The organism is Paracoccus sp. SSK6 (assembly GCF_039770665.1).
In the GTDB taxonomy this organism is placed as follows: domain Bacteria; phylum Pseudomonadota; class Alphaproteobacteria; order Rhodobacterales; family Rhodobacteraceae; genus Paracoccus.
In genome coordinates, this window is sequence record NZ_JBDPNJ010000008.1 from 1 (window position 1) to 55,324 (window position 55,324).

Annotated in this window: 55 protein-coding genes and 1 pseudogene; 27 read left to right on the top strand and 29 right to left on the bottom strand. The window is 67.1% G+C overall.

The genetic code is table 11. The features are described from left to right. The 8 genes and pseudogenes from AAIL68_RS07530 to AAIL68_RS07565 form a co-directional block, all read left to right on the top strand. A pseudogene (locus AAIL68_RS07530) lies at positions 1-198 on the top strand (aldehyde-activating protein); the annotation flags it as partial. Between the two features lie 87 nt (positions 199-285). Next, positions 286-1,416 (top strand): S-(hydroxymethyl)glutathione dehydrogenase/class III alcohol dehydrogenase, encoded by a 1,131-nt coding sequence (locus tag AAIL68_RS07535; protein ID WP_347139090.1) that lies wholly within the window; start codon positions 286-288, stop codon positions 1,414-1,416. 77 nt (positions 1,417-1,493) lie between these two features. Further along, entirely contained in the window at positions 1,494-2,135 is a 642-nt protein-coding gene (locus tag AAIL68_RS07540) for an ATP-dependent Clp protease proteolytic subunit (RefSeq protein WP_347139091.1), read from the top strand. Between the two features lie 159 nt (positions 2,136-2,294). After that, positions 2,295-3,128: an S-formylglutathione hydrolase gene (fghA, locus tag AAIL68_RS07545; protein ID WP_347139093.1), complete on the top strand. Its 834-nt coding sequence runs from the start codon at positions 2,295-2,297 to the stop codon at positions 3,126-3,128. A gap of 165 nt (positions 3,129-3,293) precedes the next feature. Next, positions 3,294-5,171, top strand: coding sequence for a methanol/ethanol family PQQ-dependent dehydrogenase (locus AAIL68_RS07550; protein ID WP_347139094.1), 1,878 nt, complete (start codon positions 3,294-3,296; stop codon positions 5,169-5,171). A 118-nt stretch (positions 5,172-5,289) separates the two neighbouring features. Continuing rightward, the gene (locus tag AAIL68_RS07555; protein WP_347139095.1) at positions 5,290-5,946 is read left to right on the top strand and encodes a c-type cytochrome, methanol metabolism-related; all 657 of its coding nucleotides are present in this window, start codon (positions 5,290-5,292) and stop codon (positions 5,944-5,946) included. A gap of 1 nt (position 5,947) precedes the next feature. Next, a complete protein-coding gene (locus AAIL68_RS07560) occupies positions 5,948-6,763 on the top strand; it encodes a substrate-binding domain-containing protein (protein ID WP_347139096.1) in 816 nt (271 codons plus the stop codon). Further along, positions 6,760-7,290, top strand: a complete 531-nt coding sequence (locus AAIL68_RS07565) for a PQQ-dependent catabolism-associated CXXCW motif protein (protein WP_347139097.1) — start codon at positions 6,760-6,762, stop codon at positions 7,288-7,290. The genes AAIL68_RS07560 and AAIL68_RS07565 overlap by 4 nt, the downstream gene beginning before the upstream one ends. Here the strand turns inward: AAIL68_RS07565 and AAIL68_RS07570 are convergent. Beyond that, positions 7,265-8,194 (bottom strand): PQQ-binding-like beta-propeller repeat protein, encoded by a 930-nt coding sequence (locus AAIL68_RS07570; RefSeq protein WP_347139098.1) that lies wholly within the window; start codon positions 8,192-8,194, stop codon positions 7,265-7,267. The genes AAIL68_RS07565 and AAIL68_RS07570 overlap by 26 nt on opposite strands. Next, the gene (locus AAIL68_RS07575; protein WP_347139250.1) at positions 8,191-8,745 is read right to left on the bottom strand and encodes an SRPBCC family protein; all 555 of its coding nucleotides are present in this window, start codon (positions 8,743-8,745) and stop codon (positions 8,191-8,193) included. Before AAIL68_RS07575 ends, AAIL68_RS07570 begins: the two co-directional genes overlap by 4 nt. Before the next feature lie 218 nt (positions 8,746-8,963). Between AAIL68_RS07575 and AAIL68_RS07580 the strand changes: the two genes are divergently transcribed. The 6 genes from AAIL68_RS07580 to AAIL68_RS07605 are packed head-to-tail and all read left to right on the top strand — an operon-like array spanning position 8,964 to position 13,845. Beyond that, complete coding sequence (locus tag AAIL68_RS07580) at positions 8,964-10,097, top strand: ABC transporter substrate-binding protein (RefSeq protein ID WP_347139099.1); 1,134 nt, start codon at positions 8,964-8,966, stop codon at positions 10,095-10,097. A gap of 8 nt (positions 10,098-10,105) precedes the next feature. Next, positions 10,106-11,071, top strand: coding sequence for a YVTN family beta-propeller repeat protein (locus AAIL68_RS07585; protein ID WP_347139101.1), 966 nt, complete (start codon positions 10,106-10,108; stop codon positions 11,069-11,071). 27 nt (positions 11,072-11,098) lie between these two features. Continuing rightward, a complete protein-coding gene (locus tag AAIL68_RS07590; RefSeq protein WP_347139102.1) occupies positions 11,099-11,671 on the top strand; it encodes a hypothetical protein in 573 nt (190 codons plus the stop codon). Between the two features lie 25 nt (positions 11,672-11,696). Continuing rightward, entirely contained in the window at positions 11,697-12,428 is a 732-nt protein-coding gene (locus tag AAIL68_RS07595) for an ABC transporter ATP-binding protein (RefSeq protein WP_347139103.1), read from the top strand. Then, positions 12,425-13,246, top strand: coding sequence for an ABC transporter permease (locus tag AAIL68_RS07600; protein ID WP_347139104.1), 822 nt, complete (start codon positions 12,425-12,427; stop codon positions 13,244-13,246). The genes AAIL68_RS07595 and AAIL68_RS07600 overlap by 4 nt, the downstream gene beginning before the upstream one ends. Beyond that, positions 13,243-13,845, top strand: a complete 603-nt coding sequence (locus tag AAIL68_RS07605) for a hypothetical protein (protein ID WP_347139105.1) — start codon at positions 13,243-13,245, stop codon at positions 13,843-13,845. The genes AAIL68_RS07600 and AAIL68_RS07605 overlap by 4 nt, the downstream gene beginning before the upstream one ends. 165 nt (positions 13,846-14,010) lie before the next feature. Here the strand turns inward: AAIL68_RS07605 and AAIL68_RS07610 are convergent, their stop codons facing one another. The 4 genes from AAIL68_RS07610 to AAIL68_RS07625 form a co-directional block, all read right to left on the bottom strand. Continuing rightward, positions 14,011-14,709, bottom strand: coding sequence for an HAD family acid phosphatase (locus AAIL68_RS07610; protein ID WP_347139107.1), 699 nt, complete (start codon positions 14,707-14,709; stop codon positions 14,011-14,013). 169 nt (positions 14,710-14,878) lie between these two features. After that, a complete protein-coding gene (locus AAIL68_RS07615) occupies positions 14,879-15,682 on the bottom strand; it encodes a 5'-nucleotidase, lipoprotein e(P4) family (protein WP_347139108.1) in 804 nt (267 codons plus the stop codon). A 70-nt stretch (positions 15,683-15,752) separates the two neighbouring features. After that, positions 15,753-17,000: an MFS transporter gene (locus tag AAIL68_RS07620; RefSeq protein WP_347139109.1), complete on the bottom strand. Its 1,248-nt coding sequence runs from the start codon at positions 16,998-17,000 to the stop codon at positions 15,753-15,755. Positions 17,001-17,116: 116 nt separating this feature from the next. Further along, positions 17,117-17,710 (bottom strand): outer membrane lipoprotein carrier protein LolA, encoded by a 594-nt coding sequence (locus tag AAIL68_RS07625; protein ID WP_347139110.1) that lies wholly within the window; start codon positions 17,708-17,710, stop codon positions 17,117-17,119. 139 nt (positions 17,711-17,849) lie between these two features. Here AAIL68_RS07625 and AAIL68_RS07630 point away from each other — a divergent pair, with 139 nt between their 5' ends. Both AAIL68_RS07630 and AAIL68_RS07635 read left to right on the top strand, forming a co-directional pair. Then, on the top strand, positions 17,850-19,082 hold the full coding sequence (locus tag AAIL68_RS07630; protein WP_347139111.1) for a putative DNA modification/repair radical SAM protein: 1,233 nt from the start codon (positions 17,850-17,852) through the stop codon (positions 19,080-19,082). After that, the gene (locus tag AAIL68_RS07635; protein ID WP_347139112.1) at positions 19,079-20,500 is read left to right on the top strand and encodes a UdgX family uracil-DNA binding protein; all 1,422 of its coding nucleotides are present in this window, start codon (positions 19,079-19,081) and stop codon (positions 20,498-20,500) included. The genes AAIL68_RS07630 and AAIL68_RS07635 overlap by 4 nt, the downstream gene beginning before the upstream one ends. Before the next feature lie 167 nt (positions 20,501-20,667). Here AAIL68_RS07635 and AAIL68_RS07640 read toward each other — a convergent pair whose 3' ends face one another. Continuing rightward, on the bottom strand, positions 20,668-21,927 hold the full coding sequence (locus AAIL68_RS07640) for a UbiH/UbiF/VisC/COQ6 family ubiquinone biosynthesis hydroxylase (RefSeq protein ID WP_347139113.1): 1,260 nt from the start codon (positions 21,925-21,927) through the stop codon (positions 20,668-20,670). Further along, positions 21,881-22,786 carry an SDR family oxidoreductase gene (locus AAIL68_RS07645; protein WP_347139114.1) on the bottom strand — a complete coding sequence of 302 codons (906 nt, stop codon included), beginning with the start codon at positions 22,784-22,786 and terminating at the stop codon, positions 21,881-21,883. The genes AAIL68_RS07640 and AAIL68_RS07645 overlap by 47 nt, the downstream gene beginning before the upstream one ends. A gap of 93 nt (positions 22,787-22,879) precedes the next feature. Here AAIL68_RS07645 and AAIL68_RS07650 point away from each other — a divergent pair, with 93 nt between their 5' ends. The 3 genes from AAIL68_RS07650 to AAIL68_RS07660 all read left to right on the top strand — a co-directional run bounded on the left by AAIL68_RS07650 (position 22,880) and on the right by AAIL68_RS07660 (position 25,810). Beyond that, positions 22,880-24,358: an AMP nucleosidase gene (locus tag AAIL68_RS07650; protein WP_347139115.1), complete on the top strand. Its 1,479-nt coding sequence runs from the start codon at positions 22,880-22,882 to the stop codon at positions 24,356-24,358. A gap of 149 nt (positions 24,359-24,507) precedes the next feature. Then, positions 24,508-24,798 carry an HU family DNA-binding protein gene (locus tag AAIL68_RS07655; RefSeq protein WP_347139116.1) on the top strand — a complete coding sequence of 97 codons (291 nt, stop codon included), beginning with the start codon at positions 24,508-24,510 and terminating at the stop codon, positions 24,796-24,798. Positions 24,799-24,919: 121 nt separating this feature from the next. Continuing rightward, complete coding sequence (locus AAIL68_RS07660; RefSeq protein ID WP_347139118.1) at positions 24,920-25,810, top strand: DMT family transporter; 891 nt, start codon at positions 24,920-24,922, stop codon at positions 25,808-25,810. On the opposite strand, the gene AAIL68_RS07665 is transcribed toward AAIL68_RS07660, so the two are convergent. Further along, complete coding sequence (locus AAIL68_RS07665; RefSeq protein ID WP_347139119.1) at positions 25,807-26,373, bottom strand: glutathione S-transferase; 567 nt, start codon at positions 26,371-26,373, stop codon at positions 25,807-25,809. The two genes, AAIL68_RS07660 and AAIL68_RS07665, sit on opposite strands and share 4 nt — an antisense overlap. A gap of 64 nt (positions 26,374-26,437) precedes the next feature. On the opposite strand from AAIL68_RS07665, the gene AAIL68_RS07670 reads away from it, so the two are divergent. From AAIL68_RS07670 to pdeM, 5 genes are read left to right on the top strand one after another with little or no spacing between them, the layout of a single operon-like run. Further along, positions 26,438-27,142 carry a YafY family protein gene (locus tag AAIL68_RS07670; RefSeq protein ID WP_347139121.1) on the top strand — a complete coding sequence of 235 codons (705 nt, stop codon included), beginning with the start codon at positions 26,438-26,440 and terminating at the stop codon, positions 27,140-27,142. 30 nt (positions 27,143-27,172) lie between these two features. Beyond that, positions 27,173-28,165: a ligase-associated DNA damage response exonuclease gene (locus AAIL68_RS07675; protein ID WP_347139123.1), complete on the top strand. Its 993-nt coding sequence runs from the start codon at positions 27,173-27,175 to the stop codon at positions 28,163-28,165. Next, on the top strand, positions 28,162-29,712 hold the full coding sequence (locus tag AAIL68_RS07680) for a cisplatin damage response ATP-dependent DNA ligase (protein ID WP_347139125.1): 1,551 nt from the start codon (positions 28,162-28,164) through the stop codon (positions 29,710-29,712). The genes AAIL68_RS07675 and AAIL68_RS07680 overlap by 4 nt, the downstream gene beginning before the upstream one ends. Beyond that, complete coding sequence (locus AAIL68_RS07685; protein WP_347139127.1) at positions 29,709-32,084, top strand: ligase-associated DNA damage response DEXH box helicase; 2,376 nt, start codon at positions 29,709-29,711, stop codon at positions 32,082-32,084. Before AAIL68_RS07680 ends, AAIL68_RS07685 begins: the two co-directional genes overlap by 4 nt. After that, on the top strand, positions 32,081-32,746 hold the full coding sequence (gene pdeM / locus AAIL68_RS07690; protein WP_347139129.1) for a ligase-associated DNA damage response endonuclease PdeM: 666 nt from the start codon (positions 32,081-32,083) through the stop codon (positions 32,744-32,746). Before AAIL68_RS07685 ends, pdeM begins: the two co-directional genes overlap by 4 nt. Positions 32,747-32,799: 53 nt before the next feature. On the opposite strand, the gene AAIL68_RS07695 is transcribed toward pdeM, so the two are convergent. The 8 genes from AAIL68_RS07695 to mutM all read right to left on the bottom strand — a co-directional run bounded on the left by AAIL68_RS07695 (position 32,800) and on the right by mutM (position 42,589). Then, on the bottom strand, positions 32,800-33,546 hold the full coding sequence (locus tag AAIL68_RS07695; protein WP_347139130.1) for an outer membrane beta-barrel protein: 747 nt from the start codon (positions 33,544-33,546) through the stop codon (positions 32,800-32,802). Positions 33,547-33,700: 154 nt separating this feature from the next. Further along, complete coding sequence (gene gyrB, locus AAIL68_RS07700; RefSeq protein WP_347139131.1) at positions 33,701-36,139, bottom strand: DNA topoisomerase (ATP-hydrolyzing) subunit B; 2,439 nt, start codon at positions 36,137-36,139, stop codon at positions 33,701-33,703. Positions 36,140-36,233: 94 nt separating this feature from the next. Next, a complete protein-coding gene (recF, locus tag AAIL68_RS07705) occupies positions 36,234-37,310 on the bottom strand; it encodes a DNA replication/repair protein RecF (protein ID WP_347139132.1) in 1,077 nt (358 codons plus the stop codon). Then, positions 37,307-38,425: a DNA polymerase III subunit beta gene (dnaN, locus tag AAIL68_RS07710; protein WP_347139133.1), complete on the bottom strand. Its 1,119-nt coding sequence runs from the start codon at positions 38,423-38,425 to the stop codon at positions 37,307-37,309. The genes recF and dnaN overlap by 4 nt, the downstream gene beginning before the upstream one ends. A 103-nt stretch (positions 38,426-38,528) precedes the next feature. Further along, positions 38,529-39,911 carry a chromosomal replication initiator protein DnaA gene (gene dnaA, locus AAIL68_RS07715; RefSeq protein WP_347139134.1) on the bottom strand — a complete coding sequence of 461 codons (1,383 nt, stop codon included), beginning with the start codon at positions 39,909-39,911 and terminating at the stop codon, positions 38,529-38,531. Positions 39,912-40,471: 560 nt separating this feature from the next. Next, positions 40,472-40,741 carry a 30S ribosomal protein S20 gene (rpsT, locus tag AAIL68_RS07720; RefSeq protein ID WP_347139135.1) on the bottom strand — a complete coding sequence of 90 codons (270 nt, stop codon included), beginning with the start codon at positions 40,739-40,741 and terminating at the stop codon, positions 40,472-40,474. 157 nt (positions 40,742-40,898) lie between these two features. After that, positions 40,899-41,675 (bottom strand): enoyl-CoA hydratase, encoded by a 777-nt coding sequence (locus AAIL68_RS07725; RefSeq protein ID WP_347139136.1) that lies wholly within the window; start codon positions 41,673-41,675, stop codon positions 40,899-40,901. A gap of 68 nt (positions 41,676-41,743) precedes the next feature. After that, positions 41,744-42,589, bottom strand: coding sequence for a bifunctional DNA-formamidopyrimidine glycosylase/DNA-(apurinic or apyrimidinic site) lyase (mutM, locus tag AAIL68_RS07730; RefSeq protein ID WP_347139138.1), 846 nt, complete (start codon positions 42,587-42,589; stop codon positions 41,744-41,746). A gap of 101 nt (positions 42,590-42,690) precedes the next feature. Between mutM and ubiE the strand changes: the two genes are divergently transcribed. Both ubiE and ubiB read left to right on the top strand, forming a co-directional pair. Beyond that, positions 42,691-43,437 (top strand): bifunctional demethylmenaquinone methyltransferase/2-methoxy-6-polyprenyl-1,4-benzoquinol methylase UbiE, encoded by a 747-nt coding sequence (ubiE, locus tag AAIL68_RS07735; RefSeq protein WP_347139252.1) that lies wholly within the window; start codon positions 42,691-42,693, stop codon positions 43,435-43,437. Next, positions 43,434-44,972, top strand: coding sequence for a 2-polyprenylphenol 6-hydroxylase (gene ubiB, locus AAIL68_RS07740; protein WP_347139139.1), 1,539 nt, complete (start codon positions 43,434-43,436; stop codon positions 44,970-44,972). The genes ubiE and ubiB overlap by 4 nt, the downstream gene beginning before the upstream one ends. Positions 44,973-45,094: 122 nt before the next feature. Here ubiB and AAIL68_RS07745 read toward each other — a convergent pair whose 3' ends face one another. From AAIL68_RS07745 to pqqA, 12 genes are all read right to left on the bottom strand, one after another. Then, complete coding sequence (locus tag AAIL68_RS07745) at positions 45,095-45,433, bottom strand: hypothetical protein (protein WP_347139140.1); 339 nt, start codon at positions 45,431-45,433, stop codon at positions 45,095-45,097. Next, entirely contained in the window at positions 45,430-46,053 is a 624-nt protein-coding gene (locus tag AAIL68_RS07750) for a hypothetical protein (protein ID WP_347139141.1), read from the bottom strand. The genes AAIL68_RS07745 and AAIL68_RS07750 overlap by 4 nt, the downstream gene beginning before the upstream one ends. Positions 46,054-46,135: 82 nt before the next feature. Beyond that, positions 46,136-47,473 carry a hybrid sensor histidine kinase/response regulator gene (locus AAIL68_RS07755; protein WP_347139143.1) on the bottom strand — a complete coding sequence of 446 codons (1,338 nt, stop codon included), beginning with the start codon at positions 47,471-47,473 and terminating at the stop codon, positions 46,136-46,138. Then, positions 47,463-48,629, bottom strand: coding sequence for an FIST N-terminal domain-containing protein (locus AAIL68_RS07760; RefSeq protein WP_347139144.1), 1,167 nt, complete (start codon positions 48,627-48,629; stop codon positions 47,463-47,465). Before AAIL68_RS07760 ends, AAIL68_RS07755 begins: the two co-directional genes overlap by 11 nt. Continuing rightward, on the bottom strand, positions 48,629-49,336 hold the full coding sequence (locus AAIL68_RS07765; RefSeq protein ID WP_347139145.1) for a response regulator transcription factor: 708 nt from the start codon (positions 49,334-49,336) through the stop codon (positions 48,629-48,631). Before AAIL68_RS07765 ends, AAIL68_RS07760 begins: the two co-directional genes overlap by 1 nt. Before the next feature lie 129 nt (positions 49,337-49,465). Beyond that, the gene (locus AAIL68_RS07770; RefSeq protein ID WP_347139146.1) at positions 49,466-50,023 is read right to left on the bottom strand and encodes a cysteine hydrolase family protein; all 558 of its coding nucleotides are present in this window, start codon (positions 50,021-50,023) and stop codon (positions 49,466-49,468) included. Between the two features lie 9 nt (positions 50,024-50,032). Beyond that, positions 50,033-50,809, bottom strand: coding sequence for a quinoprotein dehydrogenase-associated SoxYZ-like carrier (locus AAIL68_RS07775; RefSeq protein ID WP_347139148.1), 777 nt, complete (start codon positions 50,807-50,809; stop codon positions 50,033-50,035). Between the two features lie 2 nt (positions 50,810-50,811). Beyond that, the gene (pqqE, locus tag AAIL68_RS07780) at positions 50,812-51,960 is read right to left on the bottom strand and encodes a pyrroloquinoline quinone biosynthesis protein PqqE (protein WP_347139149.1); all 1,149 of its coding nucleotides are present in this window, start codon (positions 51,958-51,960) and stop codon (positions 50,812-50,814) included. Next, on the bottom strand, positions 51,957-52,277 hold the full coding sequence (pqqD, locus tag AAIL68_RS07785; RefSeq protein WP_347139150.1) for a pyrroloquinoline quinone biosynthesis peptide chaperone PqqD: 321 nt from the start codon (positions 52,275-52,277) through the stop codon (positions 51,957-51,959). The genes pqqE and pqqD overlap by 4 nt, the downstream gene beginning before the upstream one ends. Then, positions 52,274-53,041 carry a pyrroloquinoline-quinone synthase PqqC gene (pqqC, locus tag AAIL68_RS07790; protein ID WP_347139151.1) on the bottom strand — a complete coding sequence of 256 codons (768 nt, stop codon included), beginning with the start codon at positions 53,039-53,041 and terminating at the stop codon, positions 52,274-52,276. Before pqqC ends, pqqD begins: the two co-directional genes overlap by 4 nt. Beyond that, complete coding sequence (pqqB, locus tag AAIL68_RS07795; RefSeq protein ID WP_347139153.1) at positions 53,038-53,919, bottom strand: pyrroloquinoline quinone biosynthesis protein PqqB; 882 nt, start codon at positions 53,917-53,919, stop codon at positions 53,038-53,040. Before pqqB ends, pqqC begins: the two co-directional genes overlap by 4 nt. A 71-nt stretch (positions 53,920-53,990) precedes the next feature. Beyond that, on the bottom strand, positions 53,991-54,083 hold the full coding sequence (pqqA, locus tag AAIL68_RS07800) for a pyrroloquinoline quinone precursor peptide PqqA (RefSeq protein WP_076522366.1): 93 nt from the start codon (positions 54,081-54,083) through the stop codon (positions 53,991-53,993). Positions 54,084-54,214: 131 nt separating this feature from the next. Here pqqA and AAIL68_RS07805 point away from each other — a divergent pair, with 131 nt between their 5' ends. After that, on the top strand, positions 54,215-55,273 hold the full coding sequence (locus AAIL68_RS07805; RefSeq protein ID WP_347139154.1) for a quinoprotein relay system zinc metallohydrolase 2: 1,059 nt from the start codon (positions 54,215-54,217) through the stop codon (positions 55,271-55,273). Positions 55,274-55,324 lie beyond the last annotated feature (51 nt).

A 55,324-nucleotide genomic window follows, 5' to 3' on the forward strand; every position in this document is an offset into this window, starting at 1 on the left:
GAAGCCGGCTGGTCCGCCCCCGAATTCGCGGCCTTTGTCAGCAGCGTGATCGAATCGGGTGTCGATCCGTCGCGGATGGACGGCATCCGGGCGCGGCTGCGCGAACTGGGGCTGGAACCCTATGACGCGCTGTCGCCGCCCCTGATGGACGCCATCGCGACCCATATCGCCAAGCGTTCCGGCGCGCTGGCTGCTTGACGGGCTGCCGATCCCCCCACACAAAACCAAGGGGCCGCGACGCGGCCCCTTCGGCCTTGACCGAACGACCGAACAGGAGAAGTGACAATGAGAACCCGTGCCGCCGTAGCGCTGGAAGCTGGCAAGCCGCTGGAAGTGATGGAAGTCAACCTCGAAGGCCCGAAGGCGGGCGAGGTGATGGTCGAGATCAAGGCCACCGGCATCTGCCACACCGACGAATTCACCCGCTCGGGCGACGACCCGGAAGGCATCTTCCCGGCGATCCTGGGCCACGAGGGCGCGGGCGTCGTGGTCGAGGTCGGCCCCGGCGTCACCTCGGTCAAGCCGGGCGACCACGTGATCCCGCTCTACACCCCCGAATGCCGCCAATGCCCGTCCTGCCTGTCGGGCAAGACCAACCTCTGCACGGCGATCCGCGCCACCCAGGGCCAGGGCCTGATGCCCGACGGCACCACGCGCTTCTCGATGCTGGATGGCACGCCGATCCATCACTACATGGGCTGCTCGACCTTCTCGAACTACACGGTGCTGCCCGAGATCGCGGTGGCCAAGGTCCGCGAGGACGCGCCCTTCGACAAGATCTGCTACATCGGCTGCGGCGTGACCACCGGCATCGGCGCGGTCATCAACACCGCCAAGGTGGAAATCGGCGCCAAGGCGGTGGTCTTCGGCCTGGGCGGCATCGGGCTGAACGTGATCCAGGGCCTGCGTCTGGCGGGCGCCGACATGATTATCGGCGTTGATCTCAACAACGACAAGAAGGAAATGGCCGAGCGCTTCGGGATGACCCATTTCGTCAACCCCAAGGAAATCGACGGCAGCATCGTCCAGCATATCGTCGAGATGACCAAGACCCCCTTCGACCAGATCGGCGGGGCGGATTATTCCTTCGACGCGACCGGCAGCACCAAGGTGATGCGCGACGCACTGGAATGCACCCATCGCGGCTGGGGCCAGTCGATCATCATCGGCGTGGCTGCGGCGGGCGCCGAGATCAGCACGCGGCCGTTCCAGTTGGTCACGGGCCGGGTCTGGAAGGGCACGGCCTTCGGCGGGGCGCGCGGGCGCACGGACGTTCCGAAGATCGTGGACTGGTACATGGACGGCAAGATCGAGATCGACCCGATGATCACCCACACCATGCCGCTGGACGACATCAACAAGGGCTTCGATCTGATGCACAAGGGCGAGTCGATCCGCTCGGTCGTCCTTTACTGATCCTTAAGGGCTGCATAGGTAAGGAAACGGCGGGGCCATGGTCCCGCCGTCGCCATGAGAAACGAAGGAGCAGGCCGATGCGTCACCAGTGGCTGGACGATGACGACGACGACGAACCGGAAGAGGACGACCGGCGCCACGAGGGCGAGAAGGACGGCGGCCTGGGCCTTCCCGAAGGCGACAAGATCGGCAAGCTGTATTTCAAGTCGCGCACGGTGATCGTCGCGGGCACCATCAACGACAAGCTGGCGCAGCGCACCGTGGCGCATCTGCTGGCCCTGGCCGAGGACTCGGACCGTCCGATCAACATGCTGATCTCGTCCCCCGGCGGGCATGTGGAATCGGGCGACATGATCCATGACGTGATCAAGTTCATCCGCCCGACCGTGCGCACCATCGGGTCGGGCTGGGTCGCCTCGGCGGGCGCGCTGATCTTCGTGGCCGCGAAGAAGGAAAACCGCTACTGCCTGCCGAACACGCGCTTCCTGATCCACCAGCCCTCGGGCGGGATCGGCGGCACGTCGTCGGACATGATGATCCAGGCCGAACAGGTCCGCCTGATGCGCGACCGGCTGAACCAGATCTTCGCCGATGCCACCGGCCAGACGGTCGAGCGGATCGAGAAGGACACGCAGCGCGACTTCTGGCTGAACACGCAGGAAGCGCTGGATTACGGATTGCTGGGCCGCGTGATCCGCTCCGTGGACGAACTGGCCTGACGCCAGGGGGCGGGGCGGATTGCCGCCCTGCCCGACCGGGCGGCGGATGCCGTCCCTTTGGTGCAGACGCCCGGATTTGGCATTGCGGCCCGCGCGCGCGCGTCGTTACGTCGCCGCGTCACCGGGCGGCAGCGCGCCCGAACCAGCAGGAGAGACGCGATGAGCCTGGAAACCCTTTCCGAAAACCGCAGCTTCGGCGGCACGCAGGGCGTTTACCGCCACCGCTCGCAGGCGACGAACACCGACATGACCTTCGCGGTCTTCATGCCGGAACTGGTGGCGGGCGAACGCGTGCCGGTGCTGTGGTACCTGTCGGGCCTGACCTGCACCCATGAAAACGCCATGACCAAGGCCGCAGCGCAAGCATGGTGCGCCGAGGCCGGCATCGCCATCGTCTTTCCCGACACCTCGCCGCGCGGCGAGGGCGTGGCGGATGACGAGGCCTATGACCTGGGCAAGGGCGCGGGCTTCTATGTCAACGCGACGCAGGATCCTTGGGCGCCGCATTTCCAGATGTGGCAATACATCGTCCACGAACTGCCGGAACTGGTGGCGGGCAACTTCGCCATCGACCCCGAGGCCATGGGCATCACCGGCCATTCCATGGGCGGGCACGGCGCGCTGACCATCGCCATGACCCATCCCGAACGCTACAAGTCCGTCTCGGCCTTCGCGCCCATCGCCAACCCCACCGAATCCGACTGGGGCCAGAAGCAGCTGACCGCCTATCTGGGTGATGACCGCAGCACTTGGCGCGCCCATGATTCCACCATCCTGATGACCGAGCGCGGCTATCCGGGCGAGGTTCTGATCGACCAGGGCAGCGCCGACCAGTTCCTGGACAAGCTCAAACCCGAGGCCCTGGCCCAGGCCATGACGGCGCGCAGGCAGCCGGGCCAGTTCCGCATGCAGCCCGGCTATGACCACAGCTATTTCTTCGTGCAAAGCTTCATGGCCGACCATGTGATGTGGCACGCCGAACGACTTTTGTAGGGCCTTGCCGATCATTCCCGGCCGCTTTGGCATTTAGCCCTAAGACTTTAGGGCTAAATGCCAAAACCGCGCATTGACGCAAGGGGATGGCGGTCAAAGAGTGGCTGTTGGACGGCACGGGAGGAGGAAGCCCGCTGCCTGCTTCCAACAGCGGAGGAGCACTTCATGAAAAGATTGCTGAACAGCACGGTCGCCGTGCTGCTTCTCACTGGCGCGGCCGCCTATGCCAACGACAGCGTTCTGGCCGAGACGGGCAAGCCGGAACAATGGGCGATCCAGACCGGCGACTATGCCAACACGCGCTATTCCGAACTGGACCAGATCAACCGCGACAACGTGGGCGACCTGCGGGTGGCCTGGACCTTCTCGACCGGGGTGCTGCGCGGCCACGAGGGCAGTCCCTTGGTGATCGGCGACATCATGTATGTCCACACGCCCTTCCCCAACAACGTCTTCGCCCTTGACCTGAACAACGACGGCAAGATCCTGTGGCGTTACGAACCCCAGCAGGACCCCGAAGTCATCGCGGTGATGTGCTGCGATACCGTCAACCGCGGCCTGGCCTATGCCGACGGGATGATCCTGCTGTCGCAGGCCGACACCACCGTGGTGGCGCTGGATGCCAAGTCGGGCGAGGTGAAATGGTCCACCAAGATCGGCGACCCGGCCATCGGCGAGACGCTGACCGCGACCGTGATGCCGGTCAAGGACAAGGTGATGGTCGGCGTTTCGGGCGGTGAATACGGCGTCCGTGGCCGGATGACCGCGCTGAACCTGGCCGATGGATCCGTGGCCTGGAAGGCCTATTCCACCGGCCCCGACGAGGAAATGCTGGTCGATCCCGAAAAGACCACCCATCTGGGCAAGCCGGTCGGCAAGGACAGCAGCCTGAACAGCTGGGAAGGCGATCAGTGGAAGATCGGGGGCGGCTCGATCTGGGGATGGTTCTCCTACGATCCCGACCTGAACCTGGTCTATTACGGAACCGGCAACCCCTCGACCTGGAACCCGTCGCAGCGTCCGGGCGACAACAAGTGGTCGATGACCATCATGGCGCGTGATGCCGATACCGGCATGGCCAAGTGGTTCTACCAGATGACGCCCCATGACGAATGGGACTTCGACGGCGTCAACGAGAACATCCTGACCGACCAGGAAATCGACGGCCAGATGCGCAAGCTTCTGACCCATTTCGACCGCAACGGCTTTGCCTATACGCTGGACCGCGAGACGGGCGAGTTGCTGGTGGCCGAGAAGTTCGACCCGGCCGTCAACTGGGCCACCGGCGTGGACATGGATCCGAATTCGGAAACATATGGCCGCCCCCAGGTCGTGGCCGAATACTCGACCGCCCAGAACGGCGAGGACGAGAACACCACCGGCATCTGCCCGGCGGCGCTCGGCTCCAAGGACCAGCAGCCCGCGGCCTATTCGCCCAAGACCAAGACCTTCTACGTGCCGACCAACCACGTCTGCATGGACTATGAACCGTTCCGCGTCGCCTATACGGCGGGCCAGCCCTATGTCGGCGCCACCCTGTCGATGTATCCGGCGCCCGACAGCCATGGCGGCATGGGCAACTTCATCGCCTGGGACAATATCGAGGGCAAGATCAAGTGGTCGCTGCCCGAGCAGTTCTCGGTCTGGTCGGGTGCCTTGGCCACGGCGGGCGACGTGGTCTTCTATGGCACGCTGGAAGGCTATCTGAAGGCGGTCGATGCCGACACGGGCAAGGAACTTTACAAGTTCAAGACCCCGTCCGGGATCATCGGCAACGTGATGACCTATGTCCATGGCGGCAAGCAGTACATCGGCATCCTGTCGGGCGTCGGCGGCTGGGCAGGCATCGGCCTCGCGGCGGGCCTGACCAACCCGAACGAGGGCCTGGGCGCCGTGGGCGGCTATGCCGCGCTGGGTGATTACACCGAACTTGGCGGGCAGCTGACCGTGTTCGAACTGCCGGGCGAGGCTTCGGCCTCGGCTGAACCGGCGGCTGAGCCGGCGGCGGAACCGGCGCCTGCCGAAGGCGGCACCAGCGGCTAATACTTTCGGCCCGCCCACGCAAACTTGCACTGTGAAACGGTCCCCCCGTGGTTAAGCTGCGGGGGGATTTTACCTGACGAGGGCAGGTAAAAAGGGACTTCTTGGGAGGAATGACAGCATGAAAGCCATCACCAGCCTGACGGCGCTGGTCCTTGGTGCGTCGCTGGCCGCCACGGCCTGGGCGCAGGATACGACGACGGCCCCCGCGGCCGAGGCAGGGGCCGGTGCGGCTGCCGCGGCATCGGGCAATGCGCCCGCAGCCGAAGGCGCGGCGGCGGCTGAAGCCGCGCCCGAGGGAAGCGACGCCCCTGCCGAGATGGCCGGAGGGGCGGCCACCCTTCCCAACGGCATGGACATCACCCCCGTCACGCAGGAAAACGGCCGCTGGTACAATGCCGAAGGTATTCCGACCTTCAAGATCGACGGCAAGGTCGTCGATTTTGCGACTTTCAACGGCTTCCGTCGCTATCATGCCGAATGCCATGTCTGCCACGGACCGGACGGCGAAGGCTCGACCTATGCGCCTGCACTGAAGAACTCGGTGCTGCGGATGGATTACTACGAGTTCCAGGAGGTCGTGGCCTCGGGGCGTCAAGGCACGAACTCGGTCATGCCGGCCTTCGGGACGAACAAGAACGTCTGGTGCTACATCGACGATATCTATGTCTATCTGCTGGCTCATGGGACCGGAGAGATCGGCCGTGGGCGTCCTGCGGAGCGCGGCGAAAAGACCGACGAATACAAGGCGCAGGAAGAATCCTGCATGTCGATGTAAGATGCGCGGGCTTTCGAGGCTGGCGCTGATCCTGGCCTTGTCGGGCACCCTGCCTGTCTCGGCGCAGGTGGCGGATCTGCGGTCAAACACGCAGTTCCGCGTCTGCGCCGACCCGGCCAACGCGCCCATGTCGGTCCGCGACGGGTCGGGGTTCGAAAACAGGCTGGCCCAGGCTTTCGGGGAATGGCTGGGCCGGCCCGTGACCTATACCTGGTTTCCCTCGGGCATGGGCTTCATCGCCAAGACCCTGCGCGAAGGAAAATGCGATGTCGTCATGGGCTATGCCCAGGGCGACGAACTGGTGCAGAACACGAACCATTATTATACCTCGGTCTATGGGATCGTGACGCGCCGGGACAGCGATCTGGCCAAGGTCGATCACCTGTCCGACCCGGCGTTGAAGGGCCACGACCTGGGCGTCGTGGCGGGCACGCCGCCCGCCACGATCATGGCGCGGGCGGGGCTGGCCAAGGACATGCGCGGCGTCGATCTGTTCGTGGACCGTCGGGTCGAGGATCCGGTGGGCGACCTGATCGCGGGCGTCAAGGACGGCACGCTGGATGCCGCCGTGTTGTGGGGGCCCTTGGCCGGGCCGCGCGTCAAGGACGATCCCGACCTGCAGTTCACGCCGCTGCTGAAGGAAACGGCGGGGCCCAAGATGTTCTATCGCATCACCATGGGGGTGCGGCTGCCGGAACAGGAATGGAAGCGGGAGTTGAACAGCCTGATCCGCCGCCACCAGGACGACATCCACGCCATCCTGCGCGATGCGGGCGTGCCGCTGGTGGACGATTACGGCAAGGAGCTGATCCCGTGATCCGCGCGGTCCTGCTGGCACTTCTGCTGGCGGGACCGGTCGCCGCCCAGGTGCCTGAACCGGGCGGCTACCGGGGCGAGCCTTACCGCGCCCCGGTCCCCGCGACCCTGCAAGGCGCCACGGTCATCGACGGCGCGCAGGCGATCCGGCTGCAGGCGGAGGGCGTGCCCTTCCTGGATGTCCTGCCCCGCAAGACCCGGCCCGAAGGGCTGCCCGAAGGCACGATCTGGCGCGAGCCGGTGCATGAAACGATCCCCGGCGCGGTCTGGCTGTGGGATACCGGCTATGACAGGCTGGCCCCCGCCGAACAGGCGCGCCTGGAACGCGGCCTGGCCGAGGCATCGAAGGGCGATCCCGCAGCGCCCCTGGTCATCTTCTGCCGCAGCGACTGCTGGATGAGCTGGAATGCCGCGCGCCGGGCCGTCGCCCTGGGCTATACCGCCGTCCACTGGTTTCCCGGCGGGATCGAGGACTGGCAGCAGGCGGGCGGCGCCCCCCTGGTCAGGGCGACACCTGTCGCCCCGTGAACTGCCCGAAGGCGCGGGGGCCCGAAGGCATGGCGATCTCGGACGTGATGGACAGGCTGGCGGCGTCCAGGATGACCAGCCTGTCCGAATCCCAGTTGGCGACCGCGACCGCCTTGCCATCCGGCAGCGGGCTGATGCCTTCGGGATAGTCGCCGATGGGGATTTCGTCCAGGACATCCAGGGTGACGGGATCGAAGACCGTCAGCGTGCCCGCATACTGGTTGGTGACAAAGCCGCGCCCGCCCGCAAAGCCCACCGCATAGGGGTGGCTGCCGGTGGGGATGCTGCCCGCCAGCCTGCCCGCGCCGGGGTCGATCACCGACACCGTGTCACCCTGCACATCCGCCGTCCAGAACCGCCCGTCATGGAAGGTGATGCCGAAGGGATGCGCGCCCGCCGTCCTGACGCGGTGCAGCAGCGTGCCCGTCGCGGCGTCGAAGATGCTGACCTGGTCGTCGTCGCGATCCGCCGTCGCCACCCAGCGGCCGTCGCCGCTGACCGCCACCCCGGCGGGGGCGGCGCCGGTCGGCACGTCCCAGGCCCTTTGCAGGTTCCGGTCCAGATGGATCAGCCGCGCCCCGAACCAGTCGGTGACGTAAAGCCCGCCCCCCGGTGCTGCGGCCAGGCCAAAGGCGCCTTCGCCCAGGTTGCGGCTGGCCTTCACGCCGCCGCGTTCGTCCAGGACATACAGCCGCCCGGTATCCACTGCCACCACATAGGCGCGCCCCATGGCCGGGTCATAGGCCACAGGCGCGGGCTTTCCGGCAATCGGCGTCTGCGCGAGAACCTGGCCCGTGGCCGTGTCCAGCACCGTCACCATGTCGGCGTTCTGGCTGGTGACAAAGGCCAGATCCCCCGCCAAGGCAGGGGATGCCAGCATCAGGGCCAGCGCAAGGATCCTCACTCGGCCTTGCCGAAGCGTTCGGCCAAGGCATCGAGGCCCGCCTTGTAGATCCCGTTCACCGCCGCCATCGCGGCATCGTCGTTCAGGTTGGCCGGGGGGTCGTTGTTGGGATAGCCGCGATAGAAGCCGCCCTTCCAGACCACCTCGGCATGGCCGTCCTTGTCCTTGACCTGGATGGTCGAGGAATAGTTCGTCACCGGCAGCACCTCGACCGCGACATCGGTGATCATGTACTTGTACTGACGCTTCGCCGGGTCGATGGACATCAGCCTTTCGGTGATGGTCGGATCGCCGCTTTCCGCCTTGAGGTGCAGGACGCGGGTCGATTCCTCGGGGACATCGGCGGGGGCGCCTTCGGGCGTCATGGCGGTGCTGGCGACGGCGGGGTGCCAGCCCATGTCGTCGAACCTGCCGATGACCTGCCAGACTTCGTCGGGGGTGGCGTCCAGGACGACCGATTGTTCGGTCTTCAGCCGCGCCGGCCCGTGCGCCTGGGCCGTCGCGGCAAAGGCCAGTGTCGCGGCGACGGCAAGGCCCAGCATCTTGTGCATCATGTCTCGGGTTTCCTCCTGTGGGGTTCGACCATGCGCCTGGACGCGGGCGGCGTCCATAAGACCTAAGACTGATCCAAATCTTCCCGATGGGGACGGGAACATAAACCGTCTTGCCGGGGGGCGATCCGCGACCCAACATGCGGGCGGGGAGACGCGAAATGTTCAAGGGAATCATGGGACTTTTGGCTGGTGCCTGCGCCTTTGCGGCGCCGGTCATGGCCGAAGCGCAGCCGGCCATGCAGCAGATCCGGGCCGCCGTGCTGCGCGTGGACAAGCCGGGGCTGCCGCCGATTTCGCGGCTGGATCTGCCGGTCGCGGATCTGGGCTTTGCCGGCGCGCGGCTGGCCATCCAGGACAACGACACCACCGGCCGCTTCATGAACCAGGATTTCGAGGCGCTGGAGGTCACCGCCACGCCCGAGACCGCCGCCGCCGCCATGGACAGGATCCTGGCCGACGGCATCCCCTTCGTCGTGGTCCTGGCCGATGACGCGACCACGCTGGCCCTGGCCGACCAGGCGGGCGACCGCGCCATGCTGCTGAACGCCCATGCCCGTGGCGACCGCCTGCGCGGGGCCGATTGCCGCGCCAACACCATCCATGTCGCGCCCAGCCATGCGATGCTGGCCGATGCCCTGACGCAGTTCCTGATGTGGAAGAACTGGCCCGACTGGTTTCTGGTCCTTGGCAGCCACCCCGAGGACGAGGCCCTGGCCGCCGCCTATCGCCGTTCGGCCGCCAAGTTCGGCGCGACGATCGTGGAGGAACGCGTCTACGAGGATACCGGCGGGGCACGCAGCACCGATTCGGGCCATGTCCAGGTCCAGGCGCAGATGCCGGTCTTCACGCAGCGCGCGCCCGATTACGACATCCTGATCGCGGCGGACGAAAGCGACATCTTCGCCCCCTACCTGCCCTATCTCACCTGGGATCCGCGTCCCGTGGCCGGATCCGCCGGTCTAGTGCCGCGAAGCTGGCATCCGGCGATGGAGGCCTGGGGCGGGATGCAGTTCCAGAACCGCTTCGAGGAACTGGCGAACCGCCCGATCCGCGAGGACGACTATCAGGCCTGGCTGGCCCTGCGCATCGTGGGCGAGGCCGCGACGCGGACCCAGTCCGCCGATCCCGCCACCCTGCGCGACTTCATCCTGTCGGATCAGTTCGACGTGGCGGGCTTCAAGGGGCAGAAGCTGACGGTGCGCGACTGGGACCACCAGGTCCGCCAGCCGATCCTGCTGACGACAGGCCCGATCACCACCTCGGTCAGCCCGCAGGACCAGTACCTGCACCAGACAAGCGCGCTTGACACGCTGGGCATCGACCGTCCCGAAACCGAATGTTCCTTTTGAGAGGTTCCATGAGGCAGCTTCTGATCCTGACTCCGGTGCTTGCGTTGCTGGCCGACCCCGCCCTGGCCAACCGCGTCTTCGTCAGCAATGAAAAAGGCAATGACGTGACCGTGCTGGACAGCGAAACGCTGGAGGTGATCGGCACCTATCCGGTCGGCAACCGCCCGCGCGGCATCGCCATCGCCCCCGACGGATCCGAACTTTACGTCTGCGCGTCCGACGACAACCTGGTCCGCGTCTTCGACCCGAACACGATGGAGGAAACGCACAGCCTGCCCTCCGGCCCCGACCCGGAACTGTTCGTGCTGCATCCGTCGGGCAATCCCCTGTATATCGCCAACGAGGATGACAACCTTGTCACCGTGGTCGATGTGAAGACCCATCAGGTGCTTGCCGAAATCCCGGTGGGGGTGGAGCCCGAGGGCATGGGCGTCAGCCCCGATGGCAAGATCGTCATCAACACGTCGGAAACGACGAACATGGCCCATTTCATCGACACCGACACGTTCGAGATCGTGGCCAACGTCCTTGTGGACTCGCGCCCCCGCTTTGCCGAATACAACCACGACGGCACGAAGCTCTATGTCAGCGCCGAGATCGGCGGCACGGTCAGCGTCATCGACCCGGCGACACAGCAGATCGTGAAGAAGATCACCTTTGAGGTGCCGGGCGTGCTGCCCGAGGCGATCCAGCCCGTCGGCGTGCGCGTGACGGATGACGGCAAGAAGGTCTTCGTGGCGCTCGGCCCGTCGAACCGCGTGGCCGTGATCGACGGCGAGACGGACGAGGTCCGGGATTACCTTCTGGTCGGCCAGCGGGTCTGGCAGATGGCCTTCACCCCCGACGAGAAATACCTGTTCACCACCAACGGCAATTCCAACGACGTGTCGGTCATCGATGTCGAGGCCGAGAAGGTCGTCAAGTCCATCCCCGTGGGCCAGCAGCCCTGGGGCGTCGTGGTCGCGCCGAATTGATGCCACCCATTTCCCAAGGAGAATGATATGATCCGTCTGCTGACCGTCCTGATGATCATGGCCGGCCTGTCCGTCCCCGCCGCCGCGCAGGAAACCGCCCCCGCCGCCGAAGGCGCAGCCGCCACCGAGGCCGCCTCCGATCCCGCCGGGGCCGAGGAGGACGATGATGACGACGACGAGGAGGAAGCGGGTGGCGAGGCCGCGGCGGTCTATGAGGCCAAGGGCAAGTTCGATTACGGCTTTTCGGGCATCATGGCGCGCGACAACCGTACCGATCTGGCGCCCCTGACGCTGGCATCCGGCCAGCCGGTCGCGGGCGGCGAATACACGCTGAAGTCGGGCGGATTCTACCGCATCGCCATCAATGCCGACGGCAGCCAGGAACTGGCGCTGTCGGGCGGCGATTTCTTCCGCGCCATCTGGATCAACGAGATCGTCATCAACGACATCGAGATCCGTCCCATGGGCGTCCACAGCATCGAATTCGACAATGCGGGAACGGCGACGATCAGCTTCGTTGCGGTGACGCCCGGACGCTATACATTGTCGGTGCCGGGATCCTCGGGCGAAAGCCAGCAGGCCGTGTTCAACATCCAGTAAGGGAAGGCAATGGGGAACCCCGTTCTTGACTGACCCGGCCGACGCCCTGCGCATCACCGGCCTGTCGCACCGCTTCGGCAGCACTCAGGCGCTGTCGGACGTGTCGCTGGCGGTGCCGCGCGGCAGCTTCACCGCGCTGCTTGGCGTGAACGGCGCGGGCAAGACCACGCTGTTCTCCCTGGTGACGCGGCTTTACAGCAATGTCTCGGGCAGCATCGAGGTCGCGGGATACGACCTGCGCCGCCAGCCCGCCCAGGCCATGGCCCGGTTGGGCGTGGTGTTCCAGAGCCGCGCGCTCGACGCCGATCTGACGGTGGCGCAGAACCTGGCCTATCACGCAGCCCTGCACGGCATCGGGCGGGCCCAGGCGCGCGAGCGGACGGCGCAGGTTCTGGCGCAGGTGGGGCTGGAAAGCCGGGCGCATGACCGCGTGTCCGCCCTGTCGGGCGGGCAAAGCCGCCGGGCGGAAATCGCCCGCGCCCTGATCCACCGCCCCGACCTTCTGCTGCTGGACGAGGCGACGGTGGGCCTGGACGTGAAGTCGCGGGCCGAGGTTCTGGCCCTGACCCGCCGCCTGATCGCGGCCGAAGGCGTGTCGGCGCTCTGGGCCACGCATATCATGGACGAAATCCAGGGGGACGACGACCTGGTGATCCTGCACAAGGGCCGCGTGCTGCAGGCGGGCAAGGCGGCGGCGATCGCCGGGCCAGCCGGGCTGACGCAGACCTTCCTGTCGCTGACCGGGGCCGCCGCATGAGCGACCGCCGCTTTCCCGCGACAGCCTGGGCCACCGCCTTCCGCGGCATCGCCTGGCGCGAGACGCTGCGCTTCGTCCAGCAGCGCGGGCGCTTCCTTGCGGCCCTGGTGCGCCCGCTGGTCTGGCTGTTCATCTTCGCCGCCGGTTTCCGCGCCGTCCTGGGCCTGTCGATCACGCCGCCCTACCAGACCTATGTCCTCTACGAAGTCTATGTGACCCCCGGTCTGGTCGCGATGATCCAGTTGTTCAACGGGATGCAGTCGTCGCTGTCGATGGTCTATGACCGGGAAACCGGGGCGATGCGGACGCTGCTGGTCAGCCCCTTTCCGCGCTGGTTCCTGCTGGGATCCAAGCTGATGGCGGGGGTGATCGTGTCGGTCATCCAGGCCTATGCCTTTCTGCTGATCGCCTGGTTCTGGGACATCCGCCCGCCCGCCTGGGGCTATGTCGCGGTCTTCCCCGCGCTGATCCTGTCGGGGCTGATGCTGGGCGCGCTGGGGCTGTTCCTGTCATCCGCCATCCGGCAGCTTGAGAACTTTGCGGGCGTGATGAACTTCGTGATCTTCCCGATGTTCTTCGCGTCCTCGGCGCTTTATCCGCTGTGGCGGATGCGGGAAAGCTCGCCCCTGCTGCACGACATCTGCGCGGCCAATCCGTTCACCTATGCGGTCGAACTGATCCGCTTTGCGCTGTATCTGGAATGGAACGGGCTGGCGCTTGGCGTCGTCGCAGGCTGCCTTGCGGTGTTCTTCGGTGCCGCCGTCTTCATGTATGATCCCGCCAAGGGCCTTTGGGCCCGGAGGAAGGAGAGGGGATGAAAACCATCGTCGCATTCGCCCTGATGCTGGCCGCAGGCCCGGCCCTGGCCGCAACGGGCGCCGACCCCGACTGGCCCTGCATCCAGCGCAAGCAACCGCATCTGTCGCTGGGCCAGGTCTGGACCGGGCCGGTGCCCGATGCCCAGGTAACGGAACTGGCGCGCGATCCGCAGATCGAGGCTTTGGCCGCGCGGCTGGAACAGCGCCGCCTGCCGCTGGAGGAAGCCGAAACCGCCATCGCGGATTTCGCGAAGGGGACCGATGACGCGCATCTGACCGCGCTGATGGTCGCGATCTTCGACAAGATCGAGCCCGACCGATCCGCCCTGATCGAGGGCATCGCCCGCTATGGCCACAGCCAGGTGGACCTGGCCCGCCGCATCGAGGATCGCCGCGCCGCAATGGCGGATCTGGAAAAGGCCGAGCCGCCCGACTACGACGCCATCGACGCGGCCGAGGAGGCGCTTGACTGGGATCAGCGCGTCTTCACCGAACGCCAGCAGATGCTGACCTATGTCTGCGAAACCCCGGTGATCCTGGAACAGCGCGCCTTTGCCTTGGGCCGGGCGATTGCGGGGCATCTGAGGAATCAGGACTGACCCCGCCCGCGTGATTGGGTACCACCAGAAACAGTGCCATCCTGCGGCCCCGAGAGGCCAGCGCCCGCCGGGGGCAGGGCGGGCGCTGGCCGGGCCTTTGGGGCCCGGCGGCACTTGCGGCACCGGCAGCGCGTGGCGAAGGCGATGGCCTTCGCCCGCCGGATGTCAGCGCGGCTTCACCCCCGGCGCCTCCCACGGCCTCAACTCCGCCTCCATCCATGTCCCATGGGCGGCGTTGGGGAAGACGATCCAGTCCTCGCCGAAGCGGTCCGCGTGATCTTCGGCCAGCCGGTGCTGTTCGTCCAGCGTCACCCCCGCGAAGCAGCCGTGGAAATCGTGCAGCGTGTCGCCCAGGTGCAGGATGATGCGGTGGTCGCGCTCGACCGCCGCGCGGCGTTCCGCCTTGGGCGAGCCGAACAGCAGCACCTGTTCCGCCCGGACCTGCGGCAGGCCCAGGCGCGACAGGGTGGCGATGGTGGCCAGCTTGTTTTCCTCGAACCGGTCGGACACATAGAAGATCGTCACGCCCAGGTTGTCGGCTAGGTGGAAGAAATCGGCCGCACCCGGCAGAAGATGGGGCATCCCTTCGCGTTCCCACAGCTTCCAGGTCTCGAACCCGTCCAGGGCCTCGCCCAGGGCCATGGCATGGGCCATGACGGCGGTGTTGTCCAGGATCGTCTCGTCGATGTCGCTGACCACGGCCAGGCCGTGGCCGGTGCCGTTCGCTTCCACCGCCGCGCGCAGCCGCAGCGTCGCCAGGGCATAGCATTGCCGCTGCAGGGCCTTCACCTCGGCCGAGCGTTGCTGATAGCGGATCGCCATCGCGCGTTCCGACGGATGGTGGCGGCGTGGATGGTCGGTCATCGGCATGTCCCCGGTCTGGCACGGTGGAGGGTGAAGCATTTTCAGCAAAAGTGGATACCGGTTTTGCGTCTGAAAATGCGTATGAACAGTCTTCTACGGCATGTCGGCAATTCCCTGAATTGCCGACATGCCGTAGTAGGTCCACCGCGCCGGAAGGTCAAACCGTGGCTTACCACTCCTCGATGACAGGTTCGGCATCCCATTCGGTCAGGGGCGCCTCGGACCAGGTGCCATAGGCGGCGTTGGGCAGGACGATCCACTCGGTCCCCCATTTCCCGGCTTCCCCCGCCACGGTGGCTTTCTGGTCCTCCAGCGGGGTCTTGCGGAAGCGGGCGTCGAAGTCGTGCAGCGTGTCGCCCAGCAGCAGGACGATCTGGTGGTCGGCCGCGACAAGGTCGCGCCGCTCGACCTTGGGCGGGCCCAGCAGCAGCACCGTCTCGGGGCTGACCTGCGGCAGGCCCAGTTCGGTCAGGGTGGCCAGCGTGTGGTCCTTCTGCTCGTCCGCCCGGTCCGAGACATAGCGGATCGCTACCCCCAGGCTGTCGGCATGGTCCAGGAACTCCTTGGCGCCGGGGATCAGCGTGGGCTTGCCGTCGCGTTCCCAGGGCAGCCAGGTGTCCCAGGCGTCATAGGTGTGGCAGTCGGCCAGGTCGCGCGCCAGCAGGGGCGTGTTGTCGATCACCGTTTCATCCAGGTCGGTCACGACCGCCAGCTTGGCGGGATCGGGGGCCGCCTTGACGGCGGCGTCCAGTTTCTCGGTGGCGATGTTGTAGGCCTGCAGCTGCAGGGCCCGGATTTCCGCCGATTGCTGCTGGAAGCGCAGGCCCATGGCGAATGCCGCGACCGGGCAGTCGGCGGCGGCGGCCTGGCTGTCGGCTTCGGCCGGACTGGCGGCTGCGGTGGTGTCCTGCGCGGCGGCAGGCCCCGCCAGACCCGCCAGCAGGGCGCAGCCCAGGATGGTCGTTCGTGTCATCGTCTTTCCTCCCTTTCGTGCGGTGACGTTAAGGAAGCGCGGCGGCTGCGGCAATGGCCGCCTGCGGGGCTCAGGCCGCCACGGCGGCAGGCAGGCGGGCCGGGGCCTCGCGCACCGGCAGGTGGATCAGCGCGCTGAAGGCGCCGACGCCCACGCCGACCCACCAGACCAGGGTGTAGTCGCCATAGGCGTCGTAAAGGCTGCCGCCCAGCCAGACGCCCAGGAAGGATCCGATCTGGTGGGACAGGAACACGAAGCCGTAAAGCGTGCCCATGTAGCGCAGCCCATAGATATGGGCGACCAGGCCCGAGGTCAGCGGCACCGTCGCCAGCCACAGCGCCCCCATCACCAGCGAAAAGACGATGACGCTGACAGGCGTGATCGGCAACAGGATAAAGGCCGCCGCCGCGATGGTGCGCAGGGTATAGATCCCCGCCAGCAGGTATTTCTTGGTATACCGCTTGCCCAGCCATCCCGACCAGATCGAGCCCACGATATTGGCCAGCCCGATCAGGCTGATCGCCGCCGCCCCAAGGGCCGAGGTCGTGGTGATCCCGATGGAGGCCAGCGTGCCCATCGGGCTGATCGGGCCGCACATTTCCGTCACCATGGCCGGGAAATGGGCGGTGATGAAGCCAAGCTGGTAGCCGCAGGAAAAGAAGCCCGCGAAGATCATCAGGTATGACGGGTCGCGGAAGGCGCGGTTCAACACGCTGCCCAGGCTTTCTTCCAGTTCGTGGCGGCTGGCGGGCTTGCCGTCGCCCAGCATCGGCAAAAACAGCAGGCAGGCCAGCACGATCACGCCGAAGATGATGAATACCGTCTGCCAGGCATAGAAGCCCAGCAGGATCTCGGCCAAAGGCGCGCCGAAGACCTGCCCCGCCGATCCGGCGGCGGTGGCGATGCCCAGGGCCAGGCTGCGGTTTTCGTCGCTGGCCGCACGGCCGACCACCGCCAGAATCACGCCGAAGCCCGTGCCCGCGATGCCGAAGCCGACCATCACCTCCAGCAGTTGCATGGTGGCGGGCGAGGTCGCCAGGGAGGTCAGGATCAGCCCCGCCGAATACAGGATCGCGCCCAGGATGATCGCCCAGCGGTCGCCCCAGCGTTCCGCAAGCGCCCCGAAGATCGGCTGGCCGATCCCCCAGGCCAGGTTCTGGATGGCGATGGCCAGCGAAAACTCGGCCCTGGGCCAGCCGAAGTCGGCGGCAATGGGGATCTGGAAGACCCCGAAACTGGCCCGCAGGGCGAAGTTGATCAGCAGGATCAGCGATCCGCCGATCAGGATGGGCGTGAACAGACGGGATTGGGCGGACATGGCTGAACCTGCGCGGCGAAAGGTCGCAGCCAGCGTTGAACCTGTATGTCCCGAAGATCAAGCCCCGGCGGCGTGATGCGATCCATCAGCCGCCGTGATGGGAGCCCGCGAACCGATCAGTTGCGCCGCGCCAGTTCGTTGTTGATCGAGAACTTCGAGGCCGGGATCGACCCGCCCTGGCGCATCTCGCCCAGGATCACGGTGGTCTTCTGGCCGCTGTCGTCGGTCACGACCCATTGGCGCAACTGCGTGGGCCCGCCCGTGAAGACCATCTGGATATTGCCGTATTGCGGGTGCTGCGGATCCTGCGCGACGACCACCGTGGCGTTCTTCGATTCGCGATGCGCCGTGACCATGTTGGCGCGGCCCAGGTTCACATTGGCGTCCAGGATGATCGACAGGGGCGTCTGCGACAGCGGATATTGCTGCGGTCCGCTTGATTTGGGGTCGAACACCGCCACGTTCCCGCCGGACGCCATGACCAGCGTGTTGTCGTTGTTGTATTCGAACCGCACGCGCCCCGGCCGCTGGATATAGACCGTCCCGGTCGAGATCGAGCCGTCGGGATTGACCTGCGTGAACTCGGCCGTGGCCGTCTTCAGGCTGTTCAGATAGCGCGACAGTTCGTTCAGCGGAATCCGTTCGGCCAGGGCCGGAAAGGCAAGACCAAGAACAAGGGCGGGCGCAAGGGCGAGGGATCTGATGTTCATGCGGGCGATCATATCCTTTCCGGGTCAGGATGCACATCACGTCTGGCGGATGGCACGGGCGGCGAACGCTCTCAACGATGTGAGGGTTCCGGCAAGACGGTCATTGAACGGAACGTAACGCGAACATATAGTCGCCTTTATGGCAGCGCGAACCTTGCACCAGAAGCTTGCGATCCTGTCGGACGCGGCGAAATACGACGCCTCCTGCGCGTCCAGCGGCACGACCCGGCGCGACGCGCGGTCTGGCGGCATCGGATCGACCGAAGGCATGGGCATCTGCCACGCCTATACGCCCGACGGGCGCTGCATCAGCCTTTTGAAGATCCTGCTGACGAATTTCTGCATCTATGACTGCGCCTATTGCATCAACCGCGTCAGCAGCAATGTCGAACGCGCCCGCTTCACGCCCGAGGAGGTCGTGACGCTGACCCTCGAATTCTACCGCCGCAACATGATCGAGGGGTTGTTCCTGTCCTCGGGCATCATCCGCAGCCCGGACGAAACCATGTCCCAGATGGTCCGCATAGCCCGGACGCTGCGCGTGGACCACGGCTTCAAGGGATATATCCACCTCAAGACCATTCCCGACGCCTCGCCCGACCTTGTGGCGCAGGCGGGGCTGTTCGCCGACCGCCTGTCGGTCAACATCGAATTGCCGCAGGACGCCAGCATCCGCGAACTGGCCCCCGAAAAGCGCCCCGAGACGATCCGCGCCGCCATGGCCGATGTCCGCCTGTCGCGCGAGGCTGCGAAGGAAAGCACGCACACCGGCAAGCGCCCGCCGCGTTTCGCGCCTGCGGGGCAGTCCACGCAGATGATCGTCGGCGCGGATGCAGCGACGGATCGGGATATCCTGAAGACCTCGGCCAATCTCTACTCCGGCTATGATCTGAAGCGGGTCTATTATTCGGCCTTCAGCCCGATCCCCGATGCCTCCGCCGCCCTGCCGCTCATCAAGCCGCCCTTGATGCGCGAGCATCGCCTGTACCAGGCCGACTGGCTGATGCGCTTCTACGGCTTCGAGGCCGAGGAGATCGGCTCGGCCCATCCCTCGGGCTTCCTGGACCTGGCGATCGACCCCAAGCTGGCCTGGGCCTTGGCGAACCGGGCGCAGTTTCCGATGGATGTGGCCACGGCATCGAAAGAAATGCTGCTGCGCGTCCCCGGTTTCGGCACCAGGACGGTGACGCGGATCCTCGCCGCGCGGCGCAACGGGCCGGTACGGTACGCCGACCTGCTGCGGATGGGGGCGATCATGTCGAAAGCGCGCGCCTTCGTGACGCTGCCCGACTGGCATCCGGGCGCGCTGACCGACAGCGCGGGCCTGCGCGCGCGCTTCGCGCCGCAGCCGGAACAGTTGCAACTCATATGATCCGGGTGGATCTGCCGCGCTTCGGGCGGTTTGGCGCGTGGCGCGATGCGGCCCGGCAACTGGCCAGCAACCGCGTGGCACCGGGGGATGTGACCTGGGCCGATGAGGGCGGCCCCGCCGACCTGTTCGGGGCCGATCCCCTGCCGCCGCCCGGTCCCCATCCCGTGGCGGCCACCAAGGACTTCCTGGACCTCGCCCAGACCGTCGCCAGCCATTCCGGCCCGGAACGCTGGGCGCTGCTTTACACCGCCCTGATCCGCCTGCAGGACGACCGGGGCTTTGTCACCAATCCCGCCGATCCGCTGACCGACCGGCTGAGGCGCATGGCGAAATCCGTGCGCCGCGACATCCACAAGATGCACGCCTTCGTGCGCTTCCACGAACTGCCGGAGGGTGGCCCGCGCCGCAGCTTCGGCGCCTGGTTCGAACCGGAACACCTGATCCTTGAGGCCGCCGCCCCCTTCTTCGCCCGGCGTTTCGCCGACATGGACTGGCTGATCGCCACGCCCGAAGGCATCGCCCGCTTTGATGGCACCATCACCTATGCGCCCCCCGCGCCGCGCCTGGATTTCCCGGTGGATGCCAGTCACACGCTTTGGCAGACCTATTTCGCCAACATCTTCAACCCGGCCCGCATCAAGACCAATGCCATGCGGTCCGAGATGCCGCGCAAATACTGGAAGAACCTGTCCGAGACCGCGCTGATTCCCGAGATGCTGGCCGACGCCCCCCGCCGCGTCCAAGCCATGCGCGAGGCGGGCGCGACCGACGCCCCGGCCTTCGCCGCTCGCGTGACCGCCCGCATCCGCCAGATCCCCGACGACCGCCCGCCCGACACGCTGGAGGCCGCGCGCGACCAGGCCGGGCGCTGCACCCGCTGCGACCTGTGCCATGCGGCGACCCAGACCGTCTGGGGCGAGGGCGATCCCACGGCCCCCCTGATGATCGTGGGCGAGGCGCCGGGCGACCAGGAGGATCTGCAGGGCCGCCCCTTCGTCGGCCCGGCGGGGCAGCTTTTGCGCCAGACGATGGCCGGAGCGGGCCTCGATCCCGCGCAGGCCTGGATGACCAATGCGGTGAAGCACTTCAAGTTCACCCCGCGCGGCAAGCGCCGCATCCACCAGAACCCCGGCGCGGGAGAGATCCGGCAGTGCAAGTGGTGGCTGGACCTGGAGCGCAGCTTCGTCCGGCCGCGCCTGACCCTGGCGCTTGGCGCGACGGCGGCATTCGCGCTGACCGGCAACCGCGCGCCCCTGACCCCCCGGCGCGGCACGCTGGAAACGACGCTGGACGGCGGCCCGGCGCTGATCACCTGGCATCCCAGCCTGATCCTGCGGCTGGACGGCCAACGCGCCGCCGAGGCGCGCGAACAGTTCGCCGCCGACCTGTCCCAGGCCGCCCGCCTGATGGCCGCCTGACCGGTAACACCGGCGTCCGCAACCGGTGTACGCCCTGTGCACGCCCGGTGCATCGGCGGTGCATGCCCCGTGCGGCGGAAATCCCGGCGATTGCTGGCCTGGACGGGTGCCTAAGGCGCGCACCGTTGCGCCGTGCCGCCGTGCAACGCCCGCAGCCGTTGCGCCCGCTACAGCGCCCGCCCCGTCAGCAGCCTCGGCATGGGATCGACCGACAGTCCCGCCGCCTGCCGCATAAAGCCGCGCCGCAGGGCGGGCACCCGGCTGACGATCCCCATGCCCAGGCCGCGCGCCGCCGACAGGACGGGATTGCCACTGGCGAACAGCCGGTTCACCCCGTCCATGCCAAGCGCCAGCGCGGTCCCGTCGAACCGCCGCCAGCCCTGATACCGCTCCAGCACCAGATCGGACCCGATATCCTCGCCCCGGCGGGCGGCATCGACCAGAACCTCGGCCAGGGCCGCCACGTCGCGCAGGCCCAGGTTCAGACCCTGGCCCGCGATCGGATGCACGCCGTGGGCCGCATCGCCCACCAGGGCCACCCGTTCGGCGGCATAGCGTTCGGCCAGCGACAGGCTCAGCGGATAGGTGAAGCGCGCGCCTGCCAGTTCGATCCGGCCCAGGTAATCGCCAAAGCGCGGACGCAGCACGTCCAGAAAGGCATCGTCGGGCAGGGCGGCGATGGCGCGGGCGTTGTCATGGGTTTCCGACCAGACGACGCTGCTGCGGTTGCCGGGCAGGGGCAGGATCGCCAGCGGGCCGGTTTCCATGAAATACTGCTGCGCGATGCCCCCATGCGGGCGTTCGTGGGCAATGGCCGCGACAAGCGCCGTCTGGCCGTAATCCCATCCCTGCCGCCGGATGCCTGCCCGCCGGGCCACGCCCGATCCGCGCCCGTCCGCACCGACCAGCAGTCGGGCGCGCATCCGGCGGCCATCGGACAGGGTCGCCTCGACCCCGCCCGGCGTGACCTGCTGGTCCGTGACCGACAGGCCCGACAGGTGCTGCACCTTGCCCGCCATCGCGGCCAGCAGGGTGCGATACAGGAACCGATCCTCCAGCATGTAGCCGACGGGCCCTTCCTCGATCTCGGCACTGTCGAAATGCAGGAAGAAGGGCGCGGCACCCTCGCCCGGCTTGCCCTGCGAGGCCTTGACCTGGCGGATTGGCTGGCTGTCGCCCGCCAGGCCCTGCCACAGCCCAAGCGCCTTCAGCAGCCGTTGCGAGGCCACCGCCAGCGCATAGGCGCGCCCGTCGAAATTGTCGCCCGCACGCGCATCGGCGGGGCGCGGATCGACCACCGCCACGCGCAGACCCGCCTGCGCCAGGGCAAGCGCCAGCGTGGGCCCGTTCAGCCCGCCGCCTGCGATTAGAATGTCAACGTCATGTTCCATCGCCGCGATCATGCACGGGCGCAGGGCGAAGTCCATGCGGCGATCCGCCTTCGGCCTCGAGGATCGCCGCAAGCCCGCTGCGATAATCGGGATAGCGCAGCCTCACGCCCAAATCCTCCTTGATGCGCCGGTTCGAGACGCGCTTGCTGTCGGCATAGAAGGACCGCGCCATGGGGGTCATCTCGGCCTCATCGAACGGGACTTCGGGCGGCGGCGGCAGTCCCAGCAGCTCCGCCGCATGGGCCAGCACATCCTGCGGCGGGGCGGGGTCGTCGTCGCAGACGTTATAGGCGGTCCCCGGCGCGGGCCGGTCGAGCGAGGCCAGCAGCACCTGGGCGATATCCTCGGCATGGATGCGCGAAAAGACCTGGCCCGGCTTGATGATCCGCCGCGCCGTGCCGTTCCGCACCTTTTCGAACGGCCCGCGACCGGGGCCATAGATCCCGGCAAGGCGAAAGATGTGCAGCGGCAGCCCGGCCTGGTTCGCCAGCATGCGCCAGTCGCCCTCGGCCCTGATGCGGGCTTCCCCGCGCGGGCCGGTTGCGTCCAGGTCGCTGTCCTCGTCCACCCAGCCGCCGTTCCGGTCGCCGTAAACGCCGGTCGTGGACAGGTATCCCAGCCAGCGGGGCCTGGCTTGCGCCAGATCGTCGCGGAATGCCGCCAGCACCGGATCGCCCCCTGGGCCGGGCGCGGCGGAGACCAGGATTGCATCCGCCGTTGCGATCTCCTGGCGCAGCCGCGCTTCCTCTCCGGGCCACAGGATCGGCACCGCGCCTGCCGCCGCGACCCTTTCGGGATCGTTCCGCGTCGTGCCCGGAACCTGCCAGCCGCGTTCCCGCAGCAGCGGCGTCAGAAAGCCCGCCGAATAGCCGTGACCGAAAACAAGCATCTTCATGACGCCAGCGTAACGGCGCAGGGGCGGGGACGCCAGACGCTTGCCTGTGCCGGGCCGGACTGGCAGGCTCGGGGCAAAGCAAGGACAAGAACGATGGACACGGATTCCCGCTATCTTCCGGTTGAAACCCCCGACGCGCCCGGCCGCCAGCAATTCACCGATGCCGCCGCCGCCGTGGCGCGCCTGCAGGAACTTTACACGCAATCGACCGGCTTTCTGCTGGACCGCTTCATCAAGGCGCTGGAAGGGAATCACCCCATCGCCCGCTACCGCGCCTTCTATCCCGAACTGCGCCTGACCGTGCCGACCCATCCGCAGGTCGATTCGCGCCTGTCCTTCGGCCATGTCGTGGCGCCCGGCAGCTATTCCGCGACCATCACCCGGCCCGACCTGTTCGAGAACTATCTGCTGGAGCAGATCGGCCTGTTGATCCGCAACCACGGCGTGCCGGTGACAGTCGGCGTCAGCGACACGCCCATGCCCGTCCATTTCGCTGTGGCTGCCCAAAGCGACCTGGCGGTGCCGCAGGAAGGGGTGCTGGATTTTTCCCTGCGCGACATCTTCGACGTGCCGGATCTCAACACCATGAACGACGACATCGTGAACGGCGTGGCGGGCCCGATGCCCGACGGATCGCTGCACCTGGCCGCCTTCACGGCGCAGCGCATCGACTATTCCCTGGCGCGGCTGCAGCATTACACCGCCACGGCGGCGGGCCATTTCCAGAACTTCGTCCTGTTCACCAACTATCAGTTCTATGTGGACGAGTTCGAGGCCTTCGCCCGCCGCGTCCTGGGCGACCCGGCGCTGGGCTATGACAGCTTCGTCGCGCCCGGCAACCAGGAGATCCGGGAACCCGACGCCCCGTTGGCGGCCTTGGCCAAGATGCCGCAGATGCCGACCTATCATCTGAAGCGCGCGAACGGCCAGGGGATCACGCTGGTCAATATCGGCGTGGGGCCGTCGAACGCCAAGACCGCGACCGACCATATCGCGGTCCTGCGCCCCCATGTCTGGCTGATGGTCGGCCATTGCGCGGGCCTGCGCAACAGCCAGCGGCTGGGCGATTTCGTCCTGGCCCATGCCTATCTGCGCGAGGATCACGTCCTTGACGCCGACCTTCCCGTCTGGATCCCCCTGCCCACCCTGTCCGAGGTGCAGGTGGCGCTGGAGCAGGCCGTGGCCGAGGTCACGCAGCTGGAAGGATACGAACTGAAGCGCATCATGCGCACGGGCACGGTCGCCACCATCGACAACCGCAACTGGGAGTTGCGCGACACGCCGATCCACCGCCTGTCGCTGGCGCGGGCCGTGGCGCTGGACATGGAAAGCGCCACCATCGCCGCCAACGGCTTCCGCTTCCGGGTGCCCTATGGCACGCTGCTCTGTGTCAGCGACAAGCCGCTGCATGGCGAATTGAAGCTGCCGGGCATGGCCACCGATTTTTACCGCACGCAGGTCGCCAGCCATCTGCTGATCGGCATCCGCGCCATGGAAAAGCTGCGCGAGATGCCGCCCGAGCGGATCCATTCCCGCAAGCTGCGCTCCTTCAACGAAACCGCCTTCCTGTGACCCGGCGTCAAGCGGCCACGCGGCGCCTGCTTTGTCAGGAAACGGTGAAAAAGGCTTGAACTGTTGGGGAAAACGGTGTGTAGCAGGCCTTATGCCGCAAAAGGCGCTATCAGTGGGCCCCGCAGAACAGGGCAAGAGGAGACAGATCCATGGCTGAAAAACCGATGACCAAGACCCAGCTGGTTGCGACCCTGGCCGAGGAAATGGGTTCGGACAAGAAATCGGCATCCGCCGCGCTTGACGCGATTGCCGCCGTCGTCGCCCGCGAAGTCGCTGCCGGCGGCTCCGTCACGATCCCCGGCATCGGCAAGATCGCCTGCCGCGCCCGCCCGGAACGCCAGGTCCGCAACCCGCAGACCCAGGAAATGATGACCAAGCCCGCCGACAAGCAGGTCAAGGTGACGGTCGCCAAGTCGCTGAAGGACAGCGTCAACAGCTGATCCCCGCGCCAGGGCTGATGAACAGGGCCGTGCCGGTTGGCGCGGCCTTTGCCATTTTGGCCTTTCTGCGGCAGGACCGACCTGCTAGCCCTTCCGCATCATCTGCAGACGGGGCCTTCGCATGGACATTCGCGCGATCTTCATGGGGGTGGTCTTCGCGGTGATGTGGGCCTCGGCCTTCACCTCGACCCGGATGATCGTGACCGAGGTGCCGCCGCTGTTCGCCCTGGCGCTGCGTTTTGCGATGTCGGGCACGATGGGCGTCGTCATCGCATGGATGATGGGCGAGACATGGCGTGGCCTGACGCGGGCGCAATGGCGGGCGGTGGTGATCTTGGGACTGTGTCAGAACGCGCTGTACCTGGGCCTCAACTGGGTGGCGATGCAGTGGATCGAGGCCGGACTGGCCTCGATCATCGCGGCCACCATGCCGCTGATCGTGGCGGGTCTGGGTTTCCTGCTGATGGGCGAGCGCCTGCGGCCCTTGGGGGTTGCGGGCCTGGCCCTGGGGCTGATCGGCGTGGCGGTCATCATGGGCGCGCGTCTGCAGGGCGGCAGCAACCTGACGGGCATCGGGATGTGCTTTGCCGCGGCGCTGGCCTTGGCCGTCGCCACGCTGACCGTGCGGGGCGCCAGCGCGGGCGGCAACGTGATGATGGTCGTGGGCTTGCAGATGCTGGTCGGCGCCGCCACCCTGTCGGTCGTAGCCCCGATCCTGGAGGACTGGCATGTCGATCCCAATCCCCGCCTGGTCTGGGCCTTTCTTTACACCGTGATCGTGCCGGGCCTGGTGGCGACCTGGATCTGGTTCAAGCTGGTGGGCCGCATCGGCGCGGTCAGGGCCGCGACCTTCCATTTCCTGACGCCTTTCTTCGGCGTGGCCACCGGGGCCCTGCTTCTGGGCGAGCATCTGGCCATGGGCGATGTGATCGGCGTCGGCATCATCATGGCGGGCATCCTGGCCGTGCAACTGTCCAAGGCGCCCGCCCCGGTCGTCCGCCTGGTGCGTTAGGACAGTCTTTCGGCGCAGCGCCCGACCCATTCCCTGACGGCCGGCGTTACCGGCATCCCCTCGCCAAAGAAGATGAACGGCGAGGCGCAGAGCAGGTCCGCCGCCGAGAAATCCTGCCCCAGCAGGAAAGGTCCATGCGCCAGCGCCTCCTCCAGCCGCCGCAGCATCGTGTCGTAATCGCGGAAGGTCGCCTGCAACACGGGATGGTCGATCTTCAGGTAATGCAGCATCATCACCGGCTCGATCACGCCCTGGTAATAGAACAGCCAGGACAGATAGGCGCCGCGCTGCGGGTGGTCCACCGGGCGGCCAAGCCCGCTGTCGGGAAAGCGGTCGGTCAGAAAGGCGATGATCGCGCCCCTTTCGCGGACATGGTCGTGGCCTGCGACCAGATAGGGCACCTTGCCCTCGGGGTGGGGGTTCTTCGGATCGGTGCTGCCGCTGCCGTCCTGGCGGGGGATCGTGACCTCGGCGATCTCCACCTGGTCGCGGATCCCCATCAGGTCGATCAGCGTGACGATGCTGTCGGACCGGCTTTGCGGGGCATGGTAGAGTGTCAGCATGGGCTTGCCTCCTTTGGCTTTTGCGGCTTCAGGATAGCGTGGACTGCTGACAGAAGGGGACAGCATGGCCCGCACCGACCGCCTGATGCGCCTGATGGATGCGCTGCGCCGCCTGCCCGCGCCCGTCACCGCCGCGCGGCTGGCAGGGGAAACCGGCGTGTCCCTGCGTCAGCTTTACCGCGACATCGCCACCCTGCGCGCGGGCGGCGCGCTGATCGACGGCGAGGCGGGCCTTGGCTATACCCTGACCGAGGACCCGGCCCTGCCGCCGCAAAGCTTCTCGCGCCTTGAAATCGAGGCGCTGCGCCTGGCCGTCGAATCCCTGGCCGGGATCGGCGACGATGATCTGGTCCGCGCGGCCCGCGACGCCCTGGCGCGGATCGTGGCGACGCTGCCGGAACGCCAGGCGCGGCAGGCCATGCACGCGATTACCCGTTGCTTCCTGCAAGCGCCCGACAGGCCCGCGCCCAGCGTCGATCTGGCGCTGATCCGCGCGGCCTGCTGGGACGAACAGGCGCTGCTGATCGACTATGTGGACCTGAACGGCCAGCAGACCCAAAGGGTGATCTGGCCGCTGGGCCTGTCCTATTCCGACCAGTCGCTGATGCTGCTGGCCCATTGTCGGCTGCGCATGGATTACCGGGTCTTCCACGTGAACCGCATCGCGGCGGCCAGCCTGACGGGCGACAGTTTCCGGCCCCGGCGCGTGGCGATGGTCCGCGATTATGCGCAGGCGCGCCGGGAACATCCCTTCCGGGCGGCGCGTTGATTTTCATGGAATGTTCACCATCTTGGGCCCATGCGCGCCGATCAGATCCTGCACCCGACCGACGCCGGGCTTTACTGTCCCCCCGGTGATTTCTACATCGACCCGATCCGCCCGGTGCCCCGCGCACTGATCACCCATGGGCACGGCGACCACGCCCGGTCAGGCCATGGCGCGGTCATGGCGACGCGCCAGACGCTGGAGATCATGGCGATCCGCTATGGCGAGGATTTTCCGGGCCAGCGGCAGGCGGCGGATGGCCCGGTCCGGGTGGGCGACACCACCGTCAGCTTCCATCCGGCGGGCCATATCCTGGGTTCCGCGCAGATCGCGGTCCAGCCCGAGCATGGCCCGAAGATCGTGGTCTCGGGCGATTACTGCCGCCACCCGAACCCGGTCAGCGCAGGCTTCGAACCCGTCCCCTGCGACATCTTCGTGACCGAGGCGACCTTCGGCCTGCCGGTCTTCAAGCATCCCGACCCTGCGGGAGAAATGACCCGCCTGCTGGCCAGCATGGCCGAATTTCCCGAACGTCCCCACCTGATCGGCGCCTATGCCCTGGGCAAGGCGCAGCGGCTGATCATGCTAGCCCGCGCGGCGGGCATCGACGGGCCGATCGCCATCCATGGCGCGCTGCAAAGGCTTTGCGATTACCATGTCGCCCAAGGCATCGACCTTGGCCCGCTGGTGCCCGCCACCGCCGACCGGGTGGAGGCGCAACTGGTGATCGCCCCACCATCCGCCTTTGCCTCGGCCTGGGTGCAGCGCTTCCGCGATCCGGTGATCGGCTTCGCATCCGGCTGGATGGCGGTCCGGGCGCGGGCGCGCCAACGCGGCGTCGAACTGCCGCTGGTCATCAGCGACCATGTGGACTGGCCGCAGGTCACGCAAACGATCCGGGAACTCGCCCCGCAGGAAGTGTGGATCACCCATGGGGCCGAGGACGGCTTGCTGCGCTGGTGCGAGTTGCAGGGCATTCCCGCCCGTCCCCTGCGCCTGGTCGGTTATGAGGACGAGCCGGAATGAGGGCTTTCGCGAACCTGCTGGAACGCCTGGCCTTCACGCCTGCGCGCAATGCCAAGCTGCGGCTGCTGCGGCATTACCTGGAAGCCACCCCCGACCCGGATCGCGGCTATGCCCTGGCCGCGCTGACCGGCGATCTGAAGCTGCGCACCGTGACGCCCGGCCTGCTGCGCGGGCTGATGGTCGAACGCGTGGATGAACAGCTGTTCGCGCTGTCCTATGACTTCGTGGGCGATCTGGCGGAAACCATCGCGCTGCTCTGGGACATGGACCGCGACGAGGATGTGCCGCTATCCCAGGCGGTGGCGCTGCTGTCGGAGACCGGCAAGGCGGGGCTTCCCGCCGCTATCGCCGGGATGCTGGACCGGCTTGGTCCGTCGCAGCGGCTGGCCTTCCTGAAGCTCGCGACCGGCAACATGCGCATCGGGTTGTCCGCCCGCATGGCGCGAATGGCCCTGGCCGAGATGGGTGCCCCCGATGTGGCGCAGATCGAGGAGATCTGGCACGGGCTGACGCCGCCCTATCAGCCGCTCTTCGACTGGATCGCGGGCGGTGCGCGGCCCGAACAGGCGGCCCGCGCGCCCTTCCGCCCCGTGATGCTGTCCACGGCGGTCGATCTGGACCAGTTGCAAGCCTTCGATCCCGCCGATTATGTCGCGGAATGGAAATGGGACGGCATCCGCGTCCAGGCCATCAACGACGGCGGGGTGCGGCGGCTCTATTCCCGGACGGGCGAGGATATCAGCGGCAGCTTCCCCGACCTGATCGAGGCGCTGAACTTCGACGGCACGGTGGACGGCGAACTTCTGGTGCGGCGGGGCGATGACGTGGCGGTCTTCGGCGACCTGCAGAAACGCCTTGGCCGCAAACAGGTGGGCAAGGGGATGCTGGACAGCCACCCGGCCAGCCTGCGCGTCTATGACCTGCTGATCTGGCAGGGCCGCGATCTGCGCGAATTGCCCTTAATGGAGCGCCGCGCCGTGCTGGAAGCGGCGGATTTCGGCAGCGACCGGATCGATGTCTCGCCGCTTCTGGACTTTGCCACCTGGGACGATCTGGCCGCCCTGCGCGCCGATCCTCCGGCCCCGGTGATCGAGGGCGTGATGATCAAGCGCCGCGATTCCACCTATGTCGGCGGGCGCCCGCGCGGGCCCTGGTTCAAGTGGAAGCGCGACCCGCATGTGGTCGATGCCGTGCTGCTTTATGCGCAACGCGGCCATGGCAAGCGGTCGGGATTTTACAGCGATTTCACCTTCGGGCTGTGGGACGCGGACCAGCTTGTCCCGGTCGCCAAGGCCTATTTCGGCTTCACCGATGAGGAGTTGCGCGAACTGGACCGCTTCGTCAGGAACAATACCGTGGAACGCTTCGGTCCCGTCCGCTCCATTGCCCCGAAGCTGGTGCTGGAGGTCGCCTTCGAAGGCCTGAACGCCTCGGGCCGTCACAAATCCGGCGTTGCCATGCGCTTTCCCCGCATCAGCCGCATCCGCTGGGACAAGCCCGCCTCCGAGGCCGACCACCTGTCCACCCTGAAGGCCATGATCCCGTGACCCTGCCGCCCGCGTTCCAGGACTGGTTCGCCCGCCAGGGCTGGCAGCCGCACCCGCATCAACTGGACTTGCTGGAGGCCAAGGGTGACACCTTGCTGATCGCCCCCACGGGGGGCGGCAAGACGCTGGCCGGATTTCTGCCTTCGCTGGTGGACCTCAAGGACGGGCACAAGGGGCTGCACACGCTCTATGTCTCGCCGCTAAAGGCGCTGACGGCGGATATTGCGCGTAACCTCGCGCGCCCCGTGGCCGACCTGAACCTGCCGATCCGGGTCGAGGATCGCACCGGCGACACGCGAAGCTCGCAGCGCGCGCGCCAGCGGGTCGATCCGCCGCAGATCCTGCTGACCACGCCGGAATCGCTGGCCCTGATGCTGTCCTATGAACAGGCGCCGCAGATCTTCGGCAGCCTGCGCCGGGTGGTTCTGGACGAACTGCACGCCCTGGCCGAGAACAAGCGCGGCGATCAGTTGATGCTGTGCCTGGCCCGGCTGCGCGCGCTGGCGTCCGGCGTGGCGACGACCGGCCTGTCGGCCACGGTCGAGGATCCCGCAGCCTTGGCCGATTTCATGGGCGCCGCCCGGATCATCCAGGCCGATCCCGGCCCCGATCCCGACATCGCCATGCTGGCGACCGCCCGTCCCGCGCCCTGGTCGGGCGGCGGCGGCCATTACGCTATCCCCGAAGTCCTGGCCGAGATCAAGCAGGCCCGCACCACCATCATCTTCATCAATACCCGCGCCCAGGCCGAGCTGTTCTTCCAGGCTTTGTGGGCCGCCAATGACGACAACCTGCCCATCGGTCTGCACCATGGCAGTCTTGCCCGCGAGGCCCGCCAGCGGGTCGAGGCCGCGATGGCGGCGGGCGAATTGCGCGCCGTGGTGGCGACGGGCAGCCTGGATCTGGGCATCGACTGGGGGTCCGTGGATCTGGTGATCCAGGTCGGCGCGCCCAAGAACGTGAAGCGCTTGGTCCAGCGGATCGGGCGGGCCAACCACCGCTACAACGCCCCGTCCCGCGCCCGCATCGTGCCCGCCAACCGCTTCGAGGTGATCGAATGCGTCGCAGCCCTTGAGGCCGTGCACGAACATGACCTTGATGGCGAGCCGCGCGGTCCCGGGCCGCTGGATGTTCTGTGCCAGCACATCCTGCTGACCGCCTGCGCCGGCCCCTTCGACGCCGACGCCCTGTTCGCCGAGGTCCGCACCGCCGGCCCTTATCGCGGGTTGTCCCGCGCGCAGTTCGATGATTGCCTGGATTTCGCGGCGACCGGCGGATACGCGCTGCGCGCCTATGACCGCTGGCAGCGGCTGATGCTGCGCGACGGGCTGTGGCGCCTGCGCGATCCCCGCGCGGTGCGCGATTTGCGCATGAACGTGGGCACCATCGTCGAGGCCGAGATGCTGAAGGTCCGCCTGCGCGGGCGCGGCGGCAACCTGCTGGGCGAGGTCGAGGAAGGCTTTGCCGCGACCCTTGTTCCCGGCGACACCTTCCTGATCGGCGGGCAGACCGTGCGCTATGACGCCATGCGCGAAATGACGGTCGAGGTCACGAAGCAGCCGACCCGCCAGCCCCGGATCGCGGTCTATTCGGGGCTGAAGCTGGCGACCTCCACCCAGCTTTCGCACCGGGTGCAGGCGCTGATCGGCGATCCCTCGCGCCATTCGGTTCTGCCCAGGGACACCGCCGACTGGCTGGCCCTGCAGGCGCGCATCAGCACCCTGCCGCAGCCCGGCGTGCTTCTGAGCGAGACGTTTCCCCATCGCGGCCAGTGGCATTTCGCGCTGTACGGCTTTGCCGGGCGCAATGCCTTGCAGACGCTGGGCCTTCTGATGACCAAGACCATGGAGGATGCGGGCCTTGGCCCCTTGGGGTTCCTCGCGACCGACTATGCCCTGTGGATCTGGTCGCTGGATCCGGTGACCGATCCCGAGCCGCTTCTGGACCGCGACGCCCTGCGGGCAGGTCTGGGCGACTGGCTGGCGGGCAATGCGGTGATGAAGCGGACCTTCCGCAATGTCGCGATCATCGCCGGGCTGATCCAGCGCAACATGCCGGGGGGGCGGAAGTCCGGCAAGCAGGCAACCTTTTCCAGCGACATCCTTTACGATACCCTGCGCCGCTATGACCCCGACCATCTGCTGCTGCGCATTACCGCCGAGGAAGCGCGCCGGGGCCTTGTCGATTTCGATCGGATCGAGGAAATGCTGGACCACTCCCCCCGTCACGACCACCGCATGCTGGACCGCGTGACGCCCCTTGCCGCACCGCTGCTGCTGGAATTCGGCCGCGTGCCCATCGCGGGCCAAGGCCGCGAACGCCTGGCCGAAGCCGAGGCCGCGGCGCTCATGGCCGAGGCGGGGCTGGCATGACCCATGTCTTCGACTTTGCGGGTCACGAACTGGAGGCGCGGCCATCCGGCGCGCTCTACTGGCCCGAACGGCGATGGCTGATCGTGGCCGACCTGCACCTGGGCAAGTCCGAGCGCATGGCCCGGCGCGGCGGATCGCTGTTGCCGCCCTATGAGGTTCTGGCGACGCTCGACCGGCTGGAATCCGAGATCGCCGCGACCGATCCTGCCGCTATCATCAGTCTGGGTGACGGATTTGACGACGATGCCGCCGCCCTGGCGCTGCCCGACATGCTCTGCGACCGGCTGCGCGACATGGCCTGGGGGCGGCGCTGGATCTGGATCAGCGGCAACCACGACCCCGCCCCCGTCTGCCCGCGCCTGCCGGGTGAGACGGTGGATGAACTGGCCGATGGCTTGGTGCTGCGCCACCAGGCGGGGCAGGGGCCGGATGTATCCGGCCATTTTCACCCTTGTCTGCGGCTGGCGGGCGAGCGGCGGCGCTGCTTCCTGGTCGGGGGCGACCACCTGATCCTGCCGGCCTTTGGCGCCTATACCGGCGGGCTTGCCATCGACAGCCCTGTCCTGACGGCTCTGGTGCCGCAGGGCTTGGCCATCGCCTGCGGTGCGCGGGCGTTGCCGGTGCCGGTCGGCGCCATGCCGCGCCGGGGCCGCCGGGCATGAAAAAAGGCCGGGCCGCAATTTGCGCCCGGCCTTTGATTCTTGAGGCTCCAGCCTCAGAAGCGGAAGTTCACGCCGACCTTGATGTTGTGATGTTCCGGCGTGGCGCGGGTTTTAAGGGCATCCCCATCGCCAAGGTCATAGGTCACCTCGGTCTTGCCGAAGCTGCGATACTGCCATTCCGCGAAGACCGACAGGTTGTCGCGCAGCTTGCGTTCGACACCCAGCCCCAGCGAATAGCCGCTCGCGTCATAGTTCACGGTCTCGGAGCCGGCGGCATCCGAGAGGGTATAGTCGAAGTCGCCGTAAACCGCGCCCGCCGTCCCGTAGACCAGCGTCTGCGGGTTCACGACATAGCCGGTCTTCAGTTGCAGTCCGACAATATAGTTGACGGTCGATTCGACGTCGATCGCACCGCCAAAGTCAACGGTCTCGGTGGCATCGACGCTGCCGCCTTCGATCCACAGTTCCGGGCCGAAGACCCAGTTGTCGCGCTGCCAGCGGTATCCGGCATGAAGGCCTGCGGTCACGCCCTTGACATCGACAGAGCCCAGGTTCGTACCCCGCTGGACCAGCGTGTCGCTTTCGTAAAGGTCCAGACCCACCTCATCGCCGCCGCCAAAGGAGTAGCCGATGGAGCCGCCGGCATAGCCGCCCGCCCAGTCGCTGACCGGGGCGGCCTCGACCACGGGCGCGGCCACCACGGGTTCGGCTACAGGGGCGACATAGCCCCCCGCCAAGGCACCGGATGCGGCCGACAGCGTTCCCAGGGTGCAGGTCGCAAGAAAGAAGGTGTGACGCATTGGAGGCTCCTTCAAAGGGAAAGTTCAATCGCAGCGTAAATCGCCTTATGCAACCGGGGCGTAAGCATAATTACCCTGCGCGGCAATCATGCAGCCTTGTCGGAGCGTTGAAAAGCCCCGCAGCCCGGCCAAGCGCGGCATATCCGCCACACCGTCAGGTATCCAGGTTCTCGACGCTCAGCGCATTCTGCTGGATGAATTCGCGGCGGGGTTCGACCACGTCGCCCATCAGCTTGGTGAACAGATCCTCGGCCTCGGCCACGTCCTCGACCCGGACCTGCAGCAGGGTGCGCGCCGCCGGATCCAGCGTGGTTTCCCACAACTGCTCGGGGTTCATTTCCCCCAAACCCTTGTAGCGCTGCAGCGACAGGCCCTTTTCGCCTTCCAGGAAGATCGCCTGCAGCAGGCCCAGCGGCCCGAAGATCGGCTGGTCGCGGTCCTTGCGCAGCAGACGCGCGCCCTGGCTGTAGACATCCTGCAAGGCTTGGGTCATCTCGCCCAAGCGGCGGCTTTCGGCGCTGCGCAGCATCTGGCCGTCTAGCGTCCGGCTTTCTTCCACGCCGCGCAGGGTACGGGTCAGGCGGATGCCTGCGTCCTGGGTCGGACGGCCGGTCCAGCCGCGTTCGTATTCGGCGGCGATCATGTCCAGGCGCGCCGCGACCGCCGTGGCCACGCCCTGCGCGTCCTGGTCGATCCGGCCCGGCAGCAAGGCGCCCGCGATGGCGGCCTGTTCGGTGACATGGGGCGGGTAATGCGTCGGATAGGCGCGCAGGATGCGCCGCGCGATCCGCGCCTCGTCCACCACGCGCGCCAGGTCGGCGCCCACGATCTCCTCGCCCGAGGCCAGCTTCAGGGCCGCCCCCTCGATCCCCTGCTGGATCAGGTAGTCTTCCAACGCAGCCTCGTCCTTGAGGTAAACCTCGGACCGGCCGCGCGTGACCTTGTACAGCGGCGGCTGCGCGATATACAGGTGGCCCGCGTCGATCAGTTCCGGCATCTGCCGGAAGAAGAAGGTCAGAAGCAGCGTGCGGATATGCGCGCCGTCCACGTCGGCATCGGTCATGATGACGATTTTGTGGTAGCGGAGCTTCGACAGGTTGAATTCGTCGCGCCCGATGCCGGTGCCAAGCGCGGTGATCAGAGTGCCGATCATCTCGGACGACAGCATCCGGTCGAAACGCGCCCGTTCCACGTTCAGGATCTTGCCGCGGAGCGGCAGCACCGCCTGGTTCTGGCGCGACCGGCCCTGTTTCGCGGATCCGCCCGCGCTGTCACCCTCGACGATGAACAGTTCGGACAGAGCCGGATCCTTCTCCTGGCAGTCGGCCAGCTTGCCGGGCAGGGATGCCACGTCCATGGCGGTCTTGCGCCGCGTCAACTCGCGCGCCTTGCGCGCGGCTTCGCGGGCAAGCGCGGCCTCGATGATCTTGCCGACGATGGCCTTGGCCTCGGTCGGGTTTTCCTCGAACCATTCGGCCAGCTTCTCGCCCACTAGGTTCTCGACCGCCGGGCGGACTTCGGAGGAGACCAGCTTGTCCTTGGTCTGGCTGGAGAATTTCGGATCGGGCACCTTGACCGACAGCACGCAGGTCAGTCCCTCGCGCGCGTCGTCGCCGGTGAAATCCACCTTTTCCTTTTTCGCGATGCCGCTGTCCTGGGCGTATTTCCCGATCACGCGGGTCAGCGCGCCGCGGAAGCCCGCCAGATGCGTGCCGCCGTCGCGCTGCGGGATGTTGTTGGTGAAGGGCAGCACCGTTTCGTGATAGCTGTCGTTCCACCACATCGCGACCTCGACCCCGATGCCGCCCCGTTCGCCGGTCATGAAGATCGGCTCAGGCATCACGGGGGTCTTGGAGCGGTCGAGGAACTTCACGAATTCCCGCACCCCGCCTTCGTAGAACAGTTCGGTCTTCTGCACCTCGGCATGGCGCTCGTCCTCCAGGATGATGCGGACGCCGCTGTTCAGGAAGGCCAGTTCCCGCAGGCGGTTTTCCAGCGTCTTGTAGACGTAATCCAGGTTCGAGAACGTCCCGTTCGGATCGTTGATCTTGGAGGATGCCAGGAACCGCACCTCGGTCCCCTTTTCGCCCGGCGCGGCATCGCCCACGACGCGCAGGTGTTCGGCCGTGTCGCCATGTTCGAAGCGGGCGTAATGTTCCTTGCCGTTGCGCCAGATGCGCAGTTCCAGCCAGTCCGACAGCGCGTTCACCACCGACACGCCCACCCCGTGCAAGCCGCCCGACACCTTGTAGGAATTGCTGTCGAATTTCCCGCCCGCGTGCAGCTGGGTCATGATGACCTCGGCCGCCGAAACCCCTTCGGTCGGGTGCATGTCCACGGGGATGCCGCGCCCGTTGTCGCGCACGCTGACGCTGTTGTCGGCGTGGATTTTCACCTTCACATAGTCGGCGTGACCGGCCAGGGCCTCGTCGATGCCGTTGTCCACGACCTCATAGACCATGTGGTGCAGGCCCGACCCGTCGTCAGTGTCGCCGATATACATGCCGGGGCGCTTGCGCACGGCTTCCAAGCCCTTGAGAACCTTGATGGAATCGGCGCCGTATTCGGCGGTCTGCGCGGCTGGTGCGGTCATGGGTGAATGTGTCCTGTTCCTGTAGGCACGATATAAGCATTCGTCCCGCCAAAGTCACGGGAAAGACGAGGTTTTTCAGCGTTTTTAGCGGGCTTCAGCCGGTCATTCCGACGGCCTGGGACAGCCCGTCGGTTTTGCTCACCGCCAGACGACGCGCGCGGAGGCCGAAGGCCGCGAACAGGTCAGGCCCGGTACCGGTCAACAGGCTTTGCGCGGGCAGGGCGGCGATGCGGTCGTAAAGGGCCGCGCGACGGTCGGCGTCCAGATGGGCCGCGACCTCGTCCAGCAGCAGGACCACCGGCTGGTCGGACAGCGCGCGGGCATTGGCCAGGATCAGGGACAGCAGCAGGGCTTTCTGCTCGCCGGTCGATGACAGCGCGGCGGGCATGTCCTGCGGGCCCCAATGCGCGCCCAGGTCGGCGCGGTGGGGGCCGGTCAGCGTGCGGCCCGCGCCCATGTCGCGCGGGCGCATGGCGGCCAGGCGGTCGGCGATGGAACCCGCGTCGGGATCGTCGGCCTGGCCTTCGCCCGGCAGCAGCGTCAGGCGGGCAGCAGGAAAGTCGCCCCCTTCCTGCGCGGCGGTGATGGCCGTCAGCGCGGCTTGGCGGTTGCGGGTCAGGGCGGCGCCCGCATCGCCCATCTGCGCCTCAAGCGCGCGATACCAGCCGGGATCCCCCACCTGATCCTTCAGCAGGCGGTTGCGTTCCCGCATCGCCTTGTCATAGGTCAGCGCAAGATCGGCATGATCGGGATAAAGGCTCAGCGTCACGCGGTCCAGGAAGCGGCGCCGCGCCTCGGGCGGGTCGGACCACAGCCGGTCCATGGCGGGCACCAGCCAGATGATCCGCAGCAGGCGCCCAAGCGCGGTCTGCGCCACGGGCTTGTCGTCGATCAGGACCGTGCGCGGCTGGCCGGGCAGGGCCGTAGTCTCGACCGCATGATCGCCGATCCCTGACCGGATCCGCCAGCCCGCATCAGGCCCCTGACGCGCCTGATCGGAGGCGGACGCCGACCGCAGCCCGCGTCCCGGCGCCAGCATCGACACGGCTTCCAGGATATTGGTCTTGCCCGATCCGTTCGGGCCGAAGATCGCCAGGGGCCGGTGGTCAAGATCCAGGTCCAGCCGCGGCCAGGACCGGAACTGCGCCAGCGAGATCTTGGTAAGCGTCACACCCGCATCGGCATGACGACATAGACCGCCGTCTGGTCGGACCCTTCGCGGATCAGCGCCGCGTCGCCCGAGCCGTTGAACATGAAGACCGCATTGTCGCGGTCCACCTGGGACGCGATCTCCTGCAGGTACTTGGCGTTGAAGCCGATTTCCAGCGGTTCGTCGCCATAGGCCACGATCAGTTCCTCTTCCGCCGCGCCCGCGTCGGGGGCGTTGACCGACAGGACCAGCCGGTCCTGGTCCAGCGCCAGCTTGACCGCGCGCGAGCGTTCGCTGCTGACGGTCGCCACCCGGTCCACCGCGCGGGCAAAGTCGGTGGCGTCCACCTCCAGCTTGCGGGCGTTGTTCATGGGGATGACGCGCGAATAATCGGGGAAGGTCCCGTCGATCACCTTGGATGTCAGCGTCAGCGTGGGCGTGGCAAAGCGCACCTTGGTTTCGCTGACCGAGACGGCAATATCGACCTCGCCGTCATCCAGCAGCTTGCGCAGTTCGGCCACCGTCTTGCGCGGCACGATCACGCCTGGCATCTCGTCCGCGCCGACCGGAAGGGGCGCGTCGATCCGCGCCAGGCGGTGCCCGTCGGTCGCCACGCAGCGCAGCATCGGCTGGCCGTCGGCCTGCGCCACATGCATGTAGACGCCGTTCAGGTAATAGCGCGTCTCTTCGGTGGAAATCGCGAACTTGGCCTTGTCGAACAGGCGGCGTAGCACATCGGCCTTGGCCTTGAAGTTGGCGCTGTATTCGGACGACGCCATGACCGGGAAATCCTCGCGCGGAAGCGTGGCCAGGCTGAAGGACGATCGCCCCGCCTGCACCGACAGCCGCCCCGCCGCGTCATCCGTGCTGATCTGCACCAGCGAGCCGTCGGGCAGCTTCCTCGCGATCTCGTTCAGCATGACCGCGCTGACCGTGGTGGCGCCGGGGCGTTCGACCTGGGCCGGGGCCTGGTCCACCACCTCGGTATCGAGGTCGGTGGCGCGGAAGCTGACGCCCTCGGGCGTGGCCTCGATCAGGACGTTGGCCAGGATCGGGATGGTGTTGCGGCGTTCCACAACCGATTGGGCCTGAGACACGGCTTTCACCAGAACGGCGCGCTCGATCGAGAATTTCATCGCTTTTCCCTGTACCTGCGGCCATCCCGGCCCGTATGCGGACCTGATTTGTAACCAGCCGCGCGGGCGCTCACAAGCGTTTCGTGCGGCGGTTTCGTTCCTGTCAGGCTTCCAGCAGGCGCCGCAGCATGTTCACGTCCTCGGCCAGGGCGTGATCCTCGGCGACCAGTTCGTCGATCTTGCGGATGCCGTGCATGATCGTGGTGTGGTCGCGCCCGCCGAAGCGGCGGCCGATTTCGGGCAGGGACCGGCTGGTCAGCTGCTTGGACAGATACATGGCGATCTGGCGCGGCCGGGCGACGTTGCGCGCGCGCTTGGGCCCGACCATGTCGGCCAGGCGGATGTTGTAATGCTCGGCCACCTTGCGCTGGATGTCGTCGATGCTGATCTTGCGGTCGTTCGTGCGCAGGATGTCGGCCAGGCATTCCTGGGCCACCTCCAGCGTGATCTCGCGGCGCAGAAGGCTCGCATGGGCGAACAGGCGCTGCAGCGCGCCTTCCAGCACGCGCACGTTGGTGGTGATGCGATGCGCCAGGAACTCCAGCACGCCCGCGCCGATCTGCAGATCCGGCTGCTGGGCGCGGAACACCTCGGTCTTGGATTGCAGGATGCCCAGGCGCAGTTCGTAGGTCGTGGGATGCAGATCCACGATTAGCCCGCAGGACAGGCGCGACTTGATGCGTTCCTCAAGGCCCTTGATCTCGGCGGGCGCGCGGTCGGCGGAAATGACGATCTGCTTGCCCTGATCGACCAAGGCGTTGAAGGTGTGGAAGAATTCTTCCTGCGTGCTGTCCTTGCCGGCGATGAACTGCACGTCATCGACCATCAGCATGTTCACGTTGCGGAACATGCCCTTGAAATCCATGATCGTGCTTTCGCGCAGCGCCTGCACGAAGCGGTACATGAACTGTTCGGCCGACAGATACAGCACCTGCGCCAGCGGGTGGCGCGTTTGATAGTCATGGGCGATGGCGTGCATCAGGTGCGTCTTGCCCAGGCCCACGCCGCCATAGAGGAACAGCGGGTTGAAGCCCACCGGCCCGCCCTCGGCCACGCGGCGCGCGGCGGCATGGGCCAACTCGTTGGGCTTGCCCACCACGAAATTGCCGAAGGTATAGCGCGGATCCAGCGGCGCCCCCAGGTCGGGGCGCGCCGCCATGCGGGCGGCGGCGGGCGCCGTGGCCGATGCCACGGGGCGCGCGGGCCGTGCGGGCGCGGCGGCGGGGCGGGCGCGGCCGGGGGCCGTCTGCGGCACCACGTCAAAGCGCAGCCGTTCGACCGGCTGGCCGTGGCGGCTGAGCACGCCCATGATGTCCTTGGCGAAATGCCGGTTCACCCAGTCCGAGATGAATCGGGTCGGACTGGCGAAATGCGCGATCCCGGATTCCAGCCCGGTCAGGCGCAAGGGTTTGATCCAGTGGTTGAAATTGTTCGGCCCCACGCTTGTTTCCAGCGTGGCGCATGCCTGACCCCAAAGATCGTCCATCGTTTTGCCCTATCTATCCTGTCCCCAACCTTCGCCGGCCCTCCGGCGAAACAGGATTCGCGACGCGCATCGGGCGGCAGAACTGCGGACAACACCCCATCCTGCGTCCCCGAACGGGTCACATGACGGGGCTTTCGCCCAAATCCTGATCCTTAGACACGAGTTTCCGTGCAGCCGGTGGCAGCCGTCCGCCGAAAACCCGAGGGCAGGGAAAGGCGCCTGTTCCTTTCCTGGCCTGACCTGCCTGCCGCGGATTCAAAAATCCGCGCCGGCCGGCCCGTCCCCAACACAGCGACGTGAATCGCCCCATCAGGTTAGCCATGGCGAAGGCGGGGCCGCAACCGAACTATCTGCTTGACAGAAGCTTTGCCGGGACGAATCTGCGAGAGCCTTGACTCAAAAGGAAAGAATCCCGAAGGCCTTGATTTGTAGACATTTTTGCAACATTCGCAGGTGCAGAAATGGAAAAAGGGCGCGGACTGGCATCCGCACCCGATCAGGTTGACAGGCCCCGCAGGGCCAAGATTTCAAGGCAATCCGCGTCGAAGATGAAGCGGAAATCAGGCCGCCGACAGCGCCTTCACACGGGCCGCCAGACGCGAGATTTTCCGCGACGCAGTATTCTTGTGGACGACGCCCTTGGTGACGCCGCGCATCAGTTCCGGCTGTGCTGCCTGCAGCGCCGCCTTGGCGGCTTCGGCATTGCCCGAGGCGATGGCTTCCTCCACCTTGCGCAGGAAGGTGCGGATGCGCGAACGGCGGGCCTTGTTCACGTCGGTGCGGCGCTCGATCTGGCGGGCGCGTTTCTGGGACTGGGGGGTATTGGCCATGGGTTCTTGTCCTATCGGTCTTTTCAGCGTTTCAGTTGCGCAAAAGACCCAAGGAGCCGCTTCACGGGGAAGCGGTCATGATTCTTGCCTAAGCGGGCCCACGCGCATGTAAGCCGGGGCCTATAGGGCAAAGCGGCCCGAAAGGAAAGCCCGAAAATCAGCGGTCGCGGAACTGCGGCTCGCGCTTTTCCAGGAAGGCGGCCATGCCTTCCTTCTGGTCCTCGGTGGAAAACAGCGCCTGGAAGGTGCGGCGCTCGAACAGGATGCCCTCGGTCATGGTGGTCTCAAAGGCGCGGTTGACGGCCTCCTTCGCGGCCTTGACCGAAATCTGCGATTTCTCGGCGATCTTGCGGGCGGCGGCCATGGCCTCGGGGATCAGCTTGGCGGCGGGCACGATGCGGCTGACCAGGCCCGAGCGTTCCGCCTCGGCCGCATCCATGAAGCGGCCGGTCAGGTGCATGTCCATGGCCTTGGACTTGCCCACGAAGCGCGTGAGCCGCTGCGTGCCGCCGATGCCCGCGATGACGCCCAGGTTGATTTCCGGCTGGCCGAACTTGGCGGTGTCGGCGGCGATGATGAAGTCGCAGATCATCGCCAGCTCGCAGCCCCCGCCCAGGGCATAGCCGCTGACGGCGGCGATGATCGGCTTGCGGATGCGGGTGATGGCGTCCACCTTGGCGCCGAACAGGTCTTCCTCATAGGCGTCCACGAAGGTCTTGGTGGACATTTCCTTGATATCGGCGCCTGCGGCAAAGGCCTTTTCGCTGCCGGTCAGCACGATGCAGCGAATTTTGTCGTTGCGGTCGGCGTCAAGCAGGGCCTGGCCCAGTTCGGTGATCAGGGCTGTGTTCAGCGCGTTCAGCGCCTCGGGGCGGTTCAGCCGGATCAGGGCGGTGCTGTCCTCGATCTCGACGATGATGGTTTCATAGGCCATGGCTGCGTCCCCGTTGCGATGCATTCGGGGCGGACCCTAGCAAAAGCCGGATCGGAAAGCCAATCAGCCTAGCGCTGGCAGACCGGGCAGTAGAAGCTGGACCGCCCGCCCTGCACGATGCGGCGGATGGTGCCCGAACAGCCGGGGGTGGGGCAGGGCGCGCCCTCGCGGTCATAGACGCGGAAGCTGTGCTGGAAATAGCCCAGTTCCCCGGTCGCCTGCCGGTGGTCACGCAAGCTGGAGCCGCCCGCGGCGATGGCATCCGTCAGCACGTCGCGGATATGGCCCACAAGCGCCACGATGCGCGCGGCCCCGATGCGCCCCGCCGCCCGGCGCGGGTCGATGCCCGCGCGGTGCAGCGCCTCGGAGACATAGATGTTACCAAGGCCCGCGACGATTCGTTGGTCCAGCAGCGCCTGCTTCACCGGCACCTTGCGGCCTGCGAAGACGGCGGCCAGATAGGCGGGGGTGAAGCTGTCGTCAAAAGGTTCCGGCCCCAAGTGGTCCAGCAGCGGATGGGCCGATCCTTCGCGGATCAGGTCCACCATGCCGAAGCGGCGGGCATCGTTGAAGGTGATGGTGCTGCCCCCTTCCGTCACCAGCACCACATGGTCGTGGCGCGGCAGGATCGCCGGGTCGCGGTGGAAATCGCCAAGGCCCGCGCCTTCCACCAGCATCCGCCCCGACATGCCAAGATGCATCAAGAGCGTGCCGCCCCGGTCCAGGTCCGCCAGCAGGTATTTCGACCGCCGCCGCAGCGCCGTGACCGTGGCGCCCGTCAGAACCTGCACCAGATCGACCGGCAGGGGCCAGCGCAGGTCGGGGCGGCGAACCTCGGCCCGCGCGATGCGTTGGCCTTCCAGGTGCGGCTGGAGGCCGCGGCGGACGGTTTCGACTTCGGGCAGTTCTGGCAATCCCGGTCCTTTCGCTGCATTGTGCCGCAGGCGCATGGCTGGACATTGTGCGCGCCGTGCGTCGGGCTTATCTGGCGATGAAACAGCGGATCGGCAAGCGGATGAGCGACAAGAAGCAGACCCATTTCGGTTTCCAGACCGTGGACGAGGATGCCAAGGCCGGAATGGTCCACGGGGTCTTTTCCAGTGTCGCCAGCCGATACGACCTGATGAACGACCTGATGAGCGCGGGCATCCATCGCGTCTGGAAGAATGCGATGATGGACTGGCTGGCCCCGCGCGATGGCCAGCACCTGCTGGACGTGGCGGGCGGCACGGGCGACATTGCGTTCCGGTTCCTGGACCGCGCACCGGACGCCCGCGTTACCGTCTGCGACATGACCGAATCCATGCTGGTCGAGGGCAGGAAGCGCGCCGATGCCGTAGAAAAGTCCGACCGGCTGGCCTGGGTCACGGGCGACGCGATGGCGCTGCCCTTTGCGGATAACAGCTTCGACCGCTACACGATCAGCTTCGGCATCCGCAACGTCACCCGCATCCCCGACGCGCTGCGCGAGGCTTACCGGGTGCTGCGCCCCGGCGGGCGGCTGATGGTGCTGGAATTCAGCCAGATCCCCGTGCCGGCGATGCAATGGGCCTATGACCGCTACAGCTTCAACATCATTCCCGCCATGGGCCAGGCGGTGACGGGGGATCGCGACAGCTATCAGTATCTGGTCGAATCGATCCGCAAGTTCCCGGATCAGGACGCTTTTGCCGACATGATCCGCGCGGCCGGTTTCGGCCGCGTACAGTATCGCAACCTGTCGATGGGCATTGCCGCGCTGCATTCGGGCTGGAAGCTTTGAGGGGGCCGCACAACCTGCTGCGCCTGATCCGCACGGGCGCCACCTTCGAACGCACCGGCGCCATGCGCGCGGTGCTTGACGCGGTCGAAGCCCCGCCCCGGTTGCGGATCGCCGCGCATGTGCTGGGCTGGCCCTTCCGCTGGCTGGGCTACAAGGGCGACCCCGCCCTGCCGCCAATCACGCGGGCCATCACCGCGCTTGGTCCGGCATACATCAAGTTCGGCCAGATCCTGTCCACCCGCGCCGATGTGGTGGGCGTCGAGATGGCCCAGCAGTTGCGGATGCTGCAGGACCGCCTGCCGCCCTTCCCGACCGATCAGGCGAAGGACATCATCCAGGCCGAATTGCGCCAGCCGGTGGACCTGCTGTTTTCCGAATTCTCGGAACCCGTCGCCGCGGCCTCCATCGCGCAGGTCCACCGCGCCCGCATCCGCGACACGGGCCACGAGGTCGCCGTCAAGGTGTTGCGCCCCGGCATCGGCCCCGCCTTCCGCCGCGACATCGATGCCTTCCATTTCGCGGCAGGCATCATCGAGTTCCTGTCGCCCGGCAGCCGCCGGTTGCGCCCGCGGGACGTGGTGCGCCATTTCGAGGCTACCGTCACCGCCGAACAGGACATGCGGCTGGAGGCGGCCAATGCGTCCGAATTTGCCGAAAACACCAAGGGAGATGCGGGCTTTGCGTTGCCCCATCCGCATTGGGAACTGTCCTCGCGCCGGGTGCTGACCTCGGACTGGGCCGAAGGGCTGCCGATGGGGGACCGCGCGGCCCTCGTGGCGGCGGGCCATGACACCAGCCGCATCGCCACGCGGGTGATCCAGCTGTTTTTGCAGCATGCCCTGCGCGACGGCTTCTTCCACGCCGACATGCATCACGGCAACCTCAAGGTCGCGGCCAATGGCGACGTTCTGGCCTATGACTTCGGCATCATGGGCGAGATCGACGAATACACCCGCCGCGTCTATGCCGAGATCCTGTATGGCTTCATCCAGCGCGATTACCGCCGCGTGGCCCGCGTCCATTTCGAGGCGGGATATGTTCCCCGCGACCGGGACGAGGCCGCCTTCGCCCGCGCCCTGCGTGCCGTGGGAGAGCCGATCTTCGGCGCCAGCGCCAACCAGATTTCCATGGCGAACCTGCTGGCCTATCTGTTCGAGGTGACCGAGCGTTTCGGGATGCAGACCCAGACCCAGCTGATCCTGCTGCAGCGCACCATGGTGGTGGTCGAGGGCGTGGCCCGGTCGGTCGATCCGCAGCTGAACATCTGGGACGCGGCGAAGCCCGTGGTGTCGGATTACATCCGGTCGAACATCGGGCCCAAGGCGCTTGCGGGCGACATGGCCCGCGTCGCGCAGACGGTCGGTCGATACGGTCCGCTGCTGCCGCGCATCGTCGAGCAGGCCCTGTGGGAACGCGCCCATCCCGAGGAGGCCCGCGCGGTCCAGCCGGTCCTGGTCCGGCGCGGCGCGCCGGTCTGGCTGGCGGTGGTGCTGGCCCTTGGCGCGGGCGCGGCGATCGGGATGGGGCTGGCCTGAGGGCCTTTTGCCGGATTGCGGATGTCAGGCCTGGCGGCACGCTCCTTGCCCTGCGGCCTGCGCCTTCGGGCAATCGGTCCGGCGAATGTCCACGGGACATTCGCCTGCCGCACCTTCCGGGGTCAGAAACACAAGATCTCGGCCTCGGCCTCGGCGCGCTTCAGCCTGGCTGTCATCTCGGTCATCTGGGCCATGCCTCGAAACATGCCCGCCCGTTCGCCGGTGGTCTGCTGCATCCGCAACACGGTTTCGGCCTGGACATAATCGTCATAGGGCAGGACTTCCGCGATCTGGTCGATGGCGCAGGAACAGCGGTCCAGCATGTCGCGATTCTGGCCATTGGTCGCCATGCAGGCAAAGACATATTCCGCCCGCGCATTGGTCGGATAATCGTTGACCACCTGGGCATGGACCGCCCCGGCACCCAGAGCCGCCGCCAAGGCCAGCAGGCGCGGGATCATTGCAGCGCCATCCGGTTCAGATAGCCGGGCTGCGCGCCTTCGGTCTGGGCGCGTAACTCGCGGATCGGCTGGGCGGGATCTTCGCCCAGGACGAAGGTCAGCGCCAGGGTCTGGAAGCCTCCCATCCGGGCCGCGTTCGGATCCTGGGCGAAGGGCCGGAAGCTGGCGACCGCACCATCGCCGCTGCGGTCGATCGTGCCGCCCTGGAACAGCGCCTCCTTGATGCGGTTGCGGATATAGAAGGGGCTGCCGCCCGTCAGCCCCGCCATGTCGCGGGTGACCTGTTCCAGGAAAAAGGTCAGCACCGGATCCCCGGCCGAGATCGGGAAAGGCCCGATCTGCCGGGTCCGTGTGTCGGTCTTCTGCACCAGTTGCAGAACCGGCTGCTGGTCTGATGGATCCGTGACCTCGGTCAGCGTCAGGCTGCCTGCCTTGACCGGCTGGAAACCCGTTGCCTCCGGCCCCTTAACCTGGAGGGACCAGTTCAGATCCTTGTCCAGCGACCAGGGACCGCGTTCGGCGAAGACGGCGTCGCCCGCCTCGCCCGGTAGGGCGGGGCCGGCGGTCAGCGCGGACAGGCCCAGCCACAGGGCTGCGGCAATGGCACGATTCATGGTCATCCTCCCACATGCAGGTGCAGATTTGCGCCGCCCGGCCCCAAGGACAAGCCCCGGCGGCCCAGGGATCGGCCTTTGGTCGCAGTCACGCCAGGATCCCGCCCAGGATCTCGGCCAGTTCGGCGGGGCGCACCGGCTTTTCCATCAGATGCACCCCCATGTCCGCGCAACTGCGCGCGATCCGGGGGTCGCGATGCGCGGTGATCATCACCGCCGGGATCGCCTGCCCGACGGCCCTGCGCAGCGCCCGGACCGCGTCCACGCCGGTATCGCCGTTTTCCAGGTTGTAGTCGGCCAAGATCACGTCGGGCGGGTCGTCGCCCATGGTGGCCAGGGCCTCGGCGGTACCGCCGGTCACGCGGGCCACCATGCCCAGGCGGTCGCGCAGGATCATCTCGTATCCGCGCCGCATGCCGGGGTCGTTTTCCACCACAAGCGCCACGCGCCCGCGCAGCGGCAAGGCGGTGTTGTCGGGCCGGGCCGAGGGTCCGGCGGGGTCGCCGTTCACAAGTGGCAGGCCCACGCGGAAGACGGTCCCGCGCATGGCTTCGGAATCCAGGCGGATCGGGTGGTCCAGCTTGGCGCAGGCGCGGCGCACGATGGACAGGCCCAGGCCCATGCCGGGGGTGCCTGCGTCCTGGGACAGCCGCTGGAATTCGTCGAAGATGCGATTGCGGTCCACCGCCGGGATGCCCACCCCGGTGTCATAAACGCACAGCCAGCACAGATCGCCCCGCCTGCGCGCGCCCACGACCACGCCGCCCTTGTGGGTGTACTTGATCGCGTTCGACACCAGGTTCTGCGCGATCCGGCGCAGGAAGACCGGGTCGCTTTCCACCACCGCATCGGTCGGCACGAAGGACAGGCGCAAACCCTTCGCCTCGGCCAAGGGGGCGAATTCCACGGCCAGCCTGCGGAACAGGTCGCCCAGGGGAACCGGCTGGCGGTGGAACTCGATCCGCTGGCTGTCCAGCCGCGAGATGTCCAGGACCGCGTGCATCAACTGTTCCACCGATTCGAAGGCGCCTGAAAGCCGGCTTGTCAGCTCAGCCTGAAGATCGCTCATGGGCGTGTCGGTCAGCATGGACAGGAACAGCCGCGCCGCCGACAGGGGCTGCAACAGGTCGTGGCTGGCCGCGCGCAGGAAGCGGGTCTTCGAACGGTTCGCCTCCTCGGCCGACGCACGGGCCACGGCCAGTTCGCGGTTGCGCTGCGACAGGTCGGCAAGCGCGCGTTCCAAGTCGCGGGTGCGGACCATCACCTCCTGCTCCAGGGCGACGGCGGCCTGGAACATCGACCAGGCGGAACCCCGCGATTCCTCCAGCCGGTCGATGCGGTCGATCAGAACCTGGTTGATGCGCCGCAGTTTCTCGACCTGGCGTTCCGGCCCGTCGTTGTCACGCAGCATGGGATCACGCAGCATCGGGGGCGGCCAGATCCTCGTTCGGCATGAAGGCCAGGCCCACGAAGGTCTGGTTCACATGCATGCCGCTGTGCTGTTCGCCATAGGTGTTGAAGCCCGCCACGCGGTATCGCGCCAGCAGGTCCGACATCTGGTCGCGCAACCCTTCGCGTTCCAGGGCCAGCCGCCGCAGGATGCAGTCGAAGCCCAGCACCATCAGCGGCGGGCGGGGCAGCGAGGCCAGGGCTTCGGCAAAGCCTTGGGTCATGTCTTCGGCCCGGCCAAGGGTCAGGACGGTGCCGATGTCGATGGCCGACATCAGCGACAGCCCGCCGTCGGGGGTCTGCGCGCTGATGGCGCGGACATGGTGGTGGCGTCCCATGCGCAGCAGCAGGGGATGGCGCGCGAATTCGGTGGGCGTCAGCGCGTCGGGGTCGATGCCGGTCAGGCGGGCATATTCCTCGGCCGCGGGTTCGGCGTTCAGTTCCAGGATGCGGCGCTTTTCGGGGATTGCGGCCGTCACGACCACGCGCGTGGCAGTGGGGCTGAAATGGGCGAAGGTGACCTCGCTGACGGCCAGGTCGGTTTCCACCAGCAAAAAGACGGCGGCGTTGGTGACGACCTTGCCCCCTGCCAGAAGCCAGGTCTGGCGGAAGAACAGCCCGTCGCCCGCCGAGCCCCCCAGCGTCGGGACCGAGGGCAGGGCCGCGTCGATGGTCGCCACAAGCGCATCTTCCTGCCCCGCCAGCCCATCGACCAGCAGCAACCCGAACAGCGACCGCTGGGGATCGGGGCCGAAGCCCGCCTGCAACCGGCGCAGCGCCGCCATCCAGTCCGAGACCGGAAGCTGGTCCAGATGCGGCAGGACCAGGGCCGAAGCCCGGAAATGGGACGCCGGAAAGCCGATGGCGACCACGCTGTCGCTGGCATAGCCGCCGGGCCCGATCTCTCCGGCAGAGGAACAGCCCGCGATCACGCAGCCTTCTGGCAGGCCCGCGCGCAGCACGGCGTCAAGGGCCGCCAGTTCGGGGCCATGCGCGCCGAAGATCAGGACAAGGCCCGGATTGGCTCCGCGCAGGCCGTCCAGCAGGATCCGGCCGTGATCGGCCTCTCCGCGGTCGGCCTGCACGGCCACCGGCCCGGTGGCGCCCTCCTTCGCAGCCGGGCCGGTATTCATCAGCCCGCCTCGAACAGCCGGACAGTATTGGCAAGCAGCACCGCCTGGGTCCGGCGGCGCGCGTTGATCTTGGACATGATCGCCGTGATATGGGTCTTTACCGTGGCCTCGGCGATGGACAGGTCATAGCTGATTTCCTTGTTCGCCTTGCCCTGGCAGATCAGCCGCAGGATCTTCATCTGCTGCGGCGTGAGCGTGGCGAAGCGGCGGGCAAGTTCCGCCTTGGCCTCGTCCTCGGCGCAGGTTTGGTCGGGGGCATAGCCTTCGGGGGTGACATGTTCGCCTTCCCACATGCGGCGCAGGCTGTCCACCAGGGCCTCGCGCCCCAGCGACTTGCTGATATAGCCCTGCGCCCCCGCCGCCATCGCAGCGGAAATCATGGCGCTGTCCATGTCGGCGGAAATCATGGTGATCGGCACATCGGGCAATTGCCGGCGCAGGGTCACGATGCCCTCGGCCCCCCGCGCATCGGGCAGGTTCAGGTCCAGGATCACGGCATCGGGCGCGCCCTGCGCCTTGATTCCGTCCAGGGCCGCGCCCAGGCTGCGGGCGGTCCGCACATTCTTCAGCCCGAAGCTGATCTTCAGCGTCAATGCCAGCGCGTCGCACATCAGCGGGTGGTCGTCCACGATCAGGATCTCGCGCACCTGATCGGCGCTTTGCCGTGGCGTCTGCGGCGAACGCGCCTGCATGGCTGCGGCTGTCATGATGGTTCCTCCTCGGATGGTGCCGCGGTCTCCCCTCCGCGATAGTCCTGCCCGAGTGTAGGCCACTGTCCCCGCAAAGCAAGCCTGCATCTGCGACCAAGGTCGCGGCCCGGTGGCAGCCCGCAGGGATCAGGCAGGCTGGCCGGCGATCCAGTCCCTGGCATCCGTCACGGTGGCATAGCCGAAGGCCAGCCCGGTCATCATCGCGGCATGGACCTGGGCTGCGGGAACGGTGGTGCCCTGGAATTCCAGGTCGCGGGTGGCGCAGGCATCCGCGATGACCGTGGTCTTGTAGCCCAGGTCGGATGCGGCGCGGGTGGCCGCGTCGATGCACATGTGGCTCATGGCGCCCACGATCACGACATCGGTGACGTCGTTGTCGTCCAGGATGCGCTTCAGGTCGGTGTCCTTGAAAGCGTTGACGTTGTTCTTGGTCACGACGATCTCGTCCCCCTGGGGCGCGGCGGCGGGGTTGATCTGCGCGCCCTCGCTGCCGGGATGGAAGAAGGGGGCCGAGGGTTCCGCGAATTCGTGGCGCACATGCACGATCAGGTCGCCGCGTTCGCGGGCGGCATCCAGCACGGCGCGGGCCTTTTCGGCGGCTTCATCCATCCCCTCCAGCGGGAACTTGCCGCCGGGGAAATAGTCGTTCTGGATATCCACGGCGATGGTGGCGCGTCTGGTCATGGTCATCCCTTATCCGTTGACGGTTTCGAAAGTCTGGTCCCAGGTATTGCCGTCCGTATCCTCGACATGGACGCGGATCGGCTGGCCGTTGGGTTCGTAGGCAAAGCGGAACACCGGATCCTCGCTGATCGAGATCCCGGCCTTCAGCGCGAACAGCAATTCCTCGCCCTGGCGCACGTCCAGGCGGTCGATGAAATGGGCGGGGATGGTCAGCAGCGTCACCTGGTCGCGCTGCAGGCCGGAAAAATTCGGGTGCCGGATCATCAGCGTGCCGATGGTGCGGCCGTTTTCCTGCGCGGTTTTCCACCGCATCTGGCCCATGGTCGCCTCGACCGCCGCCATGTCCTTGCCCGCAGGCGCCGAGCAGCCGCCGGATGCCTTGACGAAGCGGCCCGCCATGACCTGGCTGCCGGTGCCAAGATCGGCGATGGCGCGCACGTCGGAATAGCTGTCCACGCGGACGCGGAATTCGAAATCCAGCGGCATCATCGCCGGGCCGAAGCTGTATTCGGCGGCGACGGGGGCGGGGTTTTCGTCGATGACAAGGGTCGCCGCCTGGATCGCCGGGGCGCCGGGCGGCTGGGTCAGGCGGATCGGGACGATCGCGGCCTCATGCGCGCGGACCGGCGCCTCAAGGTCCAGGGCGCCGATGTCCTGGGGCACGTCGGTTTGCAGGCCCAGGACCGATTCCCGCAGATCCTCCCAGGTGGCCGAGTTCTGCAGCGGATTATCCTGCGCCATCGCCGGTCCGGCCAGAAGCAGCGCGGCAAGGATATGAGCCTTCATCGTCAATCTCCTTTCCTCATGCGGCGATAGATGAAATCGGCTGTGTCTGCGCTCGATCCGGCATGGGCATCGGCTTCGGCGCGGGCCACGACCTGCGCGTGGTGGGGCGACAGAGAACAGACCGGGTCGGTCGCCCGCGCATCGCCCGCCAGCGCCATGGCCTGGCAGCGGCAGCCGCCGAAGTCGATGGTCTTGCGGTCGCAGCCTTGGCAGGGTTCCGGCATCCAGGCCGTGCCGCGAAAGGCGTTGAAGCTGTCCGAATTGTGCCAGATCTCGGCCAGATCCCGATCACGGACGTTTTCGAACCGCATCCATTTGATGGATTGCGCGGCATGGCAGGGCAGGACCGTGCCGTCGGGGGCGATGTTCAGGCCCGTGGATCCCCAGCCGCCCATGCAGGCCTTGGGATAGATGGCGTGGTGGTCGGCGGGGACATAGTCGATGACCATGCGCCCCCGCAGGCGGATGCGGGCGTCGTTCACCACCTGGCGCGCGAATGCCGCCTGTTCGCGCGTGGGCATCAGCGCCTTGCGATTGAGATCCGCCCAGCCGTGGAACTGCACGGTCGCGACTTCTATCCGCCGCGCGCCCAAGGCTTCCGCCAGGTCGATCATGTCGGGCAGGCGTTCCAGGTTCTGGCGGTGGACCACGGCGTTGATGGTCAGGGGAAAGCCGATGTCCTTCACCCATTCGGCAAAGTGCATCTTCTTGTCCCAGGAACCCGGATGTCCGCTGATCCGGTCGGCCATGTCGGGGCGGATGCCCTGCAGGGACAGTTGCACGTGATCGACGCCCGCGCGGTCCAGTTCCTCCAGCCGTTCGCGGGTGATGCCGATGCCGGATGTGATGAGGTTCACATACAGCCCCGCATCCCGCGCATGAGCCACGATCTGTGCCAGGTCGCGCCGCGCACCGGGTTCCCCGCCCGAGACATGGACCTGCAGCACGCCCAGGTCGGCGGCCTGCCGGAAGACGCGGCCCCAATCGTCCTCGGTCAGTTCCTGCGCGGCGCGGGTCAGTTCCACGGGGTTGGAACAATAGGGGCAGGCCAGCGGGCAGCGATGCGTCACTTCGGCCAGCATCGCCATGGGCAGGCCGGGGGTGACGGGGTTGCCGTCCAGGTCGCGGGGTTGCTGGACTTGGTCCTTCATGGCCGGTCCCTCACAAAGACCATCCGCCGTTCGATCAGCCCGGTCAGGAAATCGCGCACGTCGCCGGCGATCTGGTCCTCCGGCGCATTGTAGCGGGCGGCAAGGTCGCGGACAATCCGGGCCATGCTGCGGGTGCCGTCCAGTTCCGACAGGATCGCATCGCCGATGGGATCCAGCTGCATCGCCCGTTCGGGGGCCTGGAGGACGCGGATGCCGCGCACGCGGTCGTCGGCCAGCCGCACCCCGCGCGGCAGATAGGGAATGTCGTCGGGCGCGATCAGCGGGGCTGGCGTTGCGGGTGCGGCCTGGGCGTTCATTTTGCCATTCCCTCTCCCGGCCGCCAGGCGCCCGGCGGGATGTTGCCCTCGACATAGCCGTGCCACAGCGCGTCAAGCTGCGCCCAGAGCACGTCGGTCTTGAAGATCAGCGCTTGCGCCGCCGCGTCCTGCTTTTCCTTCGTGTCGGCATGGGTCAGGACGTAGTCCAGCCCGAAGGCCACATCCTCGGGCGCCTCGGTCAGGCGCTTCTTGAAATAGGCCAGGCTGCTGTCGTCGGCGAAATCGTAATGCGCCAGCAGGCCCTCGATCCGCTGGGCATGGATCCTGGGCGCGAACAGTTCCGTCAGGCTGGCCGCCACCGCGTCCAGCAGGGGCATGTCGCGCACGAAGCGGACATAGGCGTCCACCGCGAATCGCGTGGCGGGCATGATGCCCACTCCGCTGGCCACATAATCGGGGTCCAGACCCACGGCCTGCGCCAGCGCCAGCCAGCGGCGGATGCCGCCGCCTTCGGTGATGGCCCCGTCGTGATCCTCGATCCGCTTGCGCCAGCGGCGGCGCAGGTCGGGATCCTCGACGCGGCTCATGAACGCCGCGTCCTTCATGGGGATGCGCGATTGGTACATCCAGCGATTGATGACCCAGGCCCGCACCTCGTCGGGGGTGCAATGCCCGCCGTGCAGGCGGGCATGGAAGGGGTGGCGGTCGTGGTAACGCTCGGCGCCGATGGCGCGCAGCCGGGCCTCGAAGTCCTCGCGGGACTGGGCGGTGTCTTGCCCCGACTCTGAAAAGGCGTCCTTCACAGCGTGATCTCCATTCCGTCGCGGCCGACCTGCCAGCCGCTGGCTTCCGCTTCGCGCGTCTGGGCGCTGCCCGGATCGGTCAGCGGGTTCGAATTGTTCATGTGGACGAAGACCCGTCGCCCCACAGACACGTCCTGCAAGGCCGCCATGGTTTCCACCACCGGCATGTGGCCCATGCGGCGCCCGGTCTTCTGGCCCAGGCCCATGCGGATCATCTCGTCATCCTCCCACAGGGTGCCGTCGAACATCAGCAGATCGGCCCCGGCGATGCGGCCCTTCAGCCAGTCCGGCAGTTCGGCGCAGCCAGGGATATAGAGCGCGCGGCGCCCATTCGCCGTCAATTCCACGCCCACGGTCGTCTCGCCCACCAGATCCGTCTCGACCACGTCGCCTTCCTGATACAGCGGCACCTTGCCCGGCACCGCGAACAGCGTGGCGGTCAGGCCCGGCGCGATCTCGACCGACTGGTCCAGGGCGACGGGCTTTCGTTCCACCAGATCCCCGCGCAAGGCCCCCAGCATCGGGTTCCCGGCCAAGACGGCATGGATCGCAGGCGTGGCGAACAGCGCGAAGGGTTGGCTTTCCCGCAGCGTCAGCAGCCCCGCCACATGATCGATATCGCCATTCGTCACCAGCACCGAGCGCAGCGGCATATTGCGCAGCCCGGTCGGATGCAGCGCGGGCACTGCGGCCAGTTGCGCCCGGATGTCGGGCGAGGCGTTCAGGACCGCCCAGTCCCGCCCATCCGCGCTGACCGCGACCGAGCTTTGCGTCATCGCCGGGATCCGCCCGGCGCGCGCGGCGTTGCAGTTGCCGCAGCCGCAGTTCCATTGCGGCAGGCCCCCGCCCGCCGCCGCGCCCAAGACGATGATCCGCATGATCCCCCTGACGAAAAGACCCCGCCCGATTGCGTCGGACGGGGCCGTTCATGATGCCTGAAGCCTGCGCCTCAGAACAGGACGGGTTCGTCCTCGGCCGGGGCGTACATGTTGATTTCCATGCCGCAGGCGATTTCCTTCAGGGTGGGTTTTGTCCAAGCCATGCAGTTCTCCTCCAACTCCATGCCGCGCAACAGGCGACTGTTCCTCATGTTAGACCAGAGACAACGCGATTCAACACGACTAAGGTCGCATGTAACAAAAAGTTGGCGCGGCTGCCTGTTGTCAGGAAGATATGGCAATGTTCTTCGCCGTTTTATCCGCCTGCCTTGCGGCAGAAGTACCCGAGTGCGGCCCCGTGCTGCTGGTGGGCCAGCCTTTCGCAAGCAGGACCGAATGCGATGCCGGGGCGCCGCGAGTCGCGGAAAACTGGCTGGCGGATCATCCGGGTCTGGCCCAAGACGGCCTGCATTGCGCAGCCCTGGCCGACCTGCCTGCCTTGCCGACAAGGCAGGTGGCCGATGGCGTCCATGTCCACCTGGGCCCACCCTTCCAGTTCGAGGACAGCCCCGACGGCTGGATCGCCAATCTGGGCTTCGTCATCGGCCGGGACAGCATCGCGGTGATCGACGCCGGGGCCTCGCGCCGGCAGGGGCAGGCGCTGTTCGCGGCAATCCGGGCCGTCAGCGACAAGCCCGTCAGCCATCTGATCGTCACCCACATGCATCCCGACCACGCCTTCGGCGCCAATGTCTTTGCCGAGGCGGGGGCGACCATCGTGGGCCATGCCCGGCTTGGCGATGCGCTGCAATCGCGCGGCCCGGTCTATCTGGACAACCTGACGCGGCTTTACAGTCCTGCCGCGATGATCGGGACCGGGATCGTGCTGCCCGATGTCGCGGTGGCGGGCAGCTTGGACATAGACCTGGGCGGGCGCGTCCTGACCCTGGCGGCGGCGGATCCGGCCCACAGCGACAACGACCTGACGGTGCTGGACCGGACCACCGGCACGCTGTTCGCGGGGGATCTGGTCTTTCGCGACCTGACCCCCATCGTGGATGGATCCCTGCCCGGCTGGCTGGCCTGGATGGACGCGGCACAGGACGCGGGACCGATCGTGCCGGGCCATGGCCCGGTGGCGCGCGACTGGCAGGACGCGATCGGCGCGCAGCGGGATTTCCTGACGGCCCTGGACCACGCCACCCGCGATGCCTTGGATGCGGGCCTGCCGATGTCCCAGGGGGTGCCCGCCATTGTCGAGGCGCTGCAACCCTTCGCGGGCCGGTGGAATTCCTTTCCCGATTCAGCGGCGCGCGATGCCACCGCCGCCTTCAAGGAACTGGAATGGCAGTAAGGATTTGACACAACTGCCGGTTTCAAGTGACGATCACGCCAATGGCCCGCA

Excerpts from the sequence above, each read along its gene's own strand:
- AAIL68_RS07535 (WP_347139090.1), top strand. The coding sequence starts at position 286 with ATGAGAACCCGTGCCGCCGTAGCGCTGGAAGCTGGCAAGCCGCTGGAA.
- AAIL68_RS07540 (WP_347139091.1), top strand. The coding sequence starts at position 1,494 with ATGCGTCACCAGTGGCTGGACGATGACGACGACGACGAACCGGAAGAG.
- fghA (WP_347139093.1), top strand. The coding sequence starts at position 2,295 with ATGAGCCTGGAAACCCTTTCCGAAAACCGCAGCTTCGGCGGCACGCAG.
- AAIL68_RS07550 (WP_347139094.1), top strand. The coding sequence starts at position 3,294 with ATGAAAAGATTGCTGAACAGCACGGTCGCCGTGCTGCTTCTCACTGGC.
- AAIL68_RS07555 (WP_347139095.1), top strand. The coding sequence starts at position 5,290 with ATGAAAGCCATCACCAGCCTGACGGCGCTGGTCCTTGGTGCGTCGCTG.
- AAIL68_RS07560 (WP_347139096.1), top strand. The coding sequence starts at position 5,948 with ATGCGCGGGCTTTCGAGGCTGGCGCTGATCCTGGCCTTGTCGGGCACC.
- AAIL68_RS07575 (WP_347139250.1), bottom strand. The coding sequence starts at position 8,745 with ATGCACAAGATGCTGGGCCTTGCCGTCGCCGCGACACTGGCCTTTGCC.
- AAIL68_RS07580 (WP_347139099.1), top strand. The coding sequence starts at position 8,964 with ATGGCCGAAGCGCAGCCGGCCATGCAGCAGATCCGGGCCGCCGTGCTG.
- AAIL68_RS07585 (WP_347139101.1), top strand. The coding sequence starts at position 10,106 with ATGAGGCAGCTTCTGATCCTGACTCCGGTGCTTGCGTTGCTGGCCGAC.
- AAIL68_RS07590 (WP_347139102.1), top strand. The coding sequence starts at position 11,099 with ATGATCCGTCTGCTGACCGTCCTGATGATCATGGCCGGCCTGTCCGTC.
- AAIL68_RS07600 (WP_347139104.1), top strand. The coding sequence starts at position 12,425 with ATGAGCGACCGCCGCTTTCCCGCGACAGCCTGGGCCACCGCCTTCCGC.
- AAIL68_RS07605 (WP_347139105.1), top strand. The coding sequence starts at position 13,243 with ATGAAAACCATCGTCGCATTCGCCCTGATGCTGGCCGCAGGCCCGGCC.
- AAIL68_RS07610 (WP_347139107.1), bottom strand. The coding sequence starts at position 14,709 with ATGACCGACCATCCACGCCGCCACCATCCGTCGGAACGCGCGATGGCG.
- AAIL68_RS07615 (WP_347139108.1), bottom strand. The coding sequence starts at position 15,682 with ATGACACGAACGACCATCCTGGGCTGCGCCCTGCTGGCGGGTCTGGCG.
- AAIL68_RS07620 (WP_347139109.1), bottom strand. The coding sequence starts at position 17,000 with ATGTCCGCCCAATCCCGTCTGTTCACGCCCATCCTGATCGGCGGATCG.
- AAIL68_RS07625 (WP_347139110.1), bottom strand. The coding sequence starts at position 17,710 with ATGAACATCAGATCCCTCGCCCTTGCGCCCGCCCTTGTTCTTGGTCTT.
- AAIL68_RS07630 (WP_347139111.1), top strand. The coding sequence starts at position 17,850 with ATGGCAGCGCGAACCTTGCACCAGAAGCTTGCGATCCTGTCGGACGCG.
- AAIL68_RS07635 (WP_347139112.1), top strand. The coding sequence starts at position 19,079 with ATGATCCGGGTGGATCTGCCGCGCTTCGGGCGGTTTGGCGCGTGGCGC.
- AAIL68_RS07640 (WP_347139113.1), bottom strand. The coding sequence starts at position 21,927 with ATGGACTTCGCCCTGCGCCCGTGCATGATCGCGGCGATGGAACATGAC.
- AAIL68_RS07645 (WP_347139114.1), bottom strand. The coding sequence starts at position 22,786 with ATGAAGATGCTTGTTTTCGGTCACGGCTATTCGGCGGGCTTTCTGACG.
- AAIL68_RS07650 (WP_347139115.1), top strand. The coding sequence starts at position 22,880 with ATGGACACGGATTCCCGCTATCTTCCGGTTGAAACCCCCGACGCGCCC.
- AAIL68_RS07655 (WP_347139116.1), top strand. The coding sequence starts at position 24,508 with ATGGCTGAAAAACCGATGACCAAGACCCAGCTGGTTGCGACCCTGGCC.
- AAIL68_RS07660 (WP_347139118.1), top strand. The coding sequence starts at position 24,920 with ATGGACATTCGCGCGATCTTCATGGGGGTGGTCTTCGCGGTGATGTGG.
- AAIL68_RS07665 (WP_347139119.1), bottom strand. The coding sequence starts at position 26,373 with ATGCTGACACTCTACCATGCCCCGCAAAGCCGGTCCGACAGCATCGTC.
- AAIL68_RS07670 (WP_347139121.1), top strand. The coding sequence starts at position 26,438 with ATGGCCCGCACCGACCGCCTGATGCGCCTGATGGATGCGCTGCGCCGC.
- AAIL68_RS07675 (WP_347139123.1), top strand. The coding sequence starts at position 27,173 with ATGCGCGCCGATCAGATCCTGCACCCGACCGACGCCGGGCTTTACTGT.
- AAIL68_RS07680 (WP_347139125.1), top strand. The coding sequence starts at position 28,162 with ATGAGGGCTTTCGCGAACCTGCTGGAACGCCTGGCCTTCACGCCTGCG.
- pdeM (WP_347139129.1), top strand. The coding sequence starts at position 32,081 with ATGACCCATGTCTTCGACTTTGCGGGTCACGAACTGGAGGCGCGGCCA.
- AAIL68_RS07695 (WP_347139130.1), bottom strand. The coding sequence starts at position 33,546 with ATGCGTCACACCTTCTTTCTTGCGACCTGCACCCTGGGAACGCTGTCG.
- gyrB (WP_347139131.1), bottom strand. The coding sequence starts at position 36,139 with ATGACCGCACCAGCCGCGCAGACCGCCGAATACGGCGCCGATTCCATC.
- dnaN (WP_347139133.1), bottom strand. The coding sequence starts at position 38,425 with ATGAAATTCTCGATCGAGCGCGCCGTTCTGGTGAAAGCCGTGTCTCAG.
- dnaA (WP_347139134.1), bottom strand. The coding sequence starts at position 39,911 with ATGGACGATCTTTGGGGTCAGGCATGCGCCACGCTGGAAACAAGCGTG.
- rpsT (WP_347139135.1), bottom strand. The coding sequence starts at position 40,741 with ATGGCCAATACCCCCCAGTCCCAGAAACGCGCCCGCCAGATCGAGCGC.
- AAIL68_RS07725 (WP_347139136.1), bottom strand. The coding sequence starts at position 41,675 with ATGGCCTATGAAACCATCATCGTCGAGATCGAGGACAGCACCGCCCTG.
- ubiE (WP_347139252.1), top strand. The coding sequence starts at position 42,691 with ATGAGCGACAAGAAGCAGACCCATTTCGGTTTCCAGACCGTGGACGAG.
- AAIL68_RS07745 (WP_347139140.1), bottom strand. The coding sequence starts at position 45,433 with ATGATCCCGCGCCTGCTGGCCTTGGCGGCGGCTCTGGGTGCCGGGGCG.
- AAIL68_RS07750 (WP_347139141.1), bottom strand. The coding sequence starts at position 46,053 with ATGACCATGAATCGTGCCATTGCCGCAGCCCTGTGGCTGGGCCTGTCC.
- AAIL68_RS07755 (WP_347139143.1), bottom strand. The coding sequence starts at position 47,473 with ATGCTGCGTGATCCCATGCTGCGTGACAACGACGGGCCGGAACGCCAG.
- AAIL68_RS07760 (WP_347139144.1), bottom strand. The coding sequence starts at position 48,629 with ATGAATACCGGCCCGGCTGCGAAGGAGGGCGCCACCGGGCCGGTGGCC.
- AAIL68_RS07765 (WP_347139145.1), bottom strand. The coding sequence starts at position 49,336 with ATGACAGCCGCAGCCATGCAGGCGCGTTCGCCGCAGACGCCACGGCAA.
- AAIL68_RS07770 (WP_347139146.1), bottom strand. The coding sequence starts at position 50,023 with ATGACCAGACGCGCCACCATCGCCGTGGATATCCAGAACGACTATTTC.
- AAIL68_RS07775 (WP_347139148.1), bottom strand. The coding sequence starts at position 50,809 with ATGAAGGCTCATATCCTTGCCGCGCTGCTTCTGGCCGGACCGGCGATG.
- pqqE (WP_347139149.1), bottom strand. The coding sequence starts at position 51,960 with ATGAAGGACCAAGTCCAGCAACCCCGCGACCTGGACGGCAACCCCGTC.
- pqqD (WP_347139150.1), bottom strand. The coding sequence starts at position 52,277 with ATGAACGCCCAGGCCGCACCCGCAACGCCAGCCCCGCTGATCGCGCCC.
- pqqB (WP_347139153.1), bottom strand. The coding sequence starts at position 53,919 with ATGCGGATCATCGTCTTGGGCGCGGCGGCGGGCGGGGGCCTGCCGCAA.
- pqqA (WP_076522366.1), bottom strand. The coding sequence starts at position 54,083 with ATGGCTTGGACAAAACCCACCCTGAAGGAAATCGCCTGCGGCATGGAA.
- AAIL68_RS07805 (WP_347139154.1), top strand. The coding sequence starts at position 54,215 with ATGGCAATGTTCTTCGCCGTTTTATCCGCCTGCCTTGCGGCAGAAGTA.